52 protein-coding genes and 1 tRNA gene (1 of these 53 running past the window's edge) are annotated in these 57,671 nt (G+C 62.4%); 33 read left to right on the top strand and 20 right to left on the bottom strand.

What is annotated here, in order from left to right:
* From BUA69_RS08110 to BUA69_RS08060, 11 genes are all read left to right on the top strand, one after another.
* Nucleotides 1-346, top strand: partial view of a hypothetical protein gene (locus tag BUA69_RS08110; protein WP_046134966.1) — the 3' portion only. 50 nt of this gene lie to the left of the window's left edge; the window shows 346 of its 396 coding nt (coding positions 51-396); its start codon lies off the left edge, out of view; the stop codon is at nt 344-346.
* Nucleotides 347-447: 101 nt separating this feature from the next.
* Nucleotides 448-2,157, top strand: coding sequence for an urease subunit alpha (gene ureC / locus BUA69_RS08105; protein WP_046134967.1), 1,710 nt, complete (start codon nt 448-450; stop codon nt 2,155-2,157).
* A 98-nt stretch (nt 2,158-2,255) separates the two neighbouring features.
* Nucleotides 2,256-2,744, top strand: coding sequence for a membrane protein (locus tag BUA69_RS08100; RefSeq protein WP_046134968.1), 489 nt, complete (start codon nt 2,256-2,258; stop codon nt 2,742-2,744).
* Between the two features lie 56 nt (nt 2,745-2,800).
* Nucleotides 2,801-3,097, top strand: a complete 297-nt coding sequence (locus BUA69_RS08095) for a putative quinol monooxygenase (RefSeq protein WP_046134969.1) — start codon at nt 2,801-2,803, stop codon at nt 3,095-3,097.
* Nucleotides 3,098-3,159: 62 nt separating this feature from the next.
* Nucleotides 3,160-3,549 carry an MliC family protein gene (locus BUA69_RS08090; RefSeq protein ID WP_046134970.1) on the top strand — a complete coding sequence of 130 codons (390 nt, stop codon included), beginning with the start codon at nt 3,160-3,162 and terminating at the stop codon, nt 3,547-3,549.
* A 24-nt stretch (nt 3,550-3,573) separates the two neighbouring features.
* Entirely contained in the window at nt 3,574-4,161 is a 588-nt protein-coding gene (locus BUA69_RS08085; RefSeq protein ID WP_046134971.1) for a hypothetical protein, read from the top strand.
* Nucleotides 4,162-4,226: 65 nt separating this feature from the next.
* On the top strand, nt 4,227-4,691 hold the full coding sequence (locus tag BUA69_RS08080; protein WP_046134972.1) for an urease accessory protein UreE: 465 nt from the start codon (nt 4,227-4,229) through the stop codon (nt 4,689-4,691).
* Nucleotides 4,688-5,350 carry an urease accessory protein UreF gene (locus BUA69_RS08075; RefSeq protein ID WP_046134973.1) on the top strand — a complete coding sequence of 221 codons (663 nt, stop codon included), beginning with the start codon at nt 4,688-4,690 and terminating at the stop codon, nt 5,348-5,350. The genes BUA69_RS08080 and BUA69_RS08075 overlap by 4 nt, the downstream gene beginning before the upstream one ends.
* On the top strand, nt 5,347-5,778 hold the full coding sequence (locus BUA69_RS08070) for a DUF3995 domain-containing protein (RefSeq protein WP_046134974.1): 432 nt from the start codon (nt 5,347-5,349) through the stop codon (nt 5,776-5,778). The genes BUA69_RS08075 and BUA69_RS08070 overlap by 4 nt, the downstream gene beginning before the upstream one ends.
* Complete coding sequence (gene ureG / locus BUA69_RS08065) at nt 5,775-6,407, top strand: urease accessory protein UreG (protein ID WP_046134975.1); 633 nt, start codon at nt 5,775-5,777, stop codon at nt 6,405-6,407. Before BUA69_RS08070 ends, ureG begins: the two co-directional genes overlap by 4 nt.
* Before the next feature lie 272 nt (nt 6,408-6,679).
* The gene (locus BUA69_RS08060) at nt 6,680-7,153 is read left to right on the top strand and encodes a GNAT family N-acetyltransferase (protein WP_046134976.1); all 474 of its coding nucleotides are present in this window, start codon (nt 6,680-6,682) and stop codon (nt 7,151-7,153) included.
* Here the strand turns inward: BUA69_RS08060 and glgX are convergent.
* The 8 genes from glgX to BUA69_RS08020 all read right to left on the bottom strand — a co-directional run bounded on the left by glgX (nt 7,150) and on the right by BUA69_RS08020 (nt 21,693).
* The gene (gene glgX / locus BUA69_RS08055) at nt 7,150-9,159 is read right to left on the bottom strand and encodes a glycogen debranching protein GlgX (protein ID WP_046134977.1); all 2,010 of its coding nucleotides are present in this window, start codon (nt 9,157-9,159) and stop codon (nt 7,150-7,152) included. The genes BUA69_RS08060 and glgX overlap by 4 nt on opposite strands.
* A gap of 13 nt (nt 9,160-9,172) precedes the next feature.
* Nucleotides 9,173-10,804, bottom strand: coding sequence for an alpha-D-glucose phosphate-specific phosphoglucomutase (locus BUA69_RS08050; RefSeq protein ID WP_046134978.1), 1,632 nt, complete (start codon nt 10,802-10,804; stop codon nt 9,173-9,175).
* A complete protein-coding gene (gene glgA / locus BUA69_RS08045) occupies nt 10,785-12,248 on the bottom strand; it encodes a glycogen synthase GlgA (protein WP_046135055.1) in 1,464 nt (487 codons plus the stop codon). The genes BUA69_RS08050 and glgA overlap by 20 nt, the downstream gene beginning before the upstream one ends.
* Nucleotides 12,248-13,519: a glucose-1-phosphate adenylyltransferase gene (glgC, locus tag BUA69_RS08040; protein WP_046134979.1), complete on the bottom strand. Its 1,272-nt coding sequence runs from the start codon at nt 13,517-13,519 to the stop codon at nt 12,248-12,250. Before glgC ends, glgA begins: the two co-directional genes overlap by 1 nt.
* A gap of 89 nt (nt 13,520-13,608) precedes the next feature.
* Nucleotides 13,609-15,798 carry a 1,4-alpha-glucan branching protein GlgB gene (gene glgB / locus BUA69_RS08035; RefSeq protein WP_046134980.1) on the bottom strand — a complete coding sequence of 730 codons (2,190 nt, stop codon included), beginning with the start codon at nt 15,796-15,798 and terminating at the stop codon, nt 13,609-13,611.
* A gap of 122 nt (nt 15,799-15,920) precedes the next feature.
* Nucleotides 15,921-18,398 carry a glycogen/starch/alpha-glucan phosphorylase gene (locus tag BUA69_RS08030; RefSeq protein ID WP_046134981.1) on the bottom strand — a complete coding sequence of 826 codons (2,478 nt, stop codon included), beginning with the start codon at nt 18,396-18,398 and terminating at the stop codon, nt 15,921-15,923.
* 103 nt (nt 18,399-18,501) lie between these two features.
* Nucleotides 18,502-20,358, bottom strand: coding sequence for a monovalent cation:proton antiporter-2 (CPA2) family protein (locus tag BUA69_RS08025; protein ID WP_244468732.1), 1,857 nt, complete (start codon nt 20,356-20,358; stop codon nt 18,502-18,504).
* An 87-nt stretch (nt 20,359-20,445) separates the two neighbouring features.
* Complete coding sequence (locus tag BUA69_RS08020) at nt 20,446-21,693, bottom strand: AI-2E family transporter (protein ID WP_160300123.1); 1,248 nt, start codon at nt 21,691-21,693, stop codon at nt 20,446-20,448.
* 150 nt (nt 21,694-21,843) lie between these two features.
* Between BUA69_RS08020 and BUA69_RS08015 the strand changes: the two genes are divergently transcribed.
* The 7 genes from BUA69_RS08015 (at nt 21,844) to BUA69_RS07985 (ending at nt 27,729) form a co-directional block, all read left to right on the top strand.
* On the top strand, nt 21,844-22,785 hold the full coding sequence (locus BUA69_RS08015; protein ID WP_046134983.1) for a nucleoside hydrolase: 942 nt from the start codon (nt 21,844-21,846) through the stop codon (nt 22,783-22,785).
* A gap of 146 nt (nt 22,786-22,931) precedes the next feature.
* Nucleotides 22,932-23,543: a LysE family translocator gene (locus tag BUA69_RS08010; RefSeq protein ID WP_046134984.1), complete on the top strand. Its 612-nt coding sequence runs from the start codon at nt 22,932-22,934 to the stop codon at nt 23,541-23,543.
* 201 nt (nt 23,544-23,744) lie between these two features.
* The gene (locus BUA69_RS08005) at nt 23,745-24,776 is read left to right on the top strand and encodes a sulfate ABC transporter substrate-binding protein (protein ID WP_046134985.1); all 1,032 of its coding nucleotides are present in this window, start codon (nt 23,745-23,747) and stop codon (nt 24,774-24,776) included.
* Between the two features lie 3 nt (nt 24,777-24,779).
* A complete protein-coding gene (gene cysT, locus BUA69_RS08000) occupies nt 24,780-25,643 on the top strand; it encodes a sulfate ABC transporter permease subunit CysT (RefSeq protein WP_046134986.1) in 864 nt (287 codons plus the stop codon).
* On the top strand, nt 25,633-26,487 hold the full coding sequence (cysW, locus tag BUA69_RS07995; protein WP_244468733.1) for a sulfate ABC transporter permease subunit CysW: 855 nt from the start codon (nt 25,633-25,635) through the stop codon (nt 26,485-26,487). Before cysT ends, cysW begins: the two co-directional genes overlap by 11 nt.
* Nucleotides 26,488-26,504: 17 nt before the next feature.
* Nucleotides 26,505-27,551 (top strand): sulfate/molybdate ABC transporter ATP-binding protein, encoded by a 1,047-nt coding sequence (locus tag BUA69_RS07990; RefSeq protein WP_046134988.1) that lies wholly within the window; start codon nt 26,505-26,507, stop codon nt 27,549-27,551.
* A 102-nt stretch (nt 27,552-27,653) separates the two neighbouring features.
* A tRNA-Ile gene (locus BUA69_RS07985) sits at nt 27,654-27,729 on the top strand.
* Between the two features lie 73 nt (nt 27,730-27,802).
* On the opposite strand, the gene BUA69_RS07980 is transcribed toward BUA69_RS07985, so the two are convergent.
* A complete protein-coding gene (locus tag BUA69_RS07980; protein ID WP_143154465.1) occupies nt 27,803-28,870 on the bottom strand; it encodes a LysR family transcriptional regulator in 1,068 nt (355 codons plus the stop codon).
* A 197-nt stretch (nt 28,871-29,067) separates the two neighbouring features.
* On the opposite strand from BUA69_RS07980, the gene BUA69_RS07975 reads away from it, so the two are divergent.
* The 5 genes from BUA69_RS07975 (at nt 29,068) to BUA69_RS07955 (ending at nt 34,997) form a co-directional block, all read left to right on the top strand.
* Nucleotides 29,068-29,949, top strand: a complete 882-nt coding sequence (locus BUA69_RS07975; RefSeq protein WP_201777449.1) for an ABC transporter permease — start codon at nt 29,068-29,070, stop codon at nt 29,947-29,949.
* Between the two features lie 2 nt (nt 29,950-29,951).
* Nucleotides 29,952-30,788: an ABC transporter ATP-binding protein gene (locus tag BUA69_RS07970; protein WP_046134990.1), complete on the top strand. Its 837-nt coding sequence runs from the start codon at nt 29,952-29,954 to the stop codon at nt 30,786-30,788.
* A gap of 119 nt (nt 30,789-30,907) precedes the next feature.
* A complete protein-coding gene (locus BUA69_RS07965; RefSeq protein ID WP_052950507.1) occupies nt 30,908-32,632 on the top strand; it encodes a DUF1800 domain-containing protein in 1,725 nt (574 codons plus the stop codon).
* A 19-nt stretch (nt 32,633-32,651) separates the two neighbouring features.
* Nucleotides 32,652-33,902 (top strand): DUF1501 domain-containing protein, encoded by a 1,251-nt coding sequence (locus tag BUA69_RS07960; protein WP_046134992.1) that lies wholly within the window; start codon nt 32,652-32,654, stop codon nt 33,900-33,902.
* Nucleotides 33,903-33,947: 45 nt separating this feature from the next.
* Nucleotides 33,948-34,997 (top strand): ABC transporter substrate-binding protein, encoded by a 1,050-nt coding sequence (locus tag BUA69_RS07955; protein WP_046134993.1) that lies wholly within the window; start codon nt 33,948-33,950, stop codon nt 34,995-34,997.
* A gap of 44 nt (nt 34,998-35,041) precedes the next feature.
* Here BUA69_RS07955 and BUA69_RS07950 read toward each other — a convergent pair whose 3' ends face one another.
* From BUA69_RS07950 to BUA69_RS07920, 6 genes are all read right to left on the bottom strand, one after another.
* Nucleotides 35,042-37,390 (bottom strand): heavy metal translocating P-type ATPase, encoded by a 2,349-nt coding sequence (locus BUA69_RS07950; protein ID WP_046134994.1) that lies wholly within the window; start codon nt 37,388-37,390, stop codon nt 35,042-35,044.
* Between the two features lie 132 nt (nt 37,391-37,522).
* Complete coding sequence (locus tag BUA69_RS07945; RefSeq protein ID WP_072866506.1) at nt 37,523-39,457, bottom strand: putative bifunctional diguanylate cyclase/phosphodiesterase; 1,935 nt, start codon at nt 39,455-39,457, stop codon at nt 37,523-37,525.
* Nucleotides 39,458-39,510: 53 nt separating this feature from the next.
* The gene (locus BUA69_RS07940; protein ID WP_143154464.1) at nt 39,511-39,999 is read right to left on the bottom strand and encodes a putative pterin-binding protein; all 489 of its coding nucleotides are present in this window, start codon (nt 39,997-39,999) and stop codon (nt 39,511-39,513) included.
* A gap of 105 nt (nt 40,000-40,104) precedes the next feature.
* The gene (locus BUA69_RS07935) at nt 40,105-40,683 is read right to left on the bottom strand and encodes a DUF6969 family protein (protein WP_046134996.1); all 579 of its coding nucleotides are present in this window, start codon (nt 40,681-40,683) and stop codon (nt 40,105-40,107) included.
* Nucleotides 40,684-41,107: 424 nt separating this feature from the next.
* Nucleotides 41,108-42,319: a YeeE/YedE family protein gene (locus tag BUA69_RS07925; RefSeq protein ID WP_046134997.1), complete on the bottom strand. Its 1,212-nt coding sequence runs from the start codon at nt 42,317-42,319 to the stop codon at nt 41,108-41,110.
* 72 nt (nt 42,320-42,391) lie between these two features.
* On the bottom strand, nt 42,392-43,309 hold the full coding sequence (locus BUA69_RS07920; RefSeq protein WP_046134998.1) for a sulfurtransferase: 918 nt from the start codon (nt 43,307-43,309) through the stop codon (nt 42,392-42,394).
* Nucleotides 43,310-43,517: 208 nt separating this feature from the next.
* Between BUA69_RS07920 and BUA69_RS07915 the strand changes: the two genes are divergently transcribed.
* Entirely contained in the window at nt 43,518-43,937 is a 420-nt protein-coding gene (locus BUA69_RS07915; protein ID WP_052950509.1) for a TlpA family protein disulfide reductase, read from the top strand.
* On the top strand, nt 43,938-44,660 hold the full coding sequence (locus tag BUA69_RS07910; RefSeq protein WP_046134999.1) for a cytochrome c biogenesis CcdA family protein: 723 nt from the start codon (nt 43,938-43,940) through the stop codon (nt 44,658-44,660).
* A 103-nt stretch (nt 44,661-44,763) separates the two neighbouring features.
* Here BUA69_RS07910 and BUA69_RS07905 read toward each other — a convergent pair whose 3' ends face one another.
* From BUA69_RS07905 to hemP, 5 genes are all read right to left on the bottom strand, one after another.
* A complete protein-coding gene (locus BUA69_RS07905; protein ID WP_052950510.1) occupies nt 44,764-45,783 on the bottom strand; it encodes an energy transducer TonB family protein in 1,020 nt (339 codons plus the stop codon).
* Entirely contained in the window at nt 45,784-46,224 is a 441-nt protein-coding gene (locus tag BUA69_RS07900; RefSeq protein ID WP_046135000.1) for an ExbD/TolR family protein, read from the bottom strand.
* Nucleotides 46,224-46,940, bottom strand: a complete 717-nt coding sequence (tolQ, locus tag BUA69_RS07895) for a protein TolQ (protein WP_046135001.1) — start codon at nt 46,938-46,940, stop codon at nt 46,224-46,226. Before tolQ ends, BUA69_RS07900 begins: the two co-directional genes overlap by 1 nt.
* Nucleotides 46,941-47,017: 77 nt before the next feature.
* Nucleotides 47,018-48,073, bottom strand: coding sequence for a hemin-degrading factor (locus BUA69_RS07890; RefSeq protein WP_046135002.1), 1,056 nt, complete (start codon nt 48,071-48,073; stop codon nt 47,018-47,020).
* A 14-nt stretch (nt 48,074-48,087) separates the two neighbouring features.
* Nucleotides 48,088-48,267 carry a hemin uptake protein HemP gene (gene hemP, locus BUA69_RS07885; protein ID WP_072866504.1) on the bottom strand — a complete coding sequence of 60 codons (180 nt, stop codon included), beginning with the start codon at nt 48,265-48,267 and terminating at the stop codon, nt 48,088-48,090.
* A 413-nt stretch (nt 48,268-48,680) separates the two neighbouring features.
* Here hemP and BUA69_RS07880 point away from each other — a divergent pair, with 413 nt between their 5' ends.
* The 8 genes from BUA69_RS07880 (at nt 48,681) to BUA69_RS07845 (ending at nt 57,289) form a co-directional block, all read left to right on the top strand.
* Nucleotides 48,681-50,999 carry a TonB-dependent hemoglobin/transferrin/lactoferrin family receptor gene (locus BUA69_RS07880; RefSeq protein WP_052950511.1) on the top strand — a complete coding sequence of 773 codons (2,319 nt, stop codon included), beginning with the start codon at nt 48,681-48,683 and terminating at the stop codon, nt 50,997-50,999.
* Nucleotides 51,000-51,060: 61 nt separating this feature from the next.
* A complete protein-coding gene (locus BUA69_RS07875; protein WP_046135003.1) occupies nt 51,061-52,779 on the top strand; it encodes an ABC transporter ATP-binding protein/permease in 1,719 nt (572 codons plus the stop codon).
* 16 nt (nt 52,780-52,795) lie between these two features.
* Nucleotides 52,796-53,545: a ChuX/HutX family heme-like substrate-binding protein gene (locus BUA69_RS07870; RefSeq protein ID WP_046135004.1), complete on the top strand. Its 750-nt coding sequence runs from the start codon at nt 52,796-52,798 to the stop codon at nt 53,543-53,545.
* 3 nt (nt 53,546-53,548) lie between these two features.
* Nucleotides 53,549-54,421: a ChaN family lipoprotein gene (locus BUA69_RS07865; RefSeq protein WP_046135005.1), complete on the top strand. Its 873-nt coding sequence runs from the start codon at nt 53,549-53,551 to the stop codon at nt 54,419-54,421.
* Entirely contained in the window at nt 54,421-54,957 is a 537-nt protein-coding gene (locus tag BUA69_RS07860; protein WP_160300124.1) for an invasion associated locus B family protein, read from the top strand. Before BUA69_RS07865 ends, BUA69_RS07860 begins: the two co-directional genes overlap by 1 nt.
* Nucleotides 54,958-55,069: 112 nt before the next feature.
* On the top strand, nt 55,070-55,969 hold the full coding sequence (locus BUA69_RS07855) for an N-acetylmuramic acid 6-phosphate etherase (RefSeq protein ID WP_046135006.1): 900 nt from the start codon (nt 55,070-55,072) through the stop codon (nt 55,967-55,969).
* Between the two features lie 7 nt (nt 55,970-55,976).
* A complete protein-coding gene (locus tag BUA69_RS07850; RefSeq protein WP_046135007.1) occupies nt 55,977-56,402 on the top strand; it encodes a GNAT family N-acetyltransferase in 426 nt (141 codons plus the stop codon).
* The gene (locus BUA69_RS07845; RefSeq protein ID WP_046135008.1) at nt 56,399-57,289 is read left to right on the top strand and encodes a DMT family transporter; all 891 of its coding nucleotides are present in this window, start codon (nt 56,399-56,401) and stop codon (nt 57,287-57,289) included. The genes BUA69_RS07850 and BUA69_RS07845 overlap by 4 nt, the downstream gene beginning before the upstream one ends.
* The last annotated feature ends 382 nt before the right edge of the window (nt 57,290-57,671 follow it).

The following is a 57,671-nucleotide window of genomic DNA, read 5'->3' as shown; positions in this document are numbered from 1 at the left end:
CCTGCAGGAAGAGGGCATCAACGATCCGGAGGCGATGTTCCTGCTCGGCAGCCTCGCCGCCGATCTCGCTGGCAATCTCAAGCGCACCACCTGGACCGGCGCCAAGGCGGCCATGGGCGCCGAGACCTACCGCATGTTGCTCAAGACCTGCGAAACCCAGGGCAATGAGCACCTGGCCGAAGGCCGGGTGAAACACGCCTATGCCGTGCAGGCGCTCGCCGTTTCGCTGGTTGCCCGCACCCAGCATTTTGATCCGGACATGAAGACCCTCGACGGATTTCTGGACCATCTGATCGACACTGCTATCGCCGTCTATCGCGACCAGCCCCAGCCTGCGGTCAACTGAAGCCAGCGCGACGCTGGCAGCGCAGGGACCGGACACGAACTGACTTGCGGGATGCCATGCATCCCGCCGGATCGCCACCCTAGCACCAGTCGGAGCCGCCCATGCCTGCTCGTATCTCGCGCGCCACCTATGCCGATATGTATGGTCCCACCACGGGTGACCGCGTTCGACTGGCCGATACCGAGCTGATCATCGAGGTGGAGAAGGACTTCACCATCTATGGCGAGGAGGTCAAGTTCGGCGGTGGCAAGGTCATCCGCGACGGCATGGGCCAGAGCCAAAGGACCCGCGCCGAAGGCGCCGTCGATACCGTCATCACCAATGCGCTGATCATCGATCACTCCGGCATCTACAAGGCCGATATCGGCCTCAAGGACGGGCGCATCCACGCCATCGGCAAATCAGGCAATCCCGATACCCAGCCCGGCGTCACCATCATCATCGGCCCCTCGACCGAGATCATCGCCAGCGAGGGCCGCATCATCACCGCCGGGGCGATGGACGCCCATATCCACTTTATCTGCCCCCAGCAGATCGAAGAGGCGTTGATGTCTGGCGTTACCACCATGCTGGGCGGCGGCACTGGGCCTGCTCACGGCACGCTGGCCACCACCTGCACCGGCGCCTGGCATATCCAGCGCATGATCGAGAGCTTCGATGCCTTCCCGATGAACCTGGCCCTGGCCGGCAAGGGCAATGCCTCGCGCCCGGCCCCGCTCGAGGAAATGATCCTCGCCGGCGCCTCCTGCCTCAAGCTGCATGAGGATTGGGGCACCACTCCCGCCACCATCGACAATTGCCTCAGCGTCGCCGATGCCTTCGACGTGCAGGTGATGATTCACACCGATACGCTCAATGAAAGCGGCTTCGTCGAGGACACCATCGCCGCCTTCAAGGGCCGCACCATCCACGCCTTCCACACCGAAGGCGCCGGTGGCGGTCACGCCCCAGACATTCTCAAGGTCGCCGGCCTGCCCAACGTCATCCCCTCATCGACCAATCCGACGCGGCCCTACACGGTCAACACCATCGCCGAGCATCTCGACATGCTGATGGTGTGCCACCACCTGTCCGCATCGATCCCCGAGGACGTAGCCTTCGCCGAAAGCCGCATCCGCAAGGAAACCATCGCCGCCGAGGATATCCTGCACGATATGGGCGCGCTCTCGATCATCTCGTCGGACAGCCAGGCCATGGGCCGCGTCGGCGAGGTGCTGATCCGCACCTGGCAGACCGCCGACAAGATGAGAAAGCAGCGCGGGCGCCTGCCTGCGGAAACCGGCGACAACGACAACGCGCGCGTGAAGCGCTACATCGCCAAATACACCATCAATCCGGCCATCGCCCACGGCATGAGCGCCCATATCGGCTCCGTCGAAGTCGGCAAGCGCGCTGACCTCGTCATGTGGAGCCCCGCCTTTTTTGGGGTGAAACCGGAAATGGTGCTGCTCGGCGGCTCCATCGCTGCGGCCCCGATGGGCGATCCCAATGCCTCGATCCCGACACCCCAGCCCATGCATTACCGCCCGATGTTCGCCGCCTTCGGCAAGCTGCGCACCAATTCCTCGGTGACCTTTGTGTCCCAGGCCGCCTATGACGATGGCCTGCGTAACAAGCTGGGCGTCGACAAGCAGATGCTGGCGGTCAGCAATACCCGCAGCGGCATCGGCAAGGCGGCGATGATCCACAATGCGGCAACGCCGGTGATCGACGTCAATCCGGAGACCTATGAGGTCCATGCCGATGGTGAATTGTTGACCTGCGAACCCGCCACCGTGCTGCCGATGGCGCAGCGATATTTCCTGTTCTAATGCCCGGCAAACCCAGTGTTTTCAGCAATACAGCGCACTGAGTTCAAGCTAATATTGCCCCACATCTATCGCGTTGCAATCAGGTTGGGGCTTTCACCATGATCTATGTATTCGCATTGCTTATCGGGGTCATTGCCGGCCTGCGTGCCATGACCGCACCGGCGGCCGTGGCCTGGGCCGCCAGCCTCGGCTGGATCAATCTCAGCGGCACCATCTTCGCCTTTATGGGCGCGGCCATCACGCCCTGGATCTTCACCGCGCTGGCGCTGGTGGAGCTGATCACCGACCAATTGCCCAATACGCCCAGCCGCAAGGTACCGATGCAGTTCGGCGCCCGCATCGTCAGCGGAGCTTTCTGCGGTGCGGTGCTGGGGGCATCGGTCGGGGCGCTGATCGGCGGCCTTATTGCCGGCGCCGTCGGCGCGGTCATCGGCACACTGGGCGGCGCCGAGTTCCGCTCCCGCCTTGTTGCCGCTATTGGCGGCAAGGATCTGCCGATTGCCCTGCTCGAAGACGCCATCGCGGTGTTCGGCGCCATCTGGATCGTCAGCATGGCCGGCTCGGCAGCATTGGCTGTCGCAGTCTAAACTGTTTGGCGGCGGCGGCACTTATGGGGTAGCGTTTCAACGATGAGGAACCACCTGTGATCTATGTCGTCTCCACCGTCCGCATCCACCCGGGCACACTTGAACCCTTTGTCGAGGCAGCCTATCCGGCCATCGAAACCACGCGGCGCGAGCCCGGCTGCATTCTCTATGACCTGCACGCCAGCGTCACCGATCCCTATCGGCTGGTGTTCACCTCGCAATGGGAAAGCCGCGAAGCGTTCAACACACATCTGGAATCGCCCCACATGCTGGCCCTGTGCGAAACCAACAAGCCGCTTGTCCTCGGTGCCAAGGTCGAAATCATTCACCCCGAGCGCGTAGAAGTCCTCTGATCGAACTTCAGCCGCCTTGCCGCGCCAGCACCGCTCATTGCTTCCGCAAAGGAGAGTTTAACATGACCTTTAATCGCATCGCCGCCATTGTACTTGCCGCCAGCCTCGTTGCTCCGGCCGCACAAGCCGTCGAAACCACGCTGCAGATCCAGCTCGGCACCGGCGGCGGCACCGATTTTGAACGCCGTACCATGGTTTATGATTGCTCGGTCGGCGATCCGCTCAATGTCGAATACATCAATGCCGCGCCCAATTTCCTCGCCTTCGTGCCAGTCGAGGGTGAAGCGGAAGATATCATTTTCACTGCGGTTATCGCTGCCTCGGGCGTCAAATACGCTGCCGGCCAATGGGTATGGTGGACCAAAGGCCCCGATGCCAGCCTCTATGACCTGACGCTGGGCGAAGACGCCGAGGCGGTCAAAACCTGTAGCGAAGTCGTCAACACTCCCTGATCTCTCCAAAACGTGTAGCGCGCCATGGACCAAATGCCTGCCTCCGAGCTGTTTCCCCATGTGCGCATTGTCATGGGCATGGTGGTCGGCCTGGCGATTACCCGCCTGCTCATGGGCCTTGCCGGCCTGGTGCAGCATCCCAACCGGGCCAGGGTCTCGGCCATCCACCTGTTGTGGGTGGCCTCCATGCTGCTCGAACTGGTGCATTTCTGGTGGTGGGAATTCGCCCTGTTCCAGTTGGAAGACTGGTCCTTTGGCATCTTCTTCTTCCTGATCGTCTATACCATCATCCTGTTCCTGCAGGCGGCGTTGCTATTCCCGGACAATCTGTCCGAATATGACGGCTATGAGGACTTTTTCCTCCAGCGCCGCCAATGGTTTTTCGGCCTGTTCGCGCTCAATTTTGCCTTCGACATGATCGACACCATGATCAAGGGCCAGGCCCATTGGGACAAATTCGGCACCGAATTCTACATTCAGGTTCCCATCGGCATCACCATGTGTCTGATTGCCATATGGACCACCAATAGGCGCTTCCACCTGGCCTTCATCTCCGTTTACCTGATCTATCAGGTGTCCTGGATCTTCAGGCTCTTCAACACCTTCACCTGACGCGCTAGTATGGCGGCAAGGTTGGGAAGCCTTCTGTTCGCCGAGCCACTCGCAGAAAGTCGCTCATGTTTCGTGCCGTCGCTCACCTGCCTGCCAATCACCAGCTTGGCACGCCCTTCGACACCATCGTGCTGGCCCATGACGAACGCCGCCTCCGCCGCAAGCTGTTGACCTTGCGCAGTGGCGCCGAGGTGATGGTGGATTTCCCCCAGACCGTAACGCTCGATCATCGCGGCGCCCTGCAGCTTGATGATGGCCGCCTCATCGAGATCGCTGCCGCCGCGGAACTGCTCTACGAGGTGCGCGGCCGCGACCCCGCCCACCTGGTGCGGCTGGCCTGGCATATCGGCAATCGCCACACCGCGGCCCAGCTCGAAGAAAACCGCATCCTGATCAAGCGCGATCATGTGCTGAAGACCATGCTGGAGGGGCTCAACGCCAGCGTCAGCAATGTCACCGAACCCTTCTTTGCCGAGCATGGCGCCTATCACAGCCACGCCGACGCCGGGCACGCATTGCTGCAGCGATGAGCGCAACCGGCGACCTGCAGAAGCTGCTGACCTGGCTGTCGCCCGCCTTTCCGGTGGGGGCCTTTGCCTGGTCTGCCGGGCTGGAGACCGCCATCGCCCAGCGCCGCGTCCATGATCGCGCCAGCACCCAGGCCTGGGTCGCCGGCAATCTGGTTCACGGCGGCTTGCGCACCGACGCAATCCTGCTCGCCCATGCCCACGCCGCGGCCAGCGATCCCGCCCAGCTCGGCGAACTCGCCGATCTCTGCCTGGCCCTGACACCGGCCCGCGAGCGCCACGACGAAACCACCATCACTGGCGATGCCTTCATTGCCGCCACCAGGGCCTGGCCCTCCCCGGTCTATGCCACCCTGCCGCAACCCTGCCCCTATCCCATCGCCGTTGGCGCCATTGCCGGCGCGCATGGTATTGCCCTCCCCGCTTTGCTCACCGCTTTCTTTGCGGCTCTGGTCCACGGACAGGTGTCGGTCGCCGTGCGGCTGGTGCCTATCGGCCAGACCGATGGATTGGCCATCATGGCGGCGCTGGAATCCGAAATCGCACTCATTTCGGCGCTGTGCCAGCGTGCCGCACTGGACGAGATCGGCGCCATCGCCTACGCCGCTGATATCGCCCAGATGCAGCACGAAACCCTCACCACAAGGATCTTCCGCTCATGAGCATGCTGATCGCCGCTTTCATGTTCATCGCCCTGCTGGCGGTGTCCGTCGCCCACTTCCTCTGGTCGATCGGCCGCACCTGGCCGATCCGCAATGAGAAGCTCTTGGCCGAGACCGTAGTCGGCACTGCCGGTATCCAGCATATGCCGCCACGGCGCGCATCCTTCGTCATTGCCCTGGTGACCCTGTTGGCCGGCATACTCGGGCTGGCTTTGGCCGATCACACCAGCGGCGGCTGGATGCTCAACCTCATCGGCCTGGCGGTCGGTGCCGTGTTCCTGGCGCGTGGCGTTGCCGGCTACACCGATTGGTGGGCTGCAAAGACCCCACAACCCAATTTCCGGTTCAATGACCGCCGGGTCTATTCGCCCCTTTGCCTGTTTCTTGGAGCGGGCTTTGTCGTCCTCGTCATCCTGAGGCTGCTATGAGCTCTCCCAACGGTCCCCTCCGCATCGGCATTGGCGGCCCCGTCGGTTCGGGCAAGACCACGCTCTGCGAAATGTTGCTCAAAGCCATGCGTGATCGCTACTCGATGGCCGTGGTCACCAATGACATCTACACCCAGGAAGACGCGCTGATCCTGGCGCGCGCCCAGGCGATTTCCGAAGACCGCATTGTCGGTGTCGAAACCGGCGGCTGCCCCCATACCGCCATCCGCGAGGATGCCTCGCTCAATCTGGCGGCCATTGCCGATCTCAATCGCAGGTTCCCAGATCTGGACGTGATCCTGATCGAAAGCGGCGGCGATAATCTGGCGGCGACCTTCTCCCCCGACCTCGCCGACATGACCATCTATGTCATCTCGGTGGCACAAGGCGAAAAGATCCCCCGCAAGGGCGGCCCGGCCATCGGGCGCTCCGACCTTCTGGTTATTACCCATGCCGATCTGGCGGCCTATCTCGGCACCAGTCTCGCGGTTATGGAAGCCGACACGCAGAAAGTGCGCGAAGGGCGCCCCTATGTCTTCGCCGATCTGATCCGCCACGATGGCCTCAATGAGATCATCGCCTTCATCGAACGCGCCGGTGGCTTGCGCAGCGTATCTGCCGCCGAATAGGCACTGCGTCTGCTCCCTGTCACCGGGGCCCGGCGCAGGCCGCGTTACATCCAGTCGGTGCGGGCGTCGCGACTTGCGGCACCCACGTTCACGGACTTGCCGAACTGGCCCAATTGTCCAACGCGGCCGGCTAATTCATGCTGAAATTGCCGATACCGAAGGCGTCCACCCCCACGCACGAACTTTTGCTTGATCAGCGCAATAGATAAAGCATCTTTTCGACATTTTGATGCATTGTAGAAATTCTCGAAATATGGACCTTTGGTAGCCTGATGGTCACTCCAGTTCCCGCCCATCTGCGCCTGCGCAAGTCGCTGACCGGCCCGCTCGCGGCTCCGGCCTGGCCGGCTGGCGTCGTGCCGATGACCCTGCCGGGGCCAAGCCCAATCTCTCTCCACGCCCTGCTGGTGCGCGCCTACGCCGATGGCGGCGGCTCCGTGCCAGATTTCGAGTACTGGTGGATGCGGCTTGTCGAAGACAGCGAGTTCGATCCGGCTTTGGTGCTGGTCGCATTCGGTCCCGAGGGCGCGCCGGTGGGCCTGGCGCAGTGCTGGACCAGCGGCTTCATCAAGGATCTGGTGGTCGCGCCCGAGCATCGAACCCGCGGTATCGGCGAAGCCCTGTTGACCCAATGCTTCGTAGCGTTTGCTCGGCGCGGCCTACCCCATGTGGACCTCAAGGTCGAAACCGATAATATCCCGGCGCGCCGTCTCTACGCGCGCCTGGGCATGGTGCCCGTGTCCTAATCCTGTGCTGGTGGCCGCACGAGCGCCACCACCGAGCGTGGCGGCAAGGTCGCCGTGCCCTCGGAAAACCCGATCTCGAACGTATCGTCCGACTGAATACCGACTATCCAATCGCCTTCGGGAAGGCGCGCCACCACCGGCTCGGACCGCCGATTGAACCAGACCAGCACATCATCGCCCTTGTCATGCAAATGCATGCCCAGCACCGACGCACTGGAATCCCGCCAATCGCCTTCATTCATCTCGCGACCTTCGGGATGCAGCCAGACCACGTCACGAACGCCATGGCGCTCTTGCCCGGTCATGAAATGCTCGTGGGTCAGCGCCGAATGCGCCTTGCGGAACTTGTGCAGTGCGGCAACGAAATCGACCAGGGCCCCGTCACTATTCTCCCAGTCCACCCAGGTGATTTCATTGTCCTGGGCATAGGCATTGTTGTTGCCGCCCTGCGTGCGGAACATCTCGTCACCCTGCTGGATCAGCGGCACGCCGCGCGACAGGAACAGCGTTGCCAGCAGCGCCCGCACATCGCGCTTGCGGGCAGCATTGATGGTCTCGTCGTCGGTCTCGCCTTCGACACCGCAATTCCACGAGGAATTGTGGCTATGGCCATCGCGATTGCCTTCGCCATTGGCCTCGTTGTGCTTGTCATTGTAGCTGACCAGATCGCGCAGCGTGAACCCGTCATGCACGGCCAGCAGGTTCACCCCATGCGTCGGCTTGCGTCCGGCGAAATTGAAGATTTCCGATGAACCGGCGACCTTGCCTGCCAGCGCACCGATCTTGCCGTCATCGCCACGCCAGAAGCTGCGCACCTCATCGCGATAGGTGTCGTTCCATTCGCGGAATTCCTTGCCGAACTGGCCCAGCTGATATCCCCCCGGACCCGGATCCCACGGCTCGGCCACCAGCAGCGCCTTGGACAGCACCGGATCAGCCTTGATCTTCTGGAGCAGCTCCGCATTGGGATTGAACCCCGGCTCGCGCCCCAGAACGGGCGCGAGATCGAAGCGGAAGCCGGAGACGCCCAGCTCCTGCACCCAATAGCGCAAGCTCTCGATCACGAGCCGCTGCACCGCCGGATGATCACAGCGCAGCGTATTGCCGGTGCCGGTATCATTGACCAGATGCTTTTGCCCATCGACTTCGACGAAGCGATAATAGGTCTGTGCATCGAGCCCCATCATGCTCAGAACCGGGCCATTGGCATCGCCCTCGCCGGTGTGGTTGTAGACCACGTCGAGGATCACCGAGATGCCGTTCTTGCGGTAGAGGTCCGTCATCACCCGCAATTCCTGCGGTCCGCGCGGCATCAGCCGCGGATCGGGCGCGAAATAGGTGACGGGGTTATAGCCCCAGGCATTGGTCAGCCCGAGGCTGGGCAGGTGGCCATCATCGATCCACGCCGCCACCGGCATCAGCTCGACCGTATCGACGCCCAGATATTTGAAATGATCGATCACCCGCTTGGTGGTGAGCCCGGCCACGGTGCCACGCAACGGCCCCTGCACGCTGGGATGGCGCATGGTGAAACCACGCACATTGAGCTCATACATCAGCTGCGGCGCCCGCCGCCGCGGCATCACATCCGCATTGCCGCCCCCGCCGACGATCGCCTTGGGCACCAGCGGCGCCGTATCCACCGCTTCCTGCCGATCCAGCCGCAGCCGCGGCGAGCGCACGAACACCCTGTCCAGCCGCCGCGCATAGGGATCGACCAGCAGCTTTGCCGGATCGAAGAAATAACCCTGCGCCGGATCATAGGGCCCATCGGCGCGCAGCCCGTAACGCGTGCCTGCCCCGATATCGGCGATCAGCCCGGCCCGGATATGCTCCTGGTGAACGTCCAGCTCAAACCTGTCGGTTTCCTGGTCCTGCTCATCGAACAGCGACACCCAGATCCTGGTGGCACTTTCCGAATAGACGGCGAAGTTAACGCCCGCATCGGTAACGGTCGCGCCGAGATGCTCGACACGACCGCCCTGGGGCACAAGCTGAGGTTTCATCGACTATCCGCTGCTAGGTGATAACGCTCGGTTCCGGACGGCCAGTGCGGGCCCGGACCTGGGAAAGCTGTTCGGCCAGCACGATGAGCGGCTCGAGAGCCAGCTGGGTCTCCAGATCATGTCGCCCATCGGCCGCTTCATAGCGCTCGAGATACAGCCGCAACGTCGCCCCCACCGTACCGGTTCCACTCAACCGCACGACGATGCGCGAGCCATCCGTGAAACCGATGCGAATGCCCTGCTTGGCGCTGGTCGAGCCATCGACAGGGTCATGGTACGAGAAGTCATCGGCATAGGCGATCTGCAGGTCATCGAACACCTGCCCGGGCAACCCAGGCAACTGCGCCCGCAGGTCATCCACCAGCGTGTTGGCGATCCCCGCATCAACCTCTTCATAGTCGTGGCGGGTATAGTAATTGCGCCCATAGGTCGCCCAATGTTCGCGCACGATCTCATCGACGCTCTGCTTGCGCGCCGCGATGATATTGAGCCAGAGCAGCACCGCCCAGAGGCCGTCCTTCTCGCGCACATGGTTGGAGCCCGTACCGGCGCTCTCCTCGCCACAGATGGTGACCCGGCCGGCATCGAGCAGATTGCCGAAGAACTTCCAGCCAGTCGGCGTCTCGTGCATTTCAATGCCGAGCTTTTCGGCCACCCGGTCAGCTGCAGCGCTGGTCGGCATCGAACGGGCAATGCCGGCAATGCCAGTGGCATAGCCCGGCGCCAGCGCCGCATTGGCCGCCAGGATCGCCAGCGAGTCAGAGGGGGTCACGAAGCGGTTCTTGCCGATGATCAGGTTGCGATCACCATCACCATCCGACGCCGCCCCGAAATCGGGGCCCTCTTGGGTCATCAGCAGGTCATGCATGTCCTTGCAATAGACCAGGTTGGGATCGGGATGGCCGCCGCCGAAATCGGGCAATGGCGTGCCATTGATCACCGTGCCCTTGGGCGCGCCAAGGCGATCCTCAAGGATCGCGTGGGCATAGGGACCGGTAATGGCGTGCATGGCATCGAAGGTCATGCGGAACCCACCGGCGAACAGCGCCGCGATCGCGCCGAAGTCGAACAGCGTCTCCATCAGCGCCGCATAGTCGGCGACGGGATCGATGACCTCGACCACCATATCGCCCGAGCGCTGCAGGCCGATCTGGTCCAGCGCCACATCCGGCGCATCGACAATTTTGTAGCTGTCGATCACCTTGCTGCGGGCATAGACCGCATCGGTGATCTTCTCCGGCGCCGGCCCGCCATTGGAAATATTGTACTTGATACCGAAATCGCCATCCGGCCCGCCCGGATTGTGACTGGCCGAGAGCACCAGGCCACCAAAGGCCTTGTGGTGGCGGATCACATGGCTGGCCGCCGGGGTCGACAGCAGGCCGTTCTGCCCCACCAGCACCCGGCCGAAGCCATTGGCCGCCGCGATCTTGATCGCCGTCTGAATGGCGACGTCGTTGTAATAGCGCCCGTCCCCGCCGATCACCAGCGTCTGGCCGGCAAATCCCTCGAGGCTGTCGAAGATCGCCTGGATGTAGTTTTCGACATAATGGGGCTGCTGATAGACGGTCACCCGCTTGCGCAGGCCCGAAGTGCCCGGCTTCTGGTCGTCAAAAGGCGCGGTCTTAATCGTCTGGATGGTCATGTGTGTCGAGCCCGATCAGTGTGGCGTAGAGGTCGGCATATCGGCCCGCGCTCGTTTCCCACGAGACATCGGACTTCATGCCGCGCCGTTGAATTTTCTTCCAGGTCTTGTCGTCGCGATAGAGCGCCAGCGTCCGCCTTATGGCATCGCCCAGCGCATGCTCGGTGGCGGGCGCAAACTGCACCCCCGTCGCAACCCCCGCTTCGAGAGCCGCGACATTGGCGTCAATGATGGTGTCATTGAGACCGCCGACACGCGCCACCAGCGGAATACAGCCATAGCGCAGCGCATAGAGCTGGGTCAGCCCACAGGGCTCGAACCGCGATGGCACCACTATCACATCCGCACCGCCCTGGATCAGGTGGCTGAGCTGCTCGTTGTAGCCGGTGATGATCCCCACCTGGCCCGGATGGCGCATCGCCGCGCCGCGCAGATTATTCTCCAGCTCGGTATCGCCCGAACCGAGCACTGCCAATTGTGCGCCTTCCGACACCAGCATGTCGGTGCAATGGGCGAGGAGATCCATGCCCTTCTGCCAGGTCAGCCGGCTGACCACCGCGAACAGCGGCGCTGTCGGTGACAGGTCCAGCCCGAAGGCCTCTTGCAGCGCCGCCTTGTTCACCCGGCGCAAATGGGTGGTATTGGTGGTGTAGTTCTGCTTCAGCGCTGGATCGGTCGACGGATCCCAGGCATTGAGATCGATGCCGTTGAGCACGCCATGCACCGTGGCAATGCGGTTGTTCAACAGCCCTTCGAGCCCCATGCCGAACTCCGCCGTGCGGATTTCGGCCGCATAGGTGGGGCTGACCGTGGTCACCACGTCAGCACATTCCACCCCGGCCTTGAGATAGCCGACGCCGCCATAATACTCGACGCCCGCAACCGAGAACGCATGGTCGGGCAGCCGCAATTGCGCAAAGATATCAGCGCCGAATGTGCCCTGGAACGCCATGTTGTGGACGGTCATCACCGTCTTGAGCGTCGAGGAGGGACCATATTTGACATAGGCTGGCACGAGGCCCGCCTGCCAGTCATGGCAATGGATCACCTGCGGGCGATAGCCTTCAACGAGGCCGAGGCCCAGTTCGGACGCCACCCAGCTCAGCGCCGCAAAGCGCTTCCAGTTGTCCGGCCAGTCCCAGCCTTCGGGGCCGACATAGGGATTACCCGGACGGTCATAAAGCGCTGGCGCATCGAGCACGATCAGGTCGAGCCCAGCCACGCGCCCAGCCACCAGCCGTGCCGAAACGCCGAACAGATCGGCGATCTCTGCAACGACGCGGCCGCCCTTGAGTTTGCTGGTCACCGCCGGATAGCCGGGCACCAGGATGCGCATGGTCACGCCGCGCTCGCCCAGCGCCGCTGGCAGGGCCCCCGCCACATCGGCGAGGCCCCCGGTCTTGATCAGTGGGTAGACCTCGGAGGCTACCGAAAGGACTTCAATCATCGGCTCGCCAGATATTTGTTGATCATCGCCTGGGTGATCAGCGTCACCCCGTCATCGGTACGCCGGAACCATTTGGCGTCGAATTCCGGATCTTCGCCCACCACCAGTCCCTCGGGGATGTTCACCCCCCGGTCGATGACCACTTTCTTGAGCCGTGCGCTGCGCCCGATATCGCAATAGGGCAACACCACCGCCTCGTTGAGTTCGGAATAGGAGTGAACGCGCGAGCCAGTCGAAAGCAGCGTCTTTTGCAGATAGCCGCCCGAGATGATGCAATCGCCCGAGACCAGCGAGTTCACAGCCGCGCCGCGCCGACCATCGAAGTCATGCACGAACTTGGCCGGCGGGGTGATCTCGGCATAGGTCCAGATCGGCCAGTCACGATCATAGAGATCGAGCTGGGGTTCGATATCGGTCAGGTCGATCGAGGCCTTCCAATAGGCGTCGATGGTGCCGACATCGCGCCAATAGGAGACCTCCTCCTTGGACGACCGCACGCAGGAGCGGGTGAAGCGATGCGCCCAGGCGGTGCCATTCTTGACGATATAGGGGATGATGTCCTTGCCGAAATCGCGGCTGGAGCCTTCGGTTGCCGCGTCGCGGCGCAGCTGTTCCATCAGGAAACGCGTCTCGAACACATAGATGCCCATCGAAGCCAGCGCCATCTCCGGCTTGTCGGGTATGCCCGGCGGATCCTTGGGCTTTTCGATGAAGTCGACCACCCGGTCGCGCCCGTCCACATGCATCACGCCAAAGGCCGAGGCCTCCTGGCGCGGCACTTCCAGACAGCCGATGGTCACATCGGCCCCGGTGTCCACATGCTGGCGCAGCATGATTTCATAGTCCATCTTGTAGATATGGTCGCCGGCCAGGATGACGATATAGCGGGCGCCGTAATCCTCGATGATGTCCATGTTCTGGTACACCGCGTCTGCGGTGCCGGCATACCACATGTCCTCGGCCACCCGCTGGCTGGCGGGTAGCACGTCGAAGCTTTCGTTCCGCTCCTGGCGCAGGAAGTTCCAGCCGCGCGACAGATGCCGGATCAGGCTATGTGCCTGGTATTGGGTGGCCACCGAAATGCGCCGAATACCCGAATTGATGGCGTTAGAGAGGGCGAAGTCGATGATGCGGGACTTGCCGCCGAAATAGACAGCCGGCTTGGCGCGCCGGTCGGTTAACTCCATGAGCCGCGTACCGCGGCCACCTGCGAGAACGTAGGCCATTGCCTCACGCGCGAGCGGTGATGGAACCCTGTAGTCTGCCATATTACCCTCCACAATTGCCCGGATTGATCCGGGACGTATCGCACCCCGAACCGGCAGAGGCCGGTTCGTATTCACAACCCCAGGCCGGGCTAGTCCGGCTCATACTTCAGATACAGCGTCGAAAGCGGCGGCAGGAACAGCTCGGCTTCTGCCGGCCAATGCGCCCCCTTGACCGCATGGGCAATGACCGACCCCTGGTTGCCGGTATTGGAGCCAGCGTACCAACCGGCATCGGTATTGATCCGCTCCACCCATTTGCCGGCATGCGGCATGGGTATTTTGTAGTTTTCGCGTGGCACTGGCGTGAAATTGGACACCACCAGCACCGGATCGGCACCCGGCGCCTTGCGCAGCCAGGCAAAGACCGAATTGGCGTGATCATTGCCGATCACCCATTCAAAGCCTTCCGGCTCGCAATCGCGTTCATGCAGGGCCGGCAATTGGCGATAGGCGGTATTGAGATCGGTGATGAGACGGCGCACGCCCTCATGGGCTCCCGCATCGAGCAGGAACCAGTCGAGCGCCTTGCCATCGGCCCATTCGGCGCGCTGCGCGAATTCCTGACCCATGAACAACAGCTTCTTGCCGGGATGCCCCCACATGAAGGCGTAATAAGCCCGCAGATTGGCGAATTGCTGCCAGTCATCGCCCGGCATCTTCTCGATCAGCGACCCCTTGCCATGCACCACCTCGTCATGGCTGAGCGGCAACACGAAGTTCTCCGAAAACGCATAGACCGTGCCGAAGGTCAGATCGTTATGGTGGAACTTGCGATGCACCGCCTCGCGCGACATGTAGCGCAGCGTGTCGTTCATGAAGCCCATGTTCCACTTGAAGCCGAAGCCCAGCCCACCGGTATGGACAGGATGACTGACGCCGGGCCAGGAGGTGGATTCCTCGGCGATCATGAACGTGCCGGGATGCAGGCGATAAGCCTCGGTATTGACGCGGCGCAGGAACTCCACCGCTTCGAGGTTTTCATTGCCGCCATGCTGGTTGGGCACCCACTGCCCCGGCTGGCGCGAGTAGTCCAGATACAGCATCGAGGCCACCGCATCGACGCGCAGCCCGTCGATATGGAATTTTTCCAGCCAATAGAGCGCGTTGTTGACAAGGAAACTGACCACTTCCTTGCGTCCGAAATTGTAAATCGCCGTGTTCCAGTCAGGGTGATAGCCCTGCCTTGGATCGGCATGTTCGTAGAGCGCCGTACCATCGAAATTGGCCAGCCCATGCGCGTCGGTCGGGAAATGCGCCGGCACCCAGTCAAGGATAATGCCGATCCCGGCTTCGTGGGCCGCATCGACAAACCGGGCAAACGCCGCCGGATCGCCGAAGCGGGCGGTCGGCGAATACATCCCGGTCGGCTGGTAACCCCAGCTCGGATCGAACGGGTGTTCGGTGATCGGCAGCAATTCGATATGGGTGTAGCCCATGTCAGCCGCATAGGGCACGAGCTGCTCGGCCAGCTGGTCATAGGTCAGGAAGCCGCCATCGGGCCGCCGCCGCCATGAGCCCAGATGAACCTCATAGATCGACATTGGCGTCCGCCGCCAATCCTTCTGCGACCGTTCCTCGATATACCTGGCGTCGGTCCACACGAATGGCGTCGGATCCGGCACGATCGAGGCCGTTTTGGGCCGCATCTCCGATTGCCGCGCGAACGGATCGGCCTTGAGCGGCAGCACCACCCCATCGGGCCCGACGATTTCGTATTTGTAGATCGTTCCGGTCCCCAGCACGGGGATGAACACTTCCCAGATGCCGTTATCGGAGCGGTTGCGCATCGGATTGCGTCGACCATCCCAATCATTGAACGGACCGACAACGCTGACCCGCCTGGCATTGGGCGCCCAGACTGCAAAATGGGTGCCGTGGATGCCCTCGAATTCCATCTCATGGGCGCCGAGCTTGTCGAACAGCCGAAGATGGCTCCCCTCGCCGATATAGTAGTCGTCCATCGGCCCCAGTACCGGGCCGAAGCTATAGGGATCATAGACATCCCATTCGCCCCCGGCATTCTTGGCATGGTAGCGGATCGGCTGGCGCTCGGTGATCGCCACCTTGCCTTCGAAAAGCCCCCCAGGATGACGCGGGAACAGATGCCCCAGCTCGGTGCCGTCCAGCGTATAGGCCGTCACCAGGTCGGCATGCGGAATGAACGCCCGCAGCACCCATTGGCCGTTGATCTGATGCAGCCCCAGGAATCCAAACGGGTCGGAATGCCGTCCGGAAACGATCGCCTCTACGTCCCGCGAGTCAGCCTGCCAGATTTCCATAGTCACAAGAACGTTCCCCCTTGGTCCGAACAAGCAAACAAGCAAGAAACCAAGCATGCTTGCTGCGAACCTGCATTCAATTTGGCTCTGACCCTCAACGCCAACACCCCGGAAAGGCTCCGCTAACCCTTGGGCACCGGTACGCCCCAGATCTCTGCAGCGTATTGCCTTATGGTCCGATCCGACGAAAAGAACCCGACACTGGCCGTGTTCCGGATGGCCATCGCGTTCCACTTTGGCTTGTCGCTCCAGAACTTATCCACCTTGGCCTGCGCCGCGACATAGGCGTCGAAGTCGCGGGCAACCATGAACCAGTCGTGGTCATACAGGCCACCAATCAGGTCACGATAGCGGTTCGGATCATCGGGTGAAAACACGCCCGAGGCTATGGATTCCAGCGCTTCCTTGAGCCGTGGCGAGTTATCGATGACGCTGCGGGGCACTTCACTCCTGGCGCGCTTGTCGTTCACTTCCTCGGTCGAAAGCCCGAAGATGACAATATTGCTGTCCCCCACTTCGGTGTGCATTTCGACATTGGCGCCATCCATGGTGCCGATGGTCACCGCGCCATTGGCCATGAACTTCATATTGCCGGTGCCCGAGGCTTCCATGCCCGCGGTCGATATCTGCTCGCTGAGATCGGCAGCCGGCACGATAACCTCGGCCAGGCTCACATTGTAATTGGGCAGGAATACCACCTTGAGCATCCCACGCACGGCCGGATCATTGTTGATCACCCGCGCTACATCATTGATAAGCTTGATGATCAGCTTGGCATTCCAGTAGCTCGGCGCCGCCTTCCCAGCAAATATCTTGACGCGCGGCACATATTCCCGCTCCGGATGGGCGCGGATTTCGTCATATGCAGCAACGGTTTGAATGATATTGAGCAGCTGCCGCTTGTATTCGTGGATGCGCTTGATCTGCACGTCGAACAGCGCATCCGGCGACACCGTGATGTTGAGGCGATCCTTGATCAGCCTGGCCAGCTTGCGCTTGTTTTCCAGCTTCACCGCCGCAAACTGCTCCTGAAAGATCGGATCGTCGGCATGCGCATGCAGCCCCTGCAGCAGATCGATATCATCGAGGAAACCCGCCCCGATGCGGTCGCTGACCAGCTTGGTCAGTCCCGGATTGCACTGCATCAGCCAGCGCCGCGGCGTGATGCCATTGGTCTTGTTGTTGATGCGATCAGGATAGAGCTTGTGCAGGTCCGAGAACACCGTCTGCTTCATCAACTCGGTATGGAGCGCGGAAACGCCGTTGATTGAGTGTGAACCGACAAAGGCCAGCTGCCCCATACGGACGCGACGGCCACCATTTTCGTCGATCAGCGACACATTGGCGATCTGCGCGTCGCTGAACTTGGCGCGCTGGCGCGCTTCGCTCAGCACATCGGCGTTGATCTGGTAGATGATCTGCATGTGACGCGGCAGCATGCGCTCCAGCAGTGCCACCGGCCAGCTTTCCAGCGCTTCGGGCAACAGCGTGTGGTTGGTATAGCCAAAAGTACCGCTGCAGAGCTTCCAGGCCTCGGCCCACTTGATCCCATTGTCATCAACGAGGATGCGCATGAGCTCGGCAATCGAGATAGCCGGATGCGTGTCATTGAGCTGGATCGCCACCTTGTCCGGCAGGGAGCCGAGATCGCCATATTGCTGCTGATGCCGCCGCACGATGTCCTGCAGCGACGCCGACGAGAAGAAAAACTCCTGGCGCAGGCGCAGTTCCTGTCCGGCAGCTGTGGTATCGGCAGGATAAAGCACGCGGGTAATGGCTTCCGCCCGCGAGCTCTCTTCCAGCGCGCCGATGTGGTCGCCTGAATTGAACTTGTCCAGGAGGATCGGATCGATCGGCTGGGCGCTCCACAAGCGCAGCGTATTGACCCTTGCTCCACGCCAGCCAACGACGGGTGTGTCGAATGCCACCGCCAGAACGTGGTCATTCGGACGCCATTCCTGCCGCACAGAACCGTCGGGATCCGTCACCGGCTCGACGTGACCGCCGAAGCCGACTTCATAGGCGCTTTCGCGGCGCTCGAACTCCCATGGATTGCCATGAGCCAGCCATTCCTCAGGCAGCTCGACCTGCCAGCCCTCGCTCATTTCCTGTCGGAAAAGGCCATGGACATAGCGAATGCCGTAGCCATAGGCAGGGATCTTCAGCGATGACATCGACTCTAGGAAGCACGCCGCCAGGCGGCCGAGGCCGCCATTGCCCAGCGCCGCATCAGGTTCAAGGTTGATCAGGTCGCCCAGATCGACATTGAGGTTCTTGAGCGCATCGCGCATCGGCTCCATCAGCCCGACATTGCTCATGGCGTCGCGCATGAGGCGACCGATAAGGAACTCCAGGCTCAGGTAGTAGACACGCTTGTTGGAAGTTCGCCACGTTTCACGCGACGACTCCATCCACCGATCCATGACCCGGTCCCGCACCGTCAAGATTGCGGCAGCGAGCCAGTCATGTGGTCGGGCAACAATTGGGTCTTTACCGACCGAATAAATCAGTCTTTCAAGAATTTCGGCCTGAATGGCCTCAACTGTGATCGCACGGGGTTCGGGCGTAGGGGCGTCGAAAACGATTGGCTTTTGCGGCATATCGCAATCCAGATTTCATGACGATGTATTCCCCTCTAGAGACTTTAGTCTTGCACTTAATTTGTGCAGGCGAAAGCCCCTACGCAAATCCATTCCAAGACGCTCAGACCGGCGCGCTGGCATGGGTCGAGTTGGCCACGGTTTCTTCGACTTGCTCGGGGTCAACGGCAACACCACCTTCGCGCGCCTGGTCCTCGGCATTGCTGATGAGCAGGTGACGGCCGGCCATTTGCTCCCCGCCCGCCATTTGCAGCTCGAACCGCTGCCTGTCGCGCTCCCGCACGCCAGCAACGACGTCATCGGCTTCCTCTGCGGTGGCGCCCAACCGGCGAATGGCTTCACCGCCGAACGCCAACGCTGATTCGAACGACTCACGGATCTGGAAATCAACGCCTGCCCGGATCAGTTCAATCGCGTGTCCACGATCGAACGCCCGCGCCATCACCTTGGCCAGCGGAAACTCATCACGCAGCAATTCGGCAATTCGGGTCGTATTGGTCTTGTTATCGATGCAGACAAGAATGATGTCAGCACTGCCTGCCCCAGCTGCATGCAGGATATCGAGCCGGGTGCCATCGCCATAATAGATCTTGAAGCCGATCTGGGCGGCGGCGCGGATCATCTCGGTGTCGTTGTCGATAATCGACACCGAGTGGCGCATGGCCAGCAGCGGCTGGCTGGCGATCTGGCCAAAGCGACCGAAGCCGATAAGCAGGATTTTACTGGATAGGCCGTCCGCCTCCTCGACGCCCTCCATCGACTGGGTCGACTTCGGCATCGCGAAACGCAGACCGATAATGGCCAGCGGCGTCAGCACCATCGAGATAATTACCGTCGCGGTGAAAATCGCGTTGGTCGGCGCATCAATGATCCCGACGGCAGCGGCCGTGGTGTAGAGCACGAAAGCGAATTCACCGCCTTGGGACATCAGTACGGCGCGCTCGAGCGCTTCGCCATGCGATGACTTGAGCAGACGGGCGATGACATAGATCGCGATTGCCTTGACCAGCATATAGGCCACCACGCTCGTCGCGATGATGATCCAGTTCTCGGCGGCGATGGCCAGATCAAGCGACATGCCGACGGCAAGGAAGAACAGACCAAGAAGGATGCCCCGGAACGGCTCCACATCGGCTTCCAACTGGTGGCGGAAGGTCGAGGTGGAGAGCAACACGCCGGCGAGAAAGGCGCCCATGGCCATGGAAAGCCCACTGACCTGAAACAGCAGTGCTGCCCCAAGCACAACCAGCAATGCGCCGGCGGTCATGACTTCTCGCAGCTTGGTACCGGCGAGAAGGGCAAAGAACGGGTTCATGATTCGGCGACCGAGGAAGATCAGCAGGAGCACGGCGCCGAGCGCGATACCAATGCCGGCAAAACGGGCCAGCAAGCCCTGATCGCCGGTGTGGGGGGCCAGAATTGCCACCACACCCAGAAGCGGTACGATGGCAAGATCTTCGAGCAGCAGGATCGAGACCATCTTCTGGCCGCTATCGGTGACCAGGTCTCCGCGCTCACCCAAGAGCTGCATGACGATGGCAGTTGATGTCAGCACGAACCCCATGCCGAAAATAAACGCCACGACTGGCGTAAAACCCAGCAATATGCCGACCCCGGTCAACAGGGCTCCACAGATCGTCACCTGGATGATGCCAAGCCCGAAAATCTGTTTGCGCAGCGCCCAGAGCTTGGACGGCTCCATCTCGAGCCCGATGATGAACAGGAACATTACGACGCCAAGTTCCGCGGCAGAAAGCACGGCCCCCGGATCCGTAATCAACGCGATGCCTGATGGCCCCAACAGCAGCCCGGCTGCCAGATAACCAAGCACGGACCCAAGTCCGAGGCGCTTGAACAGCGGCACGCCAATGACGCCAGCCGCCAGCAACACCACCACCGGCACGAGATCAATGCCATGTGCTGCCGCCTCCGCTGCATGTCCCACTGCTTCACCCGCCACGCGCATTCTCCTGAACCCCGGCCGGTAACTGTTTCGCTTGGCTGGAGTGGCGTCAAGCGCGCGCAGTGCAAGGCTGGGTCGCGCGCGCTATTTTGCCGGTTCTACACCACTGGGCGCGGTACCTTCGGGTGGCTGCAACCGCTCTTCTTTGCGCTTTGCATTGGACAAGTCTTCGTCTTCCGCCTGTTCGCGGATGGCAGCGGCGGTATTGGCCAGCAGTTCCTGGCGCGGCGTCATGTTACGCGTGCGCCTTATCGGCTTGCTTGGCATCATCGGCTTGCTGGGCAAGGCATGCAGTAATACCGACTGGGCGATAAGCAGCGACGGCACTGCCACAAGCCCCCCAACGGGCCCCCAGGCCCAGAGCCAGAAGGTGATCGACAGAAAGATAACGAATGGATTGAGCGTCATCGTGCGGCCGATGAAATGCGGCGTGACGATCTGGCCCTCGACGAAATTGATCGCCACGTAGCAACCGACAGGCAACAGGATATTGGGCAGCCCCGTCTGCGTCCCCAGCCCGACCGCCAGCAACACGACAGCCATGACCGCCTGCCCGACATAGGGGATATAATTGAGCACGGCCGCCAGCGCGCCCCACAGGATCGGCGAAGGCATGCCAATGGCCCACATCGCAACAGACACTGCGACACCCACGCAGGCATTGATGAAGGTGATGGACAACAGGAAACGACTGACCTTTTGCTCGACATCGCGAAACACATGGGCGGTGCGCCAGCGCATTTTCCGGCTCACACAAAGCGATAGGACCGAGATGCGGATATGATCGCGGGTCGCGACGAAAAAGTAGAGACTAGCGAGGAAAATCAGGATCTGCGCAAGGATCGCCGGTGCCAGTAGCGCCATGCTGGTGACGGCACTGCTGTCCTCCACCGTTACCGCCATCGCGGTGTCGCTGCCAAAGATCGAGGTTAGCTGCGACTGAAATGTCCCGATGGACTCCAGCGGTCCTTGCAAGGTCGCCAATTCCGCCTGCAACTTGGCCCAGATCAAGGGCACCCGCGCCACCCAATCCGAGAGCGGCACGGCGAACAACGCGATTCCGCTGACGATGACGCCAATGAGCAGCAGCACGACGACAGCCGAGGACAAGGCCGAAGGAACACCCAGGGACTCGACCCGATCCGCCACCGGGCCGAACATCAGCCCGATGACAATGGCCAGCATGACCGGTGCCAGGAACACCTGCCCTTCCCGCAGCGCCATCAGCGCGACGACCAGCCCGATGCCAACCATCGCAATCCGGGCGGCATTGGCCAGCACCAGTTCGAACTGGCTTTCCCCAGCATCCGCCGTCGTCGCTTTGGAAACCATGCGCGCCATCTGCATTCCGATGTTAAGAGATCCAGCTTCCTCAACGGTGTCGCTGGTGAAACGTTCCGTTGGACAACCGGCTTGTCCGGTCGACCGCGACCGCGTGCCCCGCTAGGATCGGGAAAACCTCTACCCGCCCTAACGAGAACCATGTCCCGCAAGATCATTATCGACACCGACCCCGGCCAGGATGATGCCGTGGCCATTCTGCTTGCACTGGCGTCACCAGCCGAACTCAACGTGCTGGCCATTGTAGCCGTCGCCGGCAATGTCGGGCTGCATCACAACGCCAACAATGCGCTCAAGATCGTCGAACTTTCGGGGCGCACCGATGTTCCGGTCTATGCTGGCAGCGTGCGCCCGATGCGACGCCAACTGGTGACTGCCGAGCATGTGCATGGTGAAACCGGCCTCAATGGCCCGACCCTGCCCGAACCCGAGATCAAGCTGCAGGCCCAGCATGGCGTCGACTACATCATCGACGCGCTGATGACAGCTGAAGCTCGCACCATCACCCTCTGCACGCTGGGACCCTTGACCAATATCGCACTGGCTCTGGTCCGGCAGCCGGCTATTGCCGAGCGGATCGCCGAGATCGTCATGATGGGCGGCGCCTATTTCGAGGGTGGCAACATAACGCCATCGGCCGAGTTCAATATCTATGTCGACCCTGACGCAGCCGATGTTGTGCTGCGCAGCGGCGTGCCGATCACCATGATGCCGCTGGACGTAACGCACCAGATCCTGACCACGCGGGACCGCCTCGACGCCATCGCTGCGCTTGGCAATAATACCGGGACTGCAGTGGCGCAGATGCTTGAGTTTTCCGAGCGTTTCGATCTGGCCAAGTATGGCAGCCTCGGCGCGCCACTGCATGACCCCACAGTCATCGCCTATCTGCTCAGGCCTGACCTGTTCGACGGCCGGCTGTGCAATGTAAGCATCGAAACCGCCAGCGAACTGACCGTCGGTGCGACGGTAGCCGATTACTGGCATGTCAGCGGCAAAGCCAGAAACGTCAATTTCATCCGCAATGGCAATGCAGAGGGCTTCTACGCCCTGCTCAACGAACGCCTGGCACGCCTTCCCTGAGGCACTTGTCTCGCACCGTCATTCCCAGGCAGGCTGGAATGGCGGTGCGAGGAGCAGCGATCGGCGATCCGCACTGCCGTTCCAAGCCATCTGGAAGTCCGGCGCGCGCCGGGATAGTCTCCGGCCTCAATTCCGGCGGAGCCATCATGGATCTTTTTACCCTTCTAACGTTCACCGTCGCCTATGCCATAGCAGTGCTGGTGCCGGGACCCGGCGTTGCGGCCGTGGTCGCGCGGGCGCTTGGTGGTGGGTTCAGGGGAGCCTTCCCCATGGTGCTGGGCATTCTTGCCGGCGACCTGATGTATTTTGTCTTTGCCGTGTTCGGCCTTGCAGCCGTCGCCACCTATTTCGGTCCTGTCTTTACCGTGGTCCGTTGGGCCGGCGCCGCCTACCTGCTCTATATCGCCTATAGGTTCTGGACCGCTCGTCCCGGAGCCGAGCAGATGAAGCCCAAGACCGAAGGTTGGCTCAAGACCTTCCTTGCCGGCTTTTCGCTGACCATGGGCAACCCCAAGACCATCGTTTTCTATCTCGCCATCTTGCCCACGGTGATCCCGCTCGACCAGATGAACCCATTGGCTTTCGCCGAGCTGACCTTCATCGTGGTGGTGGTGCTGTTGATCATCGGTTGCGGCTACGCACTGCTTGCGTCCTATGCCCGCGACTTCTTCAAAAGCCCCAAGGCGCTGGGTCGCCTGAACAAGACCGCTGGAGCCATGATGGCGACAGCCGCCGGCTTCGTCGTCTTCCAGCACTGAGCGGCAAGCAAGCCGCGCCGCTGCGCCATGACTCTAGGCCCCGGCGACACCAATTTGCCGGAGCCGCACCGGGCATCGCTTAGAAACAGAGTTCGTGAGAAGAGCTTTGTCAGAAGCGCCTCTCGTGCAGAATTACAAACCTTGTTAAACTCGACCAATCCGCTAGCCTTTCGTCATCACGCCCTGCCGGGAGAGAGATTGATGAGAACCGCTGCCAGAATTGTGGCCTACACCGCCCTTGCGGCGTCTCTGACCCTTGGGTTTTCCGTCACGACGGTTCGCGCCCACGACCAGACGATCATCAACGTATCCTATGATCCGACCCGCGAACTCTACCGCGACTACAACGAAGCGTTCATCGCCCATTGGAAAGACACCACTGGCCGGACAGTGACGGTGCAGGTCACCCATGGCGGCTCCGGTTCGCAGGCGCGCACCGTCATCGACGGCTTGGAAGCCGATGTGGTTACCCTGGCGCTGGAAAGCGACATTAATGCCATCGCCGATGCCACCGACCTGATCCCCCAAGACTGGCGCGGCACCTTCGAAAACAACAATGCCCCCTATACCTCGACCATCGTGTTCCTGGTCCGCAAGGGCAACCCCAAGGCCATCGCCGACTGGGGTGATCTGATCCGTGAGGGCGTTGAGGTCATCACGCCCAATCCGAAGACCTCGGGCGGTGCGCGCTGGAACCTGCTGGCCGCCTGGGCCTGGGCCAAGGCGCAGCCGGGCGGCAGCGACGAAACCGCCAAGGCGTTCGTCACTGAGCTCTACAAGCACGTGCCGGTGCTCGACACCGGCGCCCGCGGCTCCACCACCACCTTCGTGCAGCGCGGCATCGGTGACGTGCTGTTGGCCTGGGAGAACGAGGCCTATCTGGCGCTCGAAGAACTCGGCCCCGACGCTTTCGACATCGTGACGCCCTCGATCTCGATCCTGGCCGAGCCGCCGGTGGCCCTCGTCCCCGGCAATACCGACAAGAAGGGCACCACCGAGGTGGCCACCGAATATCTCAATTACCTTTATTCGGACGCCGGGCAGGCGATTGCCGCCAAGCACTATTACCGCCCGTTCCGCCCGGAAGCCGCTGCCCCCGAGGACATTGCCCGCTTTGGGGAGGTCAATCTCGTCACCATCGAGGAATTCGGCGGTTGGCGCGAAGCCCAGCCAGCCTTCTTCGGCGACGGTGGCGTGTTCGACCAGATCTATGCTCCGGGCGCAGGACGATAGATCATGGCTGCAACCTCCCTCAAACGGGCTGGTTGGCGACTGAAGCAACCGAGCGTCATCCCAGGCTTTGGGCTGACACTCGGTTTCACCATCGCCTACTTCTCGCTGATTATCCTGGTCCCGCTGATTGCTCTCGGCCTGCACTCCGCTGGCCTTGGTCTTGTCGGCTTCTGGGCCGCCGCCACCGACGCCCGCGTGCTGGGCGCCTTGCGCGTCAGCTTCACGACCGCACTGTTCGCCGCCGCGGTCAATGTGGTGTTCGGCACGCTAATCGCCTGGGTTCTGGTGCGCTACCGGTTTCCCGGCCGGCGCATTTTCGACGCCATCGTCGACCTGCCCTTCGCACTGCCCACCGCCGTGGCCGGCATTGCGCTGACAGCGATCTACGCCCCCAATGGCATTATCGGCCAATTGGTGGCGCCGCTCGGCTGGCGTATCGCCTACACCCCGGTCGGCATCGTCATCGCCATGATCTTCATCGGCCTGCCCTTTGTCGTCCGGACCATCCAGCCGATCCTCGAAGAGGTCAGCAGGGAGGTCGAGGAAGCCTCGGCTACCCTCGGCGCCAATCGCTTACAGACCATCACCCGGGTGCTGCTGCCCAGCCTGACGCCGGCCATCCTCACCGGCTTCGCTCTCGCCTTCGCCCGCGGCGTCGGTGAATATGGCTCGGTGATCTTCATCGCCGGCAATATCCCCTTCGTCTCGGAAATCGCCCCGCTGCTGATCGTCATCCGGCTGGAAGAGTTCAACTATACCGGTGCCGCCGTCATCGCCTCGGTGATGCTGCTGATCTCCTTCGCACTGCTGTTTGCCATCAACCTGATCCAGGCCTGGAGCCGCAGGAGGTATGGTTATGGCGCGTAACTTCAGATCCCCCACCGACGAGAGCCAGCCGGTTCAGCTGCTGCTGATCGGGCTGAGCCTCACCTTTATGGCGCTGTTCCTGGTGCTACCGCTCTGGGCGGTGTTCACCGAGGCGCTCAAGGAAGGGCTGGGCGTCTACATCGCCTCGCTGCAGACCCCGGATGCCCAATCGGCCATCCGGCTGACCCTCCTGGTTGCCGCCATCGCCGTGCCGCTCAATGTGGTCTTCGGCGTCTGTGCCTCCTGGGCCATTGCCAAGTTCGAGTTCAAGGGGAAGGCCTTCCTCATCACCCTGATCGACCTGCCCTTCTCGGTCTCGCCGGTCATTTCCGGCCTCGTCTATGTGCTGCTGTTCGGCGCCGGCAGCGTGCTCGGACCCTGGCTCAAATCCTTTGGCATCGAAGTGCTTTTCGCGGTGCCCGGCATCGTCTTGGCAACGATCTTCGTCACCTTCCCCTTCGTGGCCCGCGAACTGATCCCGCTGATGCAGGATCAGGGCACCGGCGACGAAGAGGCCGCGCTCTCGCTCGGCGCCAATGGCTGGCAGACCTTCTGGCGCGTTACCCTGCCCAATATCAAATGGGGCCTGCTCTATGGCGTGCTGCTCTGCAATGCGCGCGCCATGGGCGAATTCGGCGCTGTCGCCGTCGTCTCCGGCAAGATCCGCGGGCAAACCACGACCATGCCGCTGCAGGTCGAGATGCTCTACAACGAGTACAATGGCGCCGCCGCCTTTGCACTCGCTTCACTCCTGGCCCTTTTGGCCTTGGTAACCTTGGTGCTGAAGTCCGTCCTCGAATGGCGTTTCGGCGATGAACTGGCTGCCAGTGGCGGTCGACACTAATCGGGGACTGATAGGCTATGGACGTACGCATCGCCAAAGTGCGCAAGGAATTCGACCGGTTTCCCGCTCTGCATGACGTGTCGCTTGACATTCACTCGGGTGAACTGATTGCGCTGTTGGGCCCGTCTGGGTCCGGCAAAACCACTCTGCTTCGGCTGATCGCCGGACTCGAAATGCCGACGGACGGCCGCATCTTTTTTGGAGACATAGACGCATCCGAAAAGACGGTGCAGGAACGCAATATCGGCTTCGTATTCCAGCACTATGCGCTGTTCCGGCACATGACCATTCTGGAGAACGTCTCCTTCGGTCTCAAGGTACGTCCCCGTTCCAGCCGTCCACCCGCCGGCGAAATCCGCCGTCGCGCTATGGAATTGCTCGATCTGGTGCAGCTTTCAGGTCTCGAAAAGCGGTATCCCAACCAGCTTTCGGGTGGGCAGCGCCAACGTGTTGCCCTGGCCCGTGCCCTTGCCATAGAGCCCGGCGTACTGCTCCTCGATGAACCCTTCGGCGCCCTCGACGCGCAAGTGCGACGCGAGTTGCGCAAGTGGTTGCGTGAGATCCATGACCGTACCGGGCACACCACCGTCTTCGTCACCCACGACCAGGAAGAAGCACTTGAACTGGCCGACCGCCTCTGCGTCATGAGCCAGGGCAAGATCGAACAGGTCGGCACGCCCGACGCCGTCTACGACACGCCGAGCTCGCCCTTTGTCTTCGGCTTCATCGGCGAATCAAGTGAGCTGCCGGTCACGATAGGCAGCAACGAATTGCTGTTGGATGGCCGCTCCGTCGGGCTGCCGGCGTCATCCGGCACCAGCGGCCCGGCACGCCTGTTCTTCCGTCCCCACGATGTGGAACTGACCGATGATGATGCGGCCCTGGCCGGTGAAGTCACGGCATCTCGCCGGGTCGGCGGCACTCGCCGCGTCGAAATCGAGATCGGCAACAACGGCCAGAAAGTGGAAATCGACCTGCCTTTTGACCACCCCGCAGGCCAGCGCTCCCGCATCAGCTTTCGCCCCCGCCGCTGGCGCCTCTTCGATGTCAAACCCCAAGCCTGATTGGCCCCTGAAGGTGCCGCGGCCGCAACGGCCGCGCCTTTAAGGCTGCGACGACAAGATTTCCGATGACGCGCCAAACCGAATTGGGTAAGTGAACCCTCGGGGCCTATAGCTCAATGGTTAGAGCCGACCGCTCATAACGGTCTGGTTCCAGGTTCGAGTCCTGGTGGGCCCACCATTCCACTCGATGATAGAGTTTTCTGCCTCCCCGGTTCGGACGGGGTCTTATTGGTGCATAGCTAGGTCGACCGCTAGAAACTCTGCGGCGGATCCACCGCCAGGAATGGCGGTGTATCGAGGATACCCCCGACCGTGCACGTTTGGGCGGCGCACTGCAGTTCCTCAAGTAGTGACGCGTATGGCTCGACCCGGCGATACTGCGATGGGATGAGGGCGACGATTCTTCGCGCCGCGCCCTGCACCCGATAGAGCCGCACACTATTACTCACACCTTGGCTCCCGCTGGCTAAAGCTGGGGCCAGACAAACACCGGCTCCGGCCTGCACCAGCCCGATCGCGGTCTCAAAGCTGCGACATTGCGCCACGACCCGATGCTCGGGCAGACGCTGCTCATACCACTCGGCCACCCGATTGGTATGCTGGCTGCCAAAGCTGAACTGGATCGACTGGTTGAGCATCGCCCAATGCGCTGGTGCCAGTTCGATCTTCGGGTTCCTTACGCCGTCCAGCAGCAAATCTTTGGGAACCACCAGCACATAGGGGTCTTCCATCAGCGGGACCTGCAAGAAGCCCACGCCCGCCTGCGCCACGGAATCCGCTGCCAGCAAACCGATATTGACCCGCCGCCCATAGAGCAGATCAAGGATGTCGGTTGGGGCGCTTTCCTGAATATCGAAGTCCAGCTCCGGGAACTTTTCCTGCATCGCTCGCACGGCCGTGGGCAGCAGTCCGCGCAGCACCGAATTAATGCCCGCCAGCCGCAAGGTCAGCCGGAGCCCGCCGCTGAATTGGGCAAGCCCGTCTTCCAGTTCTGCGACTATGCGCAGGACTTGCTCGACCCGCGGCAACAGGAAATTACCCGCTTCAGTAAGCTCCATCTCGTTGGAGCGGCGGTGAAACAGCCGATTGCCCAACGTGGTTTCCAGCTTCCCCAACTGTTGGGACAGAGACGGTTGCGCGAGGCCGAGTTGCTTGGCCGCTTTGGTCAATGTTTCGGACCGCGCAACCGCCCAGAATATCCGCATCTGGTGTAGCGTCGGATCGCCAGCGCGCGGCGCTGATCGGGCCAAAGCCGACGGCGAGCCCTTGCCGCTGCGCCCGACTGCTCCGCGCGCGGCGGAACCATCATTGTCCTTCAAGGTCCACTCCCCGCTCGTATGCCACCCTGGTCGAGGCCCGCATCCAGCTTTTACTGCAAGCTGCTGGATTTTGAAGACAAAACTGAGTTACGTCAGTTCAGCACCTGGCGTAGGCAGCAGGACGTCATCGGAACCCTGGACCGCGCATTGCGCAGCATCCAGTTGCGGCAATACAAGGTATCGAAAAGGACATGCCGATGACCGAGATGGCGACGCCGCCGCTATCGCGCGCTGAACCCGAGCGCCACCCTGCCCCGCCCCTGACGGACGCATCCGCTGCAGCGCTTGCAGCGCGGGCACGCCAACGGCGCCTTCGGGAAAGCGTTACGATCATTGGCGTCCAACTGCTGATTGCGCTGCTCTTGCTGGCTGGCATGTACGCCCTCAACGCCACCGCCGGCAACCTGACCATGCCGCACCCGATGGCCGTGCTCAATCAAAGCATCAAGATGTGGTCGGACGGGACCATGTTGCGCGCGCTTGGCGAGACGCTGACTGTGCTCAGCCTGGGCTTCCTGCTGGCTGCGGCGACCGGGATTGGGCTCGGCATCCTGCTTGGCGGCTTTCGCTTCGCCGGGCGCATCTTCGATCCGTTCGTCAACGCCATGAACTCCACTCCCGGCGCTGCCTTCATCCCCCTGATCATCGTCTGGTTCGGGCTCTATACCGAGGCCAAGGTGGTCGTGGTGTGGAACGCCGCCATGTTCCCGATCCTGATCAATACGGCCGCTGGCATTTCCAATGCCAATAAGGACCTGGTGGAAATGGCGCGGGCCTTCGGAGCCACCCGGGCGAACTTGTTCTGGAAAGTCATGGTGCCCGACGCGCTGCCCTCCATCCTGAGTGGCCTGCGCATCGGCGCGGCCGTCTCCACAGTCGGCACGGTCATTGCCGAATTGACCATGGCCCAGTCTGGCCTTGGCGGCCTGTTGATTGCCGCCGGCAATCGCTTCCAGATGGACCGTTACTTCGCCGTTGTCATCGTGCTGATGGCGCTCGGCACGCTCATTACGGCGCTGCTGCGCTATGCCGAAAATCGCGTCAGCCGCTGGCGCCTCACCCTTGCGGATGGACGCTGACCATGGCCGACACCGAAGCCCTGATTTCGCTGCGCCACGTCGGCAAGTCCTTCAAGGATGGGCAGGTCCGTGCGCTGCAGGATATCTCCTTTGACGTGCATCCCGGCGAGTTCATTAGTCTCGTTGGCCCCAGCGGATGCGGCAAGACTACCCTGCTCCGGCTGATCAATGGCCTGATCGAGCCGGACGAAGGCGATGTGCGCGTGCTGGGCAAGCGACCCCAGCCCGGGCCTGATCTGGCCATGGTATTCCAATCCGCCCGATTGCTGCCGTGGCGCACCGTAATGGGCAATATCGAATTTGCCCTGGCGCTGCGCGGCCTCTCACGCAAGGAACAGTCGCAGCGGGCTCTGGCACTGCTCGGGGCTGTCGGCTTGCGGGACTTTGCCGATGCCTATCCGCACGAGCTCTCGGGCGGCATGCAGCAGCGCGTGGGCCTGGCAAGGGCCCTGGCGGTCGAGCCCAAAGTGCTGCTGATGGACGAACCCTTCGCGGCGCTCGATGCAATGACCCGCGAAGTCCTGCGCGGCGAACTGCTGCAGATGTGGTCGCGGCGGCGCATGGCGATCGTGTTCGTCACCCACGACATCGACGAGGCCATCCTGCTCTCACAGCGGGTCATCCTGCTGCGCCCGCGGCCCGGCCGGATCGATGAGATCATCGATGTCGACTTGCCCGAGCCGCGCTGGCAGCACGACCCGCGCACGCTGCCGGCTTTTGCCGATATGCGCGCCCATCTCTGGGGGCGCATTCACGAGATGGCCCGCGACGGCGCCGAGCTTGAAGAGCTGGCGGCGGCTTTCCCCGATCTGGAACCGGCCCAAATGGGGCGGCAATAGGATTTTCCTATAGCAGTGATAGGGCGTTACCCGCCCCAGCGCGATGGCATTACCCCCACCACTGCCTTAGCATTTCCGGATGAAGACACCGAGATATTCGGGGGCGGGAACACGGTTTTATGTCTGGTCTGCGCGCTGAGTATTTGACGCCGATACAGCGCGCCGACTGGACCTCCGATCGGGCCGCTCATCTGTTGGAACGCGCCGGCTTTGGCGGCACGTTGGCGGAGGTCGAGCGACTGGCGGCCATGGCGCCGCAGGATGCTGTGGCCCATCTGGTGGACTATCGCCAGCTGGACGACGGCAAACTCCCTGTATTCGAACATTCCGGCTTTTGGGACCCGACGCTGAACGATTTCCCGGTCAGCCGCCCCGCCGCCACCGCGCTGGCCGAGCGCACTGGCGCGGCCATGGGCGTGCGCGTCAAACCCGGCGGTGTCCGCCCGCTGCAGCCAGTGACCAACCGCTTCTTCTATTGGCTGCGCGCCACCGCGCTGGAAACACGGCGACTGGGATTCTGGTGGCTGGACCGCATGGTCAGGACACCTCGCCCGCTGGAGGAAAAGCTGGCCCTGTTCTGGCATGGGCACTTCGCTACCAGCGAAGAAAAGCTCCGCGATTACCGCAAGATCGAGTTGCAGCTCCAGACTTTGCGCAACGGCGCCTCGGGCAATTTTCGCGACCTGCTCTTCGCTGTCGCCAAGGACCCCGCCATGCTGGTCTATCTGGATGCGGCGCAGAACGTGAAGGGCGCGCCGAACGAGAATTTCGGCCGCGAGGTCATGGAATTGTTCACCATGGGCGTGGGCAATTACACCGAGGACGATATCCGCGAGGCGGCGCGTGCCTTTACCGGATGGGGCAATGACGATCTCACCTTTGTTGTCGATACCGACAAACATGACGACGGTATCAAGACGTTCCTTGGGCGCACCGGCAACTTCGCCGGCGAGGACATTCTCGATATCATCCTCGCCCAGCCGCAGACGGCCATCTACATCGCCACCAAGCTCTACCGCTTCTTCGTGCGCGAGGATGTATCGGATGGCTTCGCCCGCCACCTCGGGGCGCTATTGCTGCAAAACGACTACGAAATCGCGCCGTTCCTGACCACGATCTTTCTGTCCGAGGACTTCTACAGCGAGCCCTCGATCGCAACCCACATCAAGTCGCCCACGGAACTGATCGTCTCCACCTATCGCAAGCTGGGGCTCACCAGTCTGCCGGGCATTCCCGATCCTTATTCGGTGAGCAAGACGCTGGGACAGATCCTGCTCTATCCGCCAACGGTGGCGGGCTGGGGTCAGGGCCGCGCCTGGATCACACCGGGTCTGCTGTTTGAGCGTGCCAACTTCGCGCATGCGGTGATGTTTCCAGACATCATCGATTTCGTCGATCCCAACTACAATCCGGGCACCGAGATTCGCCGCGTCAACGCCAATATCCGCGCTGGTATGGAGATCACGGCCGCGACGCTCGAAGACGGCGCTGCCCCCAGCACGGCCGAAGGCATTCAGGAGGCGTTCAACACCCGCTATGCCAGCCTGATCGGCTATCAGGAGGCCCTGCGCAAGCTCAAGCCGACACCCCGTATCGCCGCGCAATTCAGTCTCTCTGAAATCGTCGGCGACGCCGGCGCTCAATCGACGAGCGAGGCTGTCGACATCCTCATCGCCCTGTTGCTGCGCGTACCACTGGCGCCATCGGCTCGTGACGCGCTGGTCGCGGCCCTCGTTGAACAATTGGGCACAACCGATCTGGCTGAAGCCAGAACCTATCTGGAACACCCCCTGCGTATCACCGCTCATCTCATCATGAGCTCACCCCAATACCAGTTGGCCTGAGCGGAGGCGCAGAGACATCATGGCCAAGACACCCAGGCTCAGCGGTAGCGCCAAGCAAAGCCTCTTGCGATCCGGCTTTGGCAGCATGGTGCTGGAAGGCGCCAGCGGCATCACCACATCGCCGGTCTGGTCAAAGGTGGCCAAAGCGCAGGCCGCCGCCAATGACCGCATCCTGGTGATTGTGGAGCTCTCCGGCGGCAATGACGGGCTCAATACCGTCATCCCCTTTGCCGACGATGTCTATTACGGCGCCCGGCCCAATCTGGGGATCAAGAAGGACAAACTGCTGCGGATCGACGACCACTTTGGTTTCCAGAAATCCATGTTGGGCTTCGAACGACTCTACAAGGATGGGCTGATGGGCCTCGTCCACGGCGTCGGCTACGACCAGCCGTCCTTCTCACACTTTTCGTCCATGGCCTTCTGGCAGACCGGCGCGCCCAATAGTGGCGAGGCCTATGGCTGGCTGGGGCGGATGGCCGATGCCATCGATCCGCTGGGCCACACCACCAACTTCCTCGTCAATATCGACGACAGCCAGTCGCTCGCGGTGCGGGCCATGAACCACGTGCCGCTGGTATTCAATAATCCCGACACCTTCACCCGGCACATGTTCGACGAGGAGAAATCCGCTTTCAGCGCCATCGACCGCCGCGACAGCAATGGCAGCGGCAATGCCAGCCAGGACTTCCTGTTCGATATCGCCGCCAGCGCCAAGAGCTCCGAGCAATTGGTGCGTGACGCCTGGACCGACTACGAGACGCCAATTGACTACGGCCTCGTGCCCTTTGGCCTCGAAAAGGTGGCGGCGCTGGTGGCGGCCGATTTCCCCACCAAGGTCTATTACGTCCCCTATCGCAACAATGCTTTCGACACCCATGTCTATCAGGGGGACCTGCATAGCCGCCTCTGGTCCTATACCTCCGACCACATCGCTGCCTTTGTACGCGACATGGAGCGACTGGGCCGGAGCGACGATGTCGTGGTCATGGTGTTCAGCGAGTTCGGCCGCCGCGTCGCCGAGAATACCAGCCTTGGCACCGACCACGGCACGGCCGGACCGGTCTTCGTCATCGGCAAGCCGGTGATCGGCGGCCGGTATGGCGCCGTGCCCAGCCTGACCGATCTCGATGACGGCAACCTCAAATTCACCACCGACTATCGGCGCATCTATTCAACCCTGATCCAGGGCTGGATGGGCCACGACCACGCCGATGGCATCCTCAAGCAGCAGTTCAATCCAATTCCGATGTTCGGATCGCGCGGTTAGTCCCGCCACTCATCAACGACAATACTTTCATTCGGGGAAAACGACATGTCGATCACCATCAAACGCCGCACCATCCTGGCATTGGGCCTCGGCCTGGCCCTCAGCCCCACCATCGCCGCAACAGCCTTTGCCCAGACGAGCGATATGCTGGAACTCACGCTGGCCACCGCCGACGCCAATATCAATCCGACCACGGACTCCGTGCTGCGGCTGGCCGGCACGCTCGGTTTCTACGAGAAGCACGGCGTCAAGGTGAACATCATCGCCCTCGAAGGCACGCCACAGGCCATCGCAGCGCTCAATTCCGGCGCAGTGGACCTGGCCGGTATCGGCATCGACACCGCAATCCGTCTGCGGGCGGAAAACGGCCTGCCCATCCGTGGCATTGTCTCGGGCACAATGGGCGCGCCCTACCTCATCGCCGTAAAATCCGACATCACCCGCGTGGAAGACCTCGTCGGCAAGAGTTTTGCCATCGCCGACAATGGCAGCCTTGATCACAGCCTGACGCAATTGGTGCTCGCGAGCATGGGGGGCTCCGCCGATGGCCCGCAATATGTCGCGATCGGCGCACCAGCCGCCCGCGTCCAGGCCCTCGCCGCCGGCCGCGTCGACGCCACGACCGTGTCCTATGGCACCTTCCTTCCCATCGCTGGCACGCCTGGAATCGACATCCTTGTATCGCCAGAGGCCTTCTCGGAAGCGTCGCCCGGCATGTCCAAGTTTGTCGCCGCGCTTGACAGCACCATCGCGGATAAGCACGAGGCGCTGCAGCGCTTTGTCGACGCATTGATCGATGCCTCGCGCAGCCTTGAAGCCGACCCGGCCCAATGGGTGGCGGCAATGGGCGTCGAACGTGAAGACCTGAGCCCAGCCAATCTTCAGCTCACCGCTGATTTCCTGGCCGGCCGCTGGTGCGTCAATGGCTGCATGAACCTCGATGCACTGAGCAGGACAGCCGAATTCATTTACAGCAATCCCGACTTCGCCGAGGTCAAGCCGATCAGCATCGAGGACGTCGTCGCGCCTGACTTCACCGCCAATGCCATGGAAAACCTTGGCGCATTCGAAGGCGTCACACTCGACAGGCGCTGAACGGTTTGGGTATTGGGTGGCTCCGGACCGGAGCCACCTGCCCCTTACTCGATCCTGGCGTTGCGCAGCCTTAGTGCATTGCCGATGACGCTGACCGATGACAATGCCATGGCCGCCGCAGCGATAGCCGGCGACAGGGTAAGCCCAAAGAACGGGTACAAGACGCCGCCGGCGATCGGTACGCCGGCCGCATTGTAGGCAAAGGCGAAGAACAGGTTCTGGCGGATATTGTCCATGGTGGCCCGCGATAGGGCCCGCGCCTTGACAATCCCCATCAGATCGCCGCCCAACAAGGTCAACCCGGCACTCTCGATTGCCACATCCGTGCCCGTGCCCATGGCAATGCCCACATCGGCAGCCGCCAGCGCCGGCGCGTCGTTGACTCCATCGCCGGCCATGGCAACGACACCGCCTGCAGCCCGCAACCGGCTGACCACTTCGCTTTTGCGTTCAGGCAAAACTTCGGCTTCAATGGACCCGATGCCCAACCTGCGTGCGACCGCCTCGGCCGTTACCCTGTTGTCGCCGGTCATCATCACGACCTTGATCCCATGGTCCGCCAGAGCCGCCAGTGCGGCGGGTGTGGTTCTGCGAATGGGATCCGCGATGCCGACGACCCCAGCAATCCGCCCGGAAACGCCCACCAGAACCGCCGTGGCGCCATCAGCGCGGAGTGTGTTGGCCCGCTCGGTCCAATCGTCGGCATGGATGCCCACCGAGGCGAGATACTTGGCGCTGCCGATATGGACGGTTTCGCCATCCACCACGCCGGTCAGGCCCTTGCCGACGGGGGAATCCACATCGACCGGATCGGACAAACTCAGTCCGCGATCCCGAGCGGCGGTAACAATGGCCAAACCCAAGGGGTGCTCACTCGCCCGTTCGAGGCTTGCTGCCAGAGCCAGCAAGTCTTCGGCGTCGAAATCTTCAGCCGGAAGAATGGCGGACACCGCCGGCTTGCCTTCAGTCAGCGTACCGGTTTTGTCCACCACCAGCGTATCGACCTTCTCAAGGCGCTCCAACGCCTCGGCATTCTTGATCAACAGCCCGAGGCTCGCGCCTTTGCCGACACCCACCATGATCGACATCGGCGTAGCGAGACCCAACGCGCAGGGACAAGCGATGATCAGCACCGATACGGCGGCGACGAGACCATAGGCGAAGCGCGGTTCAGGCCCCCAAATACCCCAGGCAGCAAAGGCCAGGAAGGCAATGCCGATCACCAAGGGCACAAACCAGCCGGAGATCTGGTCGGCCAGCCTCTGGATCGGGGCGCGCGACCGCTGAGCCGTCGCCACCATCTGGACGATGCGCGCCAGCATGGTGTCATGGCCAATCTGGGTCGCCTGCATGATCAAGCCGCCCGACTGGTTGATGGTGCCGCCAATCAGACTGTCGCCCACGTGCTTGGTGACCGGCATGGATTCTCCGGTGACCATGGATTCATCGAGAGAACTGCGCCCTTCGACGACGGTGCCGTCAACGGGTACCTTTTCCCCGGGGCGAACCCGCAAGCGGTCGCCGACACCAATCTGGTCGACCTGCACCTCCTCGTCAGATCCGTCGGCGGCGATACGCCGCGCGGTCTTGGGTGTGAGATCGAGTAGCGCCCTGATGGCGCCCGAAGTGCTCTCCCGGGCCCGCAGTTCCAGCACCTGGCCGAGCAGCGCCAACGCAGTGATGACGGAGGCCGCCTCAAAATAGACCGGCACCGCGCCGTCAATGCTGCGCATGTCAGCGGGAAAAATGCCGGGGAAGACCGTGGCAATGAGCGAATAAAGCCAGGCCACTCCGACGCCCATGGCGATCAGAGTGAACATGTTCAGGCTACGATTGGCGATGGAGGCCGCGCCACGCGTGAAGAACGGCCACCCCGCCCACAGCACTGCCGGCGTGGCCAGAACCAGCTGGACCCAATTGAGATTCTGCGGTGCCACAAAGGCGTGGAAGTCGAACAGGTGACCGCCCATCTCAATAAGGAACACCGGCAGCGCCAGTGTCGTGGCGATCCAGAAGCGGCGCGTCATATCGACCAGTTCGGAACTCGGACCGGTATCGGCACGCGGCATTTCCGGCTCCAGGCTCATGCCGCAGATCGGGCAAGTACCGGGATGATCCTGACGGATCTGGGGGTGCATGGGGCATGTGTAGATTGCACCGGCCGGAGCAGGCGCGGCCGGTGCGGCTGCCTTGCCCAGATAGGCTGCGGGATCGTCGACGAACTTGTCATGGCACTTTGCCGAGCAGAAAGAATAGGTCTGCCCGCCGTGACCGGCCTGATGCCTGGCAGTCGCCGGATCGACATCCATCCCGCAAACAGGGTCTTTGACCGTGTGCGCAGGAGCCACATGATGGGCGTGGTGCTGGTGGTTATCCGCTGCGGTTCCGTTCATGGCACAGTCCTCGGCTAACAAGACGAAGAGTTTGCCCCTTCCCACCGTGACAAGGTCAACCCCAAAACGCGTGCTTTGCCGCCAGCAGTCCCAGCGCAAATTTGCCAGCGGACCGGCACGATAGCCCAGCTGCTAACGTGTTGAATCAGATTTTCGCCTGGTGGCTGCACTGGTCGGCGGCGGCATGGCACTGATCAACTCACAGACCGTGTCGATCGGCGCTGGCCGGCCAAAAAAGTAGCCCTGCCCCACATGGCAACCAGTTTTCTTCAACAGCTGCAGTTGATTGTCGGTTTCGATGCCCTCGACGATCACCTTGGCCCCGAGCTTTCGCGCCAGTACCAGTACGGCCTGGATGATAGAGAGACCGAGGGGATCAGTGTCCAGGTTTTGCAGGAAACTGCGATCGATTTTGAGTTCGTCCCAGCGGAAGGTGCTGAGATAGGACAATGACGAAAACCCGGTGCCAAAGTCATCGAGGGCGATGGCCACCCCGAGATAGCGAAGCTCGGACAGCACGGCGATGGCACGCCGACGATCCATCATCATCACCGACTCGGTCACCTCCAGTTTGAGGCGCTGCGGCGCCAGCCCTGACATCATCAGCGCCTCCGCAACCGTATCCATGATCTCGCCCTGCATGATCTGGATGACCGAAATGTTTACCGCGACCGGGACATTGGCAGGCAACCGCAAGGCGTCGCGGCAGGCACAGTCTATCATGTATTTGCCGATATTGAAGATCTGCCCCGACGCCTCGGCGATCGGTATGAATTCGGCCGGCGAGATCAACCCCAGCTGCGGATGGTGCCACCGCGCCAGCGCTTCGACCCCGACCAGAGCCCCGGTCTGCAAATCCACCTGCACCTGGTAGTGCGGGAATATCTCCTTCTTCTCGATCGCGGTCCGGAGTTGATTTTCCAGCGTAAGGCGTCGCTCGACACGCTCGCGCAAACCCGGGTCATAAAGCCCCACGGTGCCCTTGTTGCGGGATTTGGTATGGCTCTGCGCCAGGTCGGCATCCGCCATCAGGCTCAGTGTGTCCCAATTATCGTCGACTGCCAGCGCGACCCCTGCGGTAGCGCCGATAGTCGTTACACTTCCGTCGATCTCGAAGGGGCGCTTCAATGCTTCGATAATCTTGTTGGCGAACGCCACCGCCTCGGCTTCGTCACTCACGTTCAGCAATGCCACAAACTCGTCGCCGCCCAACCGCGCCACCACATTGCCGGGGCGAACCCCCACCAGGTCGCGCAACCGGTGCGCTGCGGCAGTCAGCAACTTGTCGCCGAATATGTGCCCCCAGGTGTCGTTGACCACCTTGAAGCCATCGAGGTCGATCACCACCACTGCTGCACGCCGATTAGCCATATCGCGGAAAAGCGAGTGATCTGGATGAGAAAAAGCTGTCCGGTTGGGCAACCCGGTCAGCGGGTCATGGCGCGCCGAATAGGCATAGCGCTCTGAGGCCTGCTGGACCGCCTTATGGGCGGCGCGTAGATTTCGATTTTGCAGCGCAGTCAGCACCAGTAGGACGCCTGCGGCAATCAGTAAGGTGGTGACAAGATAATCCTGGATCGTCTGGCGCTCGGTCAGGGTGTCGCGGATGGCAGCAGCCTTGGCAACTGCGGAAATCGACGCTTCTGCACCGATCCTGTCGATTATACTGCTGACCGGCGACAGCCGTTCGAGCAGCGCCGGCATGTCATCGACCTTGGTGAGGTCGGTGAACTCGGCCTCCACAGATGTCAGCAGAGCCTGCAACTCGTCATAGGCTTGCTGGCTGGGCGGGGATGCCTGCAAAAAATCCCTGTAGCCGCCGACATTCCAGCTGTCGAGGCGCCCAAGCAAAATCTGGTAGAACATCTCGGCAGCGCGCGCGTCCTGCGGTCGGCGCAAGGCAGCATAGAGAGCCACTTTGGCCTCCAGTTGCCCAGCCTCGATCCGACCCTGCGCCCCAATCCAGGACACATCGAACCGCATCGAATCCTGCACGGCCGCCGCCGAGTCCTGCACCGCCCGGGCGTGCACAACTGCCGCGATTGCCAGGACAACCAGGACGACCAAGACTAACTGCCGAAACCAGGCACGCGGCAACATGGAAAGCCCAGCCTTCCTTACTATTTGATGGTAATCGTACGAACCTGCCAGGCGGCGCGGGAAAGATAGATTTCGGCCTGCAACTCCGGCACCGCGTCAAACGGATACATGATGAACAGGGGGCCCTTGTTGCGCACTGTCATATATTCACCGTCCATCTTGGTCGCCAGGATCACCGGATAGGTCGTGAAATCGATCACCGGGACCGAGGTTTGATAATTGTTGAGCGCCAATACTTCGGCAGTCTCGCCCTTGGCCCCGACATGCTCTAGCAAAACACGCATCGGCACACCGTCAAAAGTGGGAGTGCCTTCCGTCCAGGGGGTTGATGTGACGATAGTCGCTGTCCCAAGCGCCTCGAGTTGCGACATCGTGAAATCGACGGGCTTGCCGCCCTCGATTGCCCCATCAATGGTCAGAATCACAGGCTCGGACTGTGCATAAGCGGGCAATGCCATAAAGGTCGCCACTGTGAAGGCGGCAGACAATAGTATCGCAGAAATTCTCATCCCCAATCTCCAGCTCTGAATCAGCAGACTACCACCATGAAGGGCAATTCGTATAAATCCATGAATCGAATTTAAAACATTGTGGATTTGTCGGCAGAAGCGCGATCAGGGCGTGAGCAGGAACGCCGAAGTGACTTCAAGCGCCCGGTCATCCCGTGCCGAAACCGGGCCCTGCGGGACGTGACCAGCCAGACGCTCATCGCGTGCGCGTATGAGGGCAGCAATCTCGGGCTCATAGCGCCGGATCACTGCCGTCAGCCAGCGGTTGACCAGGTAGGACGGCTTGGCGAGTTGCAGGTCGAACCTTGGCAATAGCGCGATCGTAGGCTCCGCATCGAGCCAATTGTCCCCAACGACCCATTGATTGACCGTGAACAAACGGTGCAGCCGGCCGAAGGCGTCAACCCCCACACCGATAACATGATGGACCGGCCCCTTGGGGCCATCCGGCCTGACAAAGCAATGGAAATGTCCGTGTTCAACGGCATCGGCTGCGGGTAAATGGCAATGGTAGTACCATTGCGCGCCACTTTCGGGATCGAAGACATCGCCAACCGGGTAGTGCGACCAGGCTTCGACAGGTGCATCGCGCAGCGTTTCCAGCAGTACATTCAGACCGGATTTGGCGAGGATGGCCTCGCAAAAGGCAATCTCCTGCGCCGCGCGCTGCTGGTCGTCGTCCATGCTCGTCCCTATTGCGCGCCTGCCGCGCAGGGATTGACAGCAGCACAAGGTGCCACTGCCGCGCAAGGAGCCCCCGCTGCACAGGGATTGGCAACAGGAGCCGGGGCACCGACAGCGCAGGGGTTGGCCACCGCGGCCGGTGCACCTGCAGCACACGGATTGGAGACCGGTGCCGGCGCGCCAGCAGCACAAGGATTGGACGCAGCTGCGGGGGCAGCTGCGGCACACGGATTAGCCGCCGGTGCAGGAGCAGCGGCACATGGGTTACCGGCAGCACATGGATTGCCGGCAGCGCAAGGATTTGCCGACGCAGCTGCAACCGGAGCCGGCGCGGGTGCGCGGTTGGTCGTCGTCACATGATCGGCAGCGACGGCGGCGGTTGCGAGAAGCGCGGCAGCGCCGAACAGAACAGTATTACGAGCGCTCATTTGGCCTTGAACCCATCCATGCCGAAAACGGGGCGCAGGGCGATACCGCCCAGGCTGCCGACGAAAGCTGAGGCAAACCACAGCCATCCATGCACGCTGCCCGAGGCGATGCCGCTAAACAGCGCGCCAATATTGCAGCCGAAGGACAGGCGCGCGCCATAGCCCATCAGCACGCCACCAATTGCCGCCGCCAGCAACGACAGGAAGGGCAGCCCAACTTTTGGGGCGAACTTGCCGGCAATCCCTGCCGCCAATGCAGCACCCAGCACCAGTCCAAAATCCATCACCGAAGTGCTGTCCTCCAGGACGCTGGTCTGCAGGGCCTGCGCCTGAGCCGGCCATGTCCAGAATTCCCAACTCGCCACCGGCACGCCCACCGCTTGCGCGACCTTGGCGCCCCAGAGGCCGAAGCCATAGGTGATCGACCAGGGATGGCCGGCCACGAGGAGGGTCAGCACATTGAGACCGGCCAGCACCAGCCCTGCCCCAATCAACGGCCACGGCCCGCGTAGCAGCCGCGTCCAGCCCCGATTGCCCGGTGTCCTGGCCTGCTCCAACCCGCCATGGGCGCGCCGCTCGATCCACACGGTCACCAGCGCCACAAGGCCCAGACCGCCAAAGGTAACTGCCAGCGCCAGCGGCACCCCGAAGCTCTGCCCAAGGCTGATCGGCGGCAAGGATGGCAGCCTCAGCCAATAAGGCAGATGCGCCGTGCCCAGCAGCGCGCCGACGATGAAGAACACCAGGGTGACCAGCATGCGGGCACTGCCACCGCCAACGGTAAACAGCGTACCCGAACCACAGCCGCCGCCCAGCTGCATGCCAAGGCCGAACAAGGCCGCCCCAAACAGAACCGATACGCCGACCGGCGCCACCGCCCCCACCAGCGGCTGGCCGAAAGGATTGCCCAGCGCCAGCAGTGGTATGAACACAGCTGCGGCCACCGCGATCATCAACATCTGCGCGCGCACGGCATTGCCGCGACGCTCCACCGCCAGCCGACGCCACCCGCCGGTAAAACCAAACGACGCGTGATACAGCGTCAGCCCCAGCAGAGCGCCGATGACGAACAAAGCCGCCTGCTGCAGGTCTACCACTTGCCAGATTACCACTGCACCCAGGATCACCCCCAGCCCGGCAACCAGCACGGGGCCGCGATCCAGCGGCATGCCAACGGGGCGCAATTGCCCTGCGGTGATGTCGGTCATAATACCCCCGAAAATAAAGGCTCTGCCCGGATCAGACGCGAACCGGACAGAGGTCAGCCTGATGCGACAAGACTAGTTGGTAACGACTGGGCGCGCCGGATCGGCAGTCCAATCAGCCATCGAGCCATCATAAAGACGGACATTGTCGAGGCCCTCGACTTCCGACAGGCCGAACCAGGCGATTGAGGCCAGGTGACCGGTATTGCAGAAGGCAATGAAGTCCGACTTGCCACCGACGCCGGCAGCATCCGCCAGCTGGGCAATGGTATCGGCGCTGGCGAACGAGGCGTTCTGAGCGTCATAGAACTTGTCGAAATTGATGTTCACAGCGGTTGGGATGTGTCCAAGTGCCTGCACGACGCCGGACTTCTCCTGGCCAATGAACTGGGCAACGGCGCGCGCGTCGATCAGGTTGGCATCGCTTTCGATCGCCTCGGTCACCTCTTCAACGCCCGCCAGCAGTTCCGGGCGGAATTCGGCCTTGAAGTCACCAGCCTCTGCGGCGCTCGCTTCGGTAGAAACTTCGCCATTGGCCTTGGTCCAGCCGGCCCAGCCACCGTCCAGAATGGTCACGGCGTCATGCCCCAGAACCTTGAAGGTCCAGTAGACGCGGGTAGCGCCGCCGAATTCGGCGGCATTGGTCCCGGCGGGAACGATCACCACCTGGCTGTCGTCATTGACGCCCAGCGCGGCAATGCTGGCCTCGATCTGCTCGACCGGGGGCAGCATGCCTGGAATATTGTTGACCGGCGCGCGCCACCCGGCTTCTGAATAGCGCGCGGCAATCGCGCCGGGAACGTGGCCGGCTGCATAGGGGTCGGTGCCGTTCACCAAGTCACGAATGTCGAGCACCACAAGGCTTTCATTGCCGAGATTCTCGGCAAGCCAGGCGGCATCGACCAGCGGCTTGTCCGTCAGCCGCTCCGCATGGGCGGCTCCGGTCAGCAGCAGTCCGGCAATGGCGACGGCACCAGCAAGGTTCAAACGCATTGGAGCATCCTTGTTAGAAAAAGATTGCCTCCATTGTGCCACGCCCTTGCAACGAAAGCGGCTGACAACAGCCCAAAGCCGAGCGCGCTCTTAAAAAAACTATCTAGTCGGTCGAGTTTAGATCGAAAGATTGTTCCTTTGCCCCAATAGGCATGTGGGCGCAGCGGAGCGATACTGTCGCCAGTCCTGTTCATGTTCGAGATGGCCAATGCACCTCGTCATTCGCCTCGCCGCTGTCATCGCCCTATCGCTGCTTTCGCCAGCTATTCTCGCGCAGGCGCAAACGCCAGCGGCCGTCGAGCAGACCGGCGCCCGCGCCACGGTGCTGAGCTTTGAGAGCGAGGCACAGGTCAACGCGCTGGCGTCCCAAGGCAAGACCGTGGTGTTCTTCTTTGCCAGTTGGTGCCCCAATTGCCGCGCTACGGTGGCCGAGCTCAACGCGCGCTGGGCCGACGTCAATCCGGAGTTGACCCTGGTGATCGCCGACTATGACAAGGAAAGCGCGCTCAAAGGCAAATATGGTGTGACCTATCAGGACACATTTGTGTTGCTGGATGCTGCCGGCGAGCCGCTCAAGTCCTGGAACGCTGGCGGCGTTGACGGCCTTAATGCCAATACAGCCAGCTAGATGCTGCTCACTATCGGCTTTGCGTTCCTGGCCGGCGTCATCACCGTGCTGTCGCCCTGCGTCTTACCGCTGCTGCCGATCATTCTGGCCAGCGCCACCCAGGAGGGCAAGGCGCGCCCCATCGGCATGATCGCCGGTTTTGTCGGCAGCTTCACCGCCGCGACGCTGGCGCTCAGCTTTCTCGTCCGCGCCCTGGGCGTACCACCCGATCTCAATCGCCTCCTCGCCGGCACGGTGCTGGTCCTGCTCGGCCTTGTCCTCGCCATTCCACAGCTTCACCTTGCCTTTGAACGCCTTGCCGGCAATCTCGCCGCCCGGGCCCCGGTTGGGGAGCCCTCATCCGGCTTTGGCGGCGGCTTGATCGTCGGTGCAGGCCTCGGCCTGGCCTGGAGCCCCTGCGTCGGCCCGATCATGGCCTCGGTCATTACGCTGGCCCTCAACCAGCAGGTCAATGCCGCTGCTATCGCGGTAACCCTGGCCTTCGCACTCGGGACCGCCCTGCCCATGGCCGCAGTGATGTTTGGCGGCCGCAAGCTGGTGCGCAACCTCGACTGGTTCAGCGGCAACGCCGCCCGCATCCAGCAGGTGCTCGGCGTAATCCTTGTGCTGACCGGCCTCGCCATCTTCCTAGGCTGGGACCGGCAGATCCAGATCCTGCTGCTCACCTGGTTTCCCGATTGGGAATTGGCGCTGACCAGTTGGGAACCACGCCCCACACCATAGCATCGTGGCGCGATGCCGGCGGACGGTGACCAGTTTGGCGATACCGAAGAAGAACAAGTCCGCGAGCTCGCAGACCGTGCTGCTGCAGACCTTGCCGAACCGCCTACATTCTGAATGCCAATGGAATGGTGAAATCCCAGGAGGTTCGCCCCGCATTATTGGGGATGGGCGGGAACGGCGCCGCCTTGCGCACCGTGTCCAGAGCCGCCTGATCGATGATTGGATTGCCCGACGAGCGTGCGACTCTCAGATTGAGCACCTGCCCGCCGCTATCCACCACGAAATAGACATGGGCCTCGCCGCTATCACCGCGGGCAGCGCGCGGATAGCGCAGGGCCCGCCGCAGCTTATTCTGCACCTGCCCCGGATAGCGCGCCACATCGGCGCTGCCCCCGGAGCCGGTGCCGCTCTGACCACCAGCTGACGTTGCCGCAGCTGCATCAGTATTGCTGTTGCCGACCGACCCGGCTTGCTGCGCCTTGCTAGTGGCGGTCCGCTGTGGGGGCGCTGGCGGCTTTGGGGTTCGCGGGGGCGGCGTTGGCGCCGTCGGCCGCGTGAAGGACAGGGTGTGCGGTACCGGCGCGGCAGTAAACTCGGTGGTTTCAACCGGCTCCAGCGGCGCTTCCTGTTCCCCCGGCGCGACAGAAACCTCGGGCGTGATTGCCTCTGGCGCCGCCAACAACAGTGGCGCTTCTATGGACTGACTGTCGCTCTCGACAACCTCGCTCGTGACGGGCTCTGGCGCGATGGGATCAGGGGTTTCAACCGGCGCCGTCGGTTCAACAGGGGCCGCCGGCTGTATCTCAACGGGTCGGAAGGGCTCGGTTTTGACGGGCTCGACAACGGAATTGGTTTGCGGCGTTACAGTCTCTGGAACGCCGGCGTCGACCGGCTCGCTAGTCTCGGGAATCGCCTGTTCGGCACCGGCAGAAACCAGATCTTCGGTGGCATCGCTGGCGATCACCTCGCTGGTATTGGTCGAAACCGATGCCATGGCGATCAGTTCGACCTGCATCGAGCCCATGCTCGGCGCATCGTCCGGTTCGGGGAGACCGAGCCAGAGCAGTGCGGTGCCGAGAACCCCGACATGCACCAGAACCGATCCGAGCAGTTCCTTGCGCATCTAGGGTCTCGGTTCCGGCTCGGTGATGAGCCCGATGCGCGAATAGCCGGCGGCCGACAAAGACCCCAACACCTTCATGATATTGCCATAGGCTGCCGTGGCATCGCCGCGCACATAGAGGCGCTCTTCTGCACCTTCCCCGGCAAGGCTGGCGATCACGGGCAGCAGCCCCTCCAGCGTCACGACCGCCTTCTCCACCGAGATTGTCCCATCCGGCGCCACCGTGACCGTGATCGGCTTGCGCTCAAGCGTCATCGGCGGTGCGGAAGTCTTGGGCAGGTCGATCGGCACCCCCATGGTCATCATCGGCGCGGCCACCATGAAGACGATGAGCAGCACCAGCATGACGTCGACCAGCGGGGTGACGTTGATCTCGCTGATCGGGCCGCCGCGGCGACGGCCCTTGCCACGGCCTTTGCTGGTGCCAATCGACACGCCCATCAGAGCGGCTTTCCGGCATCGAGCTGGCGCGACAGTAGCGCCACCAGCCGGTCGGCAAAACCCTCAAGCTTTGCAATGAGATGGCCGGCGTCGGCGCTGAGCTTGTTGTAGGCGATGACGGCTGGGATGGCGGCGAGGAGGCCCAGGGCGGTGGCGAGGAGGGCTTCGGCGATGCCGGGGGCCACCACAGCCAGGCTGGTATTCTCGGCGGCGGCGATGGCGGTGAAGGCATTCATGATGCCCCAGACGGTGCCGAACAGGCCGACAAACGGGCCGGCGCTGCCGATAGTGGCTAGAAATCCCAAGCGTTTTTCCAGCGCGGTGCTTTGCTCGCTGACGGCGAGATCGAGCGCGATTTCGAGCCGGCTCTGCAGGCCGGGCGCATTGGCTGCCTGCTGCTGGTGGCTCTTGTCCCACTCCTCCATGGCCGCCAGGAACACCGCGGAAAGACCAGCATGCTGGTTTTCTTGCCCCATTTCTTGCCGCATTTCTTGCTGCAGCTGGGACAGGGGCTTGCCCGAGGCAAAGGCCTTTTCAAAGGCCCGCATGTCCCGCTTGGCACGGCCATAGGCGATCAGCCGGTTGGCAATGATCGCCCAGCACCAGACCGACGCGATCAGAAGGCCAACCATCACCGACTTGACCACCCAATCCGCCTGCATGAACAGCGCGAACATCGAAAAGTCATGCATCTCGACCACGGTCACAACGTCCATTTCAACCTCCGAATGCGATGTCGGGACGGGCGTCGGTGAGTGCGGCGAGGGGGCCCGTGGTCAATACCTTCATGGGGCTAGGCCGTCCGGGCCTGTTCGAGCACCGGCAGGCCTTCGGCCAGCGCGCGCCATTCCTGGCGTTCCGGCTGCTTGCGCTCGCGGGTGCCGACAAGGTGGATGATCACTTCGCCATCGGCGCCGAACACCTCGACCGAGGTCAGATTGCCATCCTCGGTCGGCTTGCGCACGACCCAGACATCAGCGATCTGGTCGAGACGCAGATGCATATGGAAGGTCTCGTCCATGACATTGAGCCAGGGCCCCATCGGCTTGATGGTCTTGACCACGCCGGAATGAATCTGAGTGCAGCCGGAATTGCCGACAAAGGCCATGATCGGCACGCCGGCGTCGGCGGCGGTGTTGAACAGCTGCGCGACGGCGCTGTGATCGAGCTGCCAGGCGAAGTCCGGACCGATGATCCTCAGCGCCTCGAGACGGGTGAGATTGAGCTCGCGCAACAGGCCAAATACCTGATGGGTGTCGGTCATCGCCTGCCAGCGGGTGCGCAGGTCGGCCACATCGACAAGACCGCCCTTTGCCTCTGGGGCCGGCGCCGGCTCCACGACCAGCGCGTCGCTCTGCTCGGCCAGGGTCAGCGCTGCCACGAGGGCATTCCACTTTGCCAGGTCGGTGGCGTCCCGCGCATGAACCTTATGCACGGCATTGCCCTGAGCATCGAAAAACTGCAGCGAACGGAACACCTTGCCGTCGTCATTGGTGCGCTCGATGGCATAGCCATGGCGCCAGTGCTTGGGGAAAATGCGCAGATCGATCTGCGCGCCCAGGACCATCGCCGCATGCGGGCTGACATGCACCTTTTCGACCGGACCGATCTTCTCGCTGACGCAGCTTTCATTGCGCGTCAACGCCATGATCTCGCCGACGCCGGTCAGGCCGCTCAACAGCTTTTCGATATCGGCCGAGATCGCCGTGGTGGTGCCCTGCCCGACATAGGCAGCGACCAGCTCGCCTTCGGAAATCTGGTGGATACGGGCAAAGTCGCGAGCCCGCATTTCAGGATGTTTGGCGCGGATGTCACGGATTTCGGCGGCGGATCTGGTTTGCGTGGCCATGGCTGATGTCACTGTCATTTGGTCAGGATAAGTTTGTTTTGTCTTGTCAGGCGAAGCACATAACGCGTGCGTTCATGCATGATGACCAGCGCATTACCGCCGCCCAGCAGCTCTGTACTTGTCGTTGACTTCTCGGAGTCGAACGATTGCACATCCTTGGTACGAACTGGCTCTACTTCTGGCTCGTCGCTCATAAAAATCTTTATATTTCAGTGGTTTACGCCACAGCCCGCAGGGTCACTACGGCTTGGCGATTTTCGCGACCTCTAATCTCGGAATTCCGATCTGGCAATAGCTGATTTTATGAGTCATATTTTTATGGTGTGGACAGAGCGCCGGTTTTGCTGATGCTCACCTTCGCACAACGACAGAATTTTCTACTTATTTTCATAAGGTTACCGGGCAACAGCCGTTTCGCCGCCGGCTCCTGGCGCCGTTAAGGACCATATCACAGGCCACAAAACATTTATTGACTAAGTTTGTCATGTTAAATATGGACAGACCAACGATGACGGAGCCCACTCCGCCATCCCCCAGCCAGCAAGCCGATCGCCAAGATCTCGCCAGCGAGCCAACAGTATAAAATCAAATATGCCTGGGGGCTCGCATGACCTATCATGAGCGGAGCGCGTACGTTGCTGCGCCAATTTCCAAGAACCTGCGCCTTGCCTTGATCGGCGGGACTGCACTGGTGTCCAGCCTGTTGATGGCCGGATCCGTGCAGGCGCAAGCCGACCTGACCACGACGCAGGCCACGCAGCTGCAGCGCCTGACGGTGACCGCCACCCGCAATGCCAGCAAGGTACTGGATGTGCCGATGACCGTTTCGGTCATCTCGGCCGAAGATCTGGATAAGCGTGTCGTTCGCGATATCCAGGATCTGGTGCGGTATGAACCCGGCGTCAACGTCACCCGCCAGACCGCCATTACCAATCCATTTGGCCAGCTCACCGGCTTCACCATCCGCGGCATGGGCGGCAACCGCGTCCAGATGCTGGTCGACGGCTCCCGGCTTCAGGAGCAGATCATCGACGGCAGCCGCGACTTCGTCGACCCGTTCAACCTGAAGACCGTTGAAATCGTCCGTGGCCCGAATTCGGTGCTGTGGGGTGCCGACGCCCTGGGTGGCGTCGTTGCCTTCCAGACCAAGGACCCGTCCGACATTCTGCAGGGCATGGACAAGCCCTGGGGCGTCGAGATCAAGACCGCCTTCGACAGCTTCGACAATAGCTGGCGCAAGCAGATCACCGCCGCCTATGACTTCGGCGATGTCGAAATCCTCGGCAGCTTCGGCAACCTGACCAGCACCGAGCCCAAGGCGATCAAGGCCGATCCCGAAGGCGGCATCTGGGGCTGCCCGATCCGCCCGGACTATTTCCGCTGCAACCAGCTCTATCCCGCCGATACCTCAGCCTATAATGGCCTGGTCAAGGTGGTGTGGACGCCCAATGCCGACCACGAGATCAAGCTGACCGGCGAATTCTTCGACCGCAATACCGTCGTCCAGCAGATCTGGGACTCGGGCGCCGTTGCCACCGGCGTTCCCACGGCCAGCGCATATGTCTCCAACGCCTATCCGCGCACGCTCGACATGGAGCGCTATCGCTTCGCCATCTCCCACGACTGGCAGGTCGGCGCCGATTGGCTCGACTCGGTGAAGTGGAACGTCTCCTACTCGCCGCAGGCGCGCCGCATGGACAGCACGTCCTATCGCACCTACGCCAATCGCCGGACCACCGTGCAGTCGATCCGCGACTATTCCGAGAACTTCTGGGAAGCCGACCTCCAGCTGCAGTCGTCGTTCGACCTGGGCGCAACCAACCACACGCTGACCTATGGCTTCGACGGCGACTTCATGCGCGGCGACTATACCAGCAGCACCGCAACCTGGGACTCGCGCACCGGTCTGACCACCACCGTGGTTGGCAATAGCGGCTTCAGCTTCCCGCGCACCGAAACCATCCGCGCCGACTTCTTCGTGCAGGATGAAATCAAGCTGCTGGATGAGCGCCTGACCATCACCCCCGGCGCTCGCCTTGCCACCTATCACATCGATCCGACTGTCGATCCGACTTACACGGGCCTGCCCGGTTATGCGCCGGCCCCGATCAGCAGCGTCGAGCTGCTCAAGAAGCTGTCGGTGACCTATGAGCTCGATGACAATTACTCGGTCTATGCGGCCTATGGCGAAGGCTTCAAGATGCCGAACGCCCAGCAGCTGTTCCAGTCGAGCAGCAACCCGTTTACCGCGCCGCCGTCGACCATCGTGCCCAATCCCGATCTGAAGCCGGAAGCGGTCAAGAACTACGAAGTCGGGCTGCGCGGCGAATTCGACAATGGCTGGTTCAGCGCCAGCGCGTTCTATTCGAACTATGACAACTTCATCCGCAGCCTGCAGGAAGTGCCCGGCAAGCCGAACCACTATTGGTCGAACAATGTCGAGGAAGTGCACCTCTGGGGCATCGAACTTGGCGGCGAATATGAGTTCTACGAGAACATCTTCGCCACCGGCAATGTGTCCTGGCAGAAGGGCGTGCAGCGCATATCGGCCGGTGCAGCCGAAACCGCCTTCGACGGCGCCGTGCCGCTGACCGCAGTTCTGGGACTGCGCTACGAAATCCCCGAACATGGCCTGGAATTCGAAGTCATGGGGACCTTTGCCGCCGGCCAGTCCGAACGCGCCAGCCCCACCAGCTTCAAGACCGAAGGCTACGCTGTTTTCGACGCCTTCGGCACCTGGAAGCCGAGCGAGAATGTCGAGATCAATTTCGGCGTCCAGAACATCTTCGACACGGCCTATTTCCCCAACACCCTGTCCGGATATGCCGCGACACCGTCTTCTGCTGCGGTCGCTGCCCAAAACCCGCTCGAATTGCAGCGCGGCCCCGGCCGGACCTTCAAGATCGGCACCACGGTCCGGTTCTAGGCCGCGTCACACAATATCTGCCGGGGGGCTGCGGCCTCCCGGCCGCTTTGAGGGCAGATAGATGGTTCGTGTACTTTCTCAGTTCTGGCGGCTGATGGCGCTATGCCTGCGCGGCGATTACCGCAAGCTCGGCCTCGTCATGTTCGCCGTGGTTGTCGGGCTCGACCTGCTCGGCGTTTACGCCACCATCCGCCTGATCGAGTGGACCGGCGCCTTTTACGGGGCGCTCGAACAATTCGACGCCGCCGAGGCGGTGCGGCAGGTCGGCATTTTCGGCATTATCGTGACGCTGAACGCGATCCGCCATCTGGTCGGCCTCTATATCCGCAAGCGCCTGGAAATGCGCTGGCGCCGCAGCCTGACCAGCAATGTGCTCGATATCTGGCTGGCCAATAAGGCCTATTGGCACATGTCGGTTGCCGGCGGCGCCGAGGGCGTCGACAATCCCGACCAGCGCATTGCCGAAGACGTCGTTATCTTCCTGCAAAAACTGCTGAGCGAAGCGCTCGACCTGATCTCGCGCGTCGTCGGCCTGTTTTCCTATCTCGTCGTGCTGTGGAGCCTGGCGCAGTTTCCGCTGTCGCTGGCGCCGATCGGCATTCCGATCGAAATCCCGCACTACATGATCTGGGCGGCCTTCATCTATGTGGCGCTCTGCACCGGCCTGACCCATTTGCTGGGCAAGCCGCTGAAGCCGCTGCTGGTGCAGCAGCAGAAGCGCGAGGCCGATTTCCGCTTTGCGCTGGTGCGGCTGCGCTCCAATACCGAGGCCGTCGCGCTCGGCAATGGCGAGGCCGCCGAACGGCGCCTGCTGGGTGACCGCTTCGAAGCGATCTCGACCAATTGGGGACACCTGATCAGACGCGAGCTGATCCTGGGCGGCTTCACCTATCCATTCAACAGCTCGGTGCTGCGCATTCCGCTATTCGTGGCCCTGCCCGGCTATCTGGCCGGTCATGTCGCCTTTGGCGGCCTGATGCAGCTGAGCTCGGCCTTTTCCAGCGTCGTGACCACGCTGTCTTGGTTCATCTTCTCCTATCGCGACCTGGCCGAGCTGGTGGCCGCCTCATCGCGCCTCGACAATTTCATCACTGCCGCCCGGCGCGCCGGCGAGACCCGCGGTGGGGTTGCCGCCGATCCGGCGCTCAATGACAGTATCGAAATCGAGAATGTCGCTGTGGCCACGCCGACCGGGCGTCCCCTGCTCTGCCTCGGCCGGTTCAATATCGCACCGGGCGAAACCATCTGGGTGCGTGGCGCCTCGGGACTGGGCAAGTCGACCCTGCTCAAGGCACTGGCCGGGCTCTGGCCCTATGCGTCGGGATGCCTGCGCTGTGCGGTCGGCAACCAGATTTTTCTGCCGCAGCGGCCCTATTTTCCCAGTGCCTCGATCTATTCGGCGCTGACCTATCCCCAAGACCCCTCAAGCTACGAGCAGGCCTATCTCGATGATGTGCTGACCCGCGTCGGGCTGGCCAATCGCATCGATAGCGCGCCCGGCCAGGATCCGGCGCAGGGCCTGTCGGGCGGTGAGGAGCAGCGGCTGGCGCTGGGGCGGCTGCTGGTGCTCAAGCCGGACTGCATCTGGCTGGATGAACCCACTTCGGCGCTCGATATCGCGGCTGAGGCGCAATTGTTCGCCCTGCTGCGGACCGAGCTGCCCCGCGCCACGATGGTGATCGTTGCGCACCGCCAGCCCAAGGGCCTCGGCCCGGTGCGGATGATGGAGCTCGATGAGGAGCCAGCATCTGCACAAACCCAAATTCCTGTTCTAGCCTGAAACCTGAGGACCAAGCATGTCGAATACTCCCCACCAGCGCGAGCGCCTGTCGGCCGAACCAGCAGCTGTCATCAAGGCCTTGCCCGGCATGGGCCGCCTGATGATCAATACCCGTCAGGGCGGCGCCACCCATGAACGCATGGGCGTGGTCGAAGCCGTGGCCGAGGACAATGGCTGGCTGGTCTGCTCGGGCGCCGAGCATGACTCGCGCATTGAGGTCGGGGCGATCACCGCGATGATCGTCGACCGCACCAGCATTATGGGCGGGCAGTGCTATCCGCGCATCGACTTCATGCAGGATGCCGACAATGTGCTGTGCAGCGTCATCGGCTTTGCCGGCATCGAGCCGTTCGACGCCGTGGTGAGCCAGTTCGGTCCGGGCGAAGCGCTGGAGATCGTCGAGCGCACCCCGCCGGGAGGCAATGCGGCGACGGAAACCGATCCGAATGACCCCGGCACCGTGCCATTCCAGGCGGCTCTGGCATCAGCGCAGGGCGTCACCGTGCGTATCACCCGCCCCGGCTTCACCCAGGACTGGGCTGGCGTGGTCGAGAAGGTCAGCCCGTCGCGTGGCTTCATCAATGTCATGCGCACCGATTTCCACCTGCATCTGCGCGCTTGCGCTGTCGCTTCGTGGCGGCAGGATACGGATGGCAATGGTGCGGTGATGGTTGCGCTCAATGCCGATGGCGAGCCGACCGGCCTCACCGTGCATGGCCCGGCGGCCGCATTTGTCGCGCCAGCACCGATTGCCGAGGCCGTCTGAGCGATGAGCGAAACCATCACCCACCCCGCCGGTACCTGGCTCGATCCCAAGACACTCAGCCAGGTCAGCCATGCCGAAATCCTGACGCGGATGAGCCAGCAGCAGGTCGTGCTGTTGGGCGAGACGCATAACCGCTACGACATCCACCGCTGGCAGCTGCACGTGGCGGCTGGGCTCCTGGCATTGGGCAGGCCCATTTCGATGGGCTTCGAGATGTTCCCGCGCCGGGTGCAGTCGGCGCTTGACGCCTATGTGTCGGGCACCATCGATACCGATGCGTTTCTCGAGCAATCGGAATGGCAGACGGTCTGGGGCTTCCCGCCCGCGCTGTACCTGCCGCTGTTCCAGTTCTGCCGTCAGTTCAAGGTGCCGATGCTGGCGCTCAATTGCCACCGCCCGCTGGTGACGCGTGTCGGCAAGGAAGGCTGGGACGCCATCCCGGTGGACGAGCGCGACGGCCTGACACCATCCAGGCCTGCCACGCCCGAGGCGCGCGAATATCTGTTCAACCTGACCGGCGGCCGCCGCGAAGGACGCGATGCGCAGACGCCGATGGACCCGGTATTCGACCGTTTCATCCGCGCCCAGCAGACCTGGGACCGCGCCTTTGCCTGCAATATCGCCGCCGGCCGCACCAGGGATCCGGACCGCATCGTCATCGGCATTATCGGCCGCGGGCACATGGAATACGGCCATGGCACGCCGTTCCAGCTGGCCGATCTAGGCGTGGACAAGGTTGGGGTACTGCTGCCCGAGGAAGGCGATTTCCAGCCGCGATACGACATTCCCGTCGCTGCCGGCCTGTTCCGTCTCGATACCAATGACGTGGCGCCGATGGACCAGCGCAACGCCCCACGGCCACAGGAGCAGAGATGATGCTGAACCTGCGTACCGCCCTCTTCGCCGCTGCCAGCCTTGCCCTGTCCGGAGCGGCCCATGGCCAGGAGGCTCCGGCCTCGACCCTGCCGGGCGGTGCCAGCCTCGTCACCGAGACGCATGGCGACTGGACCGTCACCTGCACGACACCGGCGAGCGGCAAGCAATGCGCCTTCTCGCAGGCACTGGCCGATTCCCAATCCGGTCAGCGCGTGCTGATGCTGGAACTGACGCCACCCCAGGATGGGACACTTGCCGGCATGCTGGTCGGCCCGTTCGGCCTGAACTTTGCCAATGGTCTGGCGCTGGCAGTGGATGGCGAAGGACTGGGAGCGCCGCTCCCCTTCCTGACCTGCATTCCGACCGGGTGCCTGGTGCCGCTCAGCTTCGATTCGGCCCAGCTCGACCAGCTCAAGGCAGGCGCGACCTTGACCGCCACTGGCATTGGCGCCGACACCCAGCAGCCTGTGCCGATTTCGGTGTCGCTGACCGGCTTCACCCGGGCCCTGGAACGCACCGCCGAACTGGCGCAATAGCGCCGAGGCAATCGCATTTTTGGGGTGCGCCGGCCACAACTTCATCTCCTGCCATTCTGGCAACTTGGCAGGAGATTGCCTATGGTCGCGGCGCAATCCCAGGAGACGATCGATGCGAGACGAGACCAAGGCGGCCACCAGCAGCGAAACAGCATCGGCGCGCTATGCCAGCATCGAGAACTGGTCGACCCGCGAACTGGTGACCGGCATCATCGAAAGCCAGTTTGCCGCGATCGGCGCCGTGCAGCAGGCCAGCCCCGCACTGACCAAAGCCATCGACGCCGCGGCTGAACGTCTGCGCGATGGCGGACGGCTGATCTATATGGGCGCTGGCACATCCGGGCGCATTGCCACCCAGGACGGCGCCGAGCTGCCGCCCACTTTCAACTGGCCCTATGAACGCGCCATCAGCCTGATGGCGGGCGGCGAACGCGCCCTCAAGCACGCCATCGAAGGCGCCGAGGACAGCGAAGAGGCGGCGATCATCGACCTGCAGGCCGTCAATGTTGCCGCCAATGACGTGGTCATCGGCCTGGCCGCCAGCGGCAACACGCCCTACACCGCCTCGGGCCTGGCCCATGCGCGCAGCATCGGCGCGCTCACCATCGGCATCCTCAACAATGCCGGTGGCCGCGTCGGCGCGGTTTCGGAGATCCCGGTGCTGATCGAGACCGGTCCGGAACTGCTGGCCGGTTCGACCCGCATGAAGGCCGGCACGGCCCAAAAGGCGGCGCTCAATTGCCTGTCCACCGGCGTGATGATCAAGCTGGGCTTTGTCTATCGCGGCCTGATGGTCGAGATGCGCCCCACCAATGTCAAGCTGCGCGAACGCGCCATCCTGATGGTGGCCGAACTGACGGGCGCCGAGCGCGCCGCAGCCGAAGCCGCGCTCGACGAAGCCGAGGGCGTGATCAAGCTGGCCACGGTGATGCTGAGCAAATCCATCGGCAAGGCCGATGCGCAGGCCGCGCTCGACCGTGCCAATGGCAATCTGCGCCAGGCATTGATCTAGTCACCCCATGTCGATCTCGCTGGAACTGACCCATGAGCCGGACGAAGCGGACCTTGCCGCCATCGGCAAGGGACTGACGGACTACAACGCGGCAGATGTCGGACCATCCGGCCGTGTGCCCCTTGCCGTTCTGGTACGCGATGAAAGCGGCGCCCTTGCCGGCGGCCTCTCCGGCTATACAGCCTGGGGCTGGCTTTATGTGCAATGGCTCTGGCTCTCCGAGCCCATGCGCGGCCAAGGCCTGGCCGGCAAGCTGCTGGCCATGGCGGAAGCCGAAGCGAGCAGGCGCGGTTGCCACGGCGCCTATATCGACACTTTCAACCCTGCCGCGCTGCGCCTCTACCAACGACAGGGCTATGCCGCTTTCGGCGAACTGCCGGAATTCCCCAAGGGCCGCACCCGCACCTTCTTGCAGAAACCTTTGCAACCATGAGCCAGCGCAGCGAGGCCCTGCGCGCCATTCTGCTCTGCGGCACCGGCATTGCCTTTATTTGCGCCATGGATGCCGTCGCCAAGACCCTGGGCGCCGGGATGTCGACTTTCATGATCGTCTTCGTGCGCTATGCCGGAGCGGCCATCTGGCTGGCGCTGTATATAGCGCTGACCCGTGGCGCCTGGCCGCTGCGTCGCAATTATGGCCGCCATGCCCAGCGCGGCGCGCTGATGGCACTGACCGCCTGCTTCTTCTTTTATGGGGTAACCCACCTGCCGCTCGCCGTCGCCGCTGCGCTGGGCATGAGCGCACCGATCTATGTGTCCTTGTTCGGCATCGTATTTCTCAAGGAGCCGGTATCGCTGGGCCTGGTGGGCGCTATCGTGCTCGGCATTGCCGGCTCGGCCGTCATCGTTTTTGGCGGCGAGCCGATCGAGGTCTCCGGATCATCGGACATTCTCGCCTGGGGCGCCGCCATCCTGGCGCCGATGAGCTATGCCGTCGCCATCGTCTTGATGAAGCACCATTCCGCCGATGAGGGCGCCGCGACGATGACGCTGGCGCAATCGGCAGTTGCAGCTGCAATTGCCATTCCGCTGATCGTGCCGGGCTTTGCGCCGCCACCGACGGCGAGCTGGCCATTGATCGCGCTGATCGGCCTGCTCGGGGCGCTCGGCTTCCTGTTCCTGATCAATGGGCTCAAGCGCGTACCGGCCTCGGTGTTTGCGGTGGTCGATTACACCGCCCTGCTCTGGGCAGCCGCGTTTGGCTATCTGTTTTTCAGCGAAGTGCCGGAACTGCGGCTTTGGATCGGCGGCGGGCTGATTATTTCGGCCTGTGCGCTGGGATTGATGGTGGCGCAGCGGCGCGCGGTGGCGGTGGGGTAACGCCGCGGCAGGCAGCCTTTCGTCCCCTCCCCCTTGAGGGGAGGGCCGGGGTGGGGGTCGTTTTGTGCGCCACTGACAGACCCCCACCCTCGATCCCTCCCCTCAAGGGGGAGGGAGGCGGTGGAGCCGAGGGCTATGGGGTGAACCGAACGCATTTCAGCCAGCAGCAACCGGGGCCCGCGAGCCACCATGCAATCCCCTCCCCCCTCGAGGGGGAGGGCTAGGGTGGGGGTGCTGCGCTGCGCTCACTCCCTATCTCCATGTTTGTGTCTGACCTCAGCACCCCCACCCTCGATCCCTCCCCTCAAGGGGGAGGGAGGCGATGGAGCTGGGGGATTTGTGGTGAAACGAACGCATTTCAGCCAGCAGTAACCGGCGCCGG

The sequence above is a fragment of the Devosia limi DSM 17137 genome (assembly GCF_900128975.1).
Taxonomy (GTDB): domain Bacteria; phylum Pseudomonadota; class Alphaproteobacteria; order Rhizobiales; family Devosiaceae; genus Devosia; species Devosia limi.
The sequence above is the reverse complement of the archived record's forward strand: the minus strand, read 5'-3'. Positions and strand labels throughout refer to the sequence as shown.

What these genes read in the sequence shown, in the direction of transcription:
- cysT (WP_046134986.1), top strand. Translation starts at nt 24,780, where the DNA reads ATGGCTGCAACCTCCCTCAAACGGGCTGGTTGGCGACTGAAGCAACCG.
- hemP (WP_072866504.1), bottom strand. Translation starts at nt 48,267, where the DNA reads ATGAGCGACGAGCCAGAAGTAGAGCCAGTTCGTACCAAGGATGTGCAA.
- BUA69_RS07900 (WP_046135000.1), bottom strand. Translation starts at nt 46,224, where the DNA reads ATGGGCGTGTCGATTGGCACCAGCAAAGGCCGTGGCAAGGGCCGTCGC.
- BUA69_RS07925 (WP_046134997.1), bottom strand. Translation starts at nt 42,319, where the DNA reads ATGACCGACATCACCGCAGGGCAATTGCGCCCCGTTGGCATGCCGCTG.
- BUA69_RS08005 (WP_046134985.1), top strand. Translation starts at nt 23,745, where the DNA reads ATGAGAACCGCTGCCAGAATTGTGGCCTACACCGCCCTTGCGGCGTCT.
- BUA69_RS08030 (WP_046134981.1), bottom strand. Translation starts at nt 18,398, where the DNA reads ATGCCGCAAAAGCCAATCGTTTTCGACGCCCCTACGCCCGAACCCCGT.
- BUA69_RS07905 (WP_052950510.1), bottom strand. Translation starts at nt 45,783, where the DNA reads ATGCGCAAGGAACTGCTCGGATCGGTTCTGGTGCATGTCGGGGTTCTC.
- BUA69_RS08070 (WP_046134974.1), top strand. Translation starts at nt 5,347, where the DNA reads ATGAGCATGCTGATCGCCGCTTTCATGTTCATCGCCCTGCTGGCGGTG.
- tolQ (WP_046135001.1), bottom strand. Translation starts at nt 46,940, where the DNA reads ATGGACGTTGTGACCGTGGTCGAGATGCATGACTTTTCGATGTTCGCG.
- BUA69_RS08020 (WP_160300123.1), bottom strand. Translation starts at nt 21,693, where the DNA reads ATGGTTTCCAAAGCGACGACGGCGGATGCTGGGGAAAGCCAGTTCGAA.
- BUA69_RS07880 (WP_052950511.1), top strand. Translation starts at nt 48,681, where the DNA reads ATGACCTATCATGAGCGGAGCGCGTACGTTGCTGCGCCAATTTCCAAG.
- BUA69_RS07855 (WP_046135006.1), top strand. Translation starts at nt 55,070, where the DNA reads ATGCGAGACGAGACCAAGGCGGCCACCAGCAGCGAAACAGCATCGGCG.
- glgC (WP_046134979.1), bottom strand. Translation starts at nt 13,519, where the DNA reads ATGGCAGACTACAGGGTTCCATCACCGCTCGCGCGTGAGGCAATGGCC.
- ureG (WP_046134975.1), top strand. Translation starts at nt 5,775, where the DNA reads ATGAGCTCTCCCAACGGTCCCCTCCGCATCGGCATTGGCGGCCCCGTC.
- BUA69_RS08010 (WP_046134984.1), top strand. Translation starts at nt 22,932, where the DNA reads ATGGATCTTTTTACCCTTCTAACGTTCACCGTCGCCTATGCCATAGCA.
- BUA69_RS07975 (WP_201777449.1), top strand. Translation starts at nt 29,068, where the DNA reads ATGACCGAGATGGCGACGCCGCCGCTATCGCGCGCTGAACCCGAGCGC.
- BUA69_RS07935 (WP_046134996.1), bottom strand. Translation starts at nt 40,683, where the DNA reads ATGGACGACGACCAGCAGCGCGCGGCGCAGGAGATTGCCTTTTGCGAG.
- BUA69_RS07960 (WP_046134992.1), top strand. Translation starts at nt 32,652, where the DNA reads ATGGCCAAGACACCCAGGCTCAGCGGTAGCGCCAAGCAAAGCCTCTTG.
- cysW (WP_244468733.1), top strand. Translation starts at nt 25,633, where the DNA reads ATGGCGCGTAACTTCAGATCCCCCACCGACGAGAGCCAGCCGGTTCAG.
- BUA69_RS07970 (WP_046134990.1), top strand. Translation starts at nt 29,952, where the DNA reads ATGGCCGACACCGAAGCCCTGATTTCGCTGCGCCACGTCGGCAAGTCC.
- BUA69_RS07860 (WP_160300124.1), top strand. Translation starts at nt 54,421, where the DNA reads ATGCTGAACCTGCGTACCGCCCTCTTCGCCGCTGCCAGCCTTGCCCTG.
- BUA69_RS08060 (WP_046134976.1), top strand. Translation starts at nt 6,680, where the DNA reads ATGGTCACTCCAGTTCCCGCCCATCTGCGCCTGCGCAAGTCGCTGACC.
- BUA69_RS07915 (WP_052950509.1), top strand. Translation starts at nt 43,518, where the DNA reads ATGCACCTCGTCATTCGCCTCGCCGCTGTCATCGCCCTATCGCTGCTT.
- ureC (WP_046134967.1), top strand. Translation starts at nt 448, where the DNA reads ATGCCTGCTCGTATCTCGCGCGCCACCTATGCCGATATGTATGGTCCC.
- BUA69_RS08085 (WP_046134971.1), top strand. Translation starts at nt 3,574, where the DNA reads ATGGACCAAATGCCTGCCTCCGAGCTGTTTCCCCATGTGCGCATTGTC.
- BUA69_RS07940 (WP_143154464.1), bottom strand. Translation starts at nt 39,999, where the DNA reads ATGAGAATTTCTGCGATACTATTGTCTGCCGCCTTCACAGTGGCGACC.
- BUA69_RS07965 (WP_052950507.1), top strand. Translation starts at nt 30,908, where the DNA reads ATGTCTGGTCTGCGCGCTGAGTATTTGACGCCGATACAGCGCGCCGAC.
- BUA69_RS07865 (WP_046135005.1), top strand. Translation starts at nt 53,549, where the DNA reads ATGAGCGAAACCATCACCCACCCCGCCGGTACCTGGCTCGATCCCAAG.
- BUA69_RS07850 (WP_046135007.1), top strand. Translation starts at nt 55,977, where the DNA reads ATGTCGATCTCGCTGGAACTGACCCATGAGCCGGACGAAGCGGACCTT.
- BUA69_RS07955 (WP_046134993.1), top strand. Translation starts at nt 33,948, where the DNA reads ATGTCGATCACCATCAAACGCCGCACCATCCTGGCATTGGGCCTCGGC.
- BUA69_RS07920 (WP_046134998.1), bottom strand. Translation starts at nt 43,309, where the DNA reads ATGCGTTTGAACCTTGCTGGTGCCGTCGCCATTGCCGGACTGCTGCTG.
- BUA69_RS08090 (WP_046134970.1), top strand. Translation starts at nt 3,160, where the DNA reads ATGACCTTTAATCGCATCGCCGCCATTGTACTTGCCGCCAGCCTCGTT.
- BUA69_RS08100 (WP_046134968.1), top strand. Translation starts at nt 2,256, where the DNA reads ATGATCTATGTATTCGCATTGCTTATCGGGGTCATTGCCGGCCTGCGT.
- BUA69_RS07890 (WP_046135002.1), bottom strand. Translation starts at nt 48,073, where the DNA reads ATGGCCACGCAAACCAGATCCGCCGCCGAAATCCGTGACATCCGCGCC.
- BUA69_RS07845 (WP_046135008.1), top strand. Translation starts at nt 56,399, where the DNA reads ATGAGCCAGCGCAGCGAGGCCCTGCGCGCCATTCTGCTCTGCGGCACC.
- BUA69_RS08015 (WP_046134983.1), top strand. Translation starts at nt 21,844, where the DNA reads ATGTCCCGCAAGATCATTATCGACACCGACCCCGGCCAGGATGATGCC.
- BUA69_RS07870 (WP_046135004.1), top strand. Translation starts at nt 52,796, where the DNA reads ATGTCGAATACTCCCCACCAGCGCGAGCGCCTGTCGGCCGAACCAGCA.
- BUA69_RS07875 (WP_046135003.1), top strand. Translation starts at nt 51,061, where the DNA reads ATGGTTCGTGTACTTTCTCAGTTCTGGCGGCTGATGGCGCTATGCCTG.
- BUA69_RS07950 (WP_046134994.1), bottom strand. Translation starts at nt 37,390, where the DNA reads ATGAACGGAACCGCAGCGGATAACCACCAGCACCACGCCCATCATGTG.
- BUA69_RS08050 (WP_046134978.1), bottom strand. Translation starts at nt 10,804, where the DNA reads ATGACCATCCAGACGATTAAGACCGCGCCTTTTGACGACCAGAAGCCG.
- BUA69_RS08080 (WP_046134972.1), top strand. Translation starts at nt 4,227, where the DNA reads ATGTTTCGTGCCGTCGCTCACCTGCCTGCCAATCACCAGCTTGGCACG.
- glgB (WP_046134980.1), bottom strand. Translation starts at nt 15,798, where the DNA reads ATGGAAATCTGGCAGGCTGACTCGCGGGACGTAGAGGCGATCGTTTCC.
- BUA69_RS07910 (WP_046134999.1), top strand. Translation starts at nt 43,938, where the DNA reads ATGCTGCTCACTATCGGCTTTGCGTTCCTGGCCGGCGTCATCACCGTG.
- BUA69_RS07990 (WP_046134988.1), top strand. Translation starts at nt 26,505, where the DNA reads ATGGACGTACGCATCGCCAAAGTGCGCAAGGAATTCGACCGGTTTCCC.
- BUA69_RS08075 (WP_046134973.1), top strand. Translation starts at nt 4,688, where the DNA reads ATGAGCGCAACCGGCGACCTGCAGAAGCTGCTGACCTGGCTGTCGCCC.
- glgX (WP_046134977.1), bottom strand. Translation starts at nt 9,159, where the DNA reads ATGAAACCTCAGCTTGTGCCCCAGGGCGGTCGTGTCGAGCATCTCGGC.